Source organism: Natrinema sp. DC36, assembly GCF_020405225.1.
GTDB lineage: Archaea > Halobacteriota > Halobacteria > Halobacteriales > Natrialbaceae > Natrinema.
The window spans coordinates 57,672-115,342 of record NZ_CP084475.1; the positions used below are offsets into that span (position 1 = coordinate 57,672).

The following is a 57,671-nucleotide window of genomic DNA, read 5'->3' on the forward strand; positions in this document are numbered from 1 at the left end:
CGAAGAGGATTGGACGCCGATCAAACGACCGTTCATCCCCGATATCGAGTTGCCGAATGCAGACTATTCGCGTGACAGCTACATCGTGCTGATTCTGCCAGCTGACGGTAGTCCACTGATTTTCCAGCATGGAGAAACGTATGTGCTGTCCGAGAACCCCGACTTCGAGGAGCTATGGCCCGACGATTCCAACGGTGATTCAGGCCGAGTTGAGGTTTCGACGATTCGTCGTGGTGGAAATCCTCCGTCAGATGGTGAGGCATCTGATTCGCCATCGAAAGATGAGACGGTGGACATCGACCCGGACGGCGACGGTGTTGAAGCGTTCACGGCAATGTACGTCAGGCAGGCCGATGGAGCCAAAGTTCCACAGGATGATCTGTTTCAGGCGTACGCTACCTGGACTGACCAGCACGATATCGACGGGACAACCAAAGGCTGGTTCACCCGGAAGCTACGGAACGTCGTCGACCTCGAGACCGACCGGTCCAGAGTAGACGGTGACCGCGTACAGTTCTACGTCGGACTCTCCCTGACAGAAGAGGGGCAGACACTCCTCGATCAATGACATCTGACATAACTATAATGTACTGTAATAGCAATTCTAAGGGTATCCTTGCTCGAGGGCATCGAGTCTCCCATTCTCTCCGAAATAGCCCCTCACACAGCCAGAATCCAACATCTGAATTATCTGTCCACGCAGACTGGATTTCCAAGGAAATTCTATGGACGGTGCTGTCCACGCAGAACCGCATGACGGGAGTGCTGTCCACGCAAAATAACCCGCCAAAACCAACTAGTATACACTGGGTTCCATCCGCAGAACGATGCGGGGACAGGGAGATCGGGCTGCCTATCGATTGTCAGCAGTTGTCTCGAGATTATGATATAGTTTGTTCGGAGGACTCAATGAGTGAACCTCGGAGTGATCAACGATGAGTTCTGACACCTTAATCGACACAGCAGCGCTGCCAGCTAGCTTACGAGAACGTGAGCAGTGGGTATGCTGGAAAGAAGAAGATCGGGATGGCAAACCGACGAAGATACCGGTGACACCAGAGACGGGAGCATTCGCCTCGTCGACCGATCCAGAGACGTGGGACAGTTTCGAGACAGCACTCGAGTACGCCGAAACAGGGAACGCTACTGGCGTTGGGTTCGTCTTTACCGATGACGATCCTGTCGTTGGCGTGGACCTCGATGACTGCCGGGATACTGAAACCGGGGATGTCGACGACGCGGCGCTGGACATCATCGAGCGACTCGACTCCTATACGGAGATTTCTCCGTCAGGTACTGGATTTCATGTGCTCATCGAGGGAGAACTCCCAGATGGGCGGAACCGCCGTGGCAGTATCGAACTGTACGACACTGCTCGGTTTTTCACTGTTACCGGCGACCGCCTCGAGGACACGCCAACTCGCGTTGCACGTCGGCAGGATGCGCTGGTAGCGATCCATCGTGAGTACGTTCAAGACTCTGAACCGGATCCAGAACACGAATCTGGAGACTATAGTTCCAGTGAGAAGCAAGCAGCGACGGGCAGTGCAGCCGATACCAACGTCGACCTCAAGGACGAGGAACTGCTCGAGCGAGCACGGAACGCATCGAACAGCGAGAAGTTCGAGCGGTTGTGGCGTGGCTCGACTGCTGGTTACGAGAGTCAGTCAGAGGCGGACATGGCACTGTGCTGTCTGCTGGCATTCTGGACTGGTGGTGACCACCAAACGATGGACCGGCTCTTCCGCCAATCAGGACTGCTCCGAGACAAGTGGGATGAAGTCCACTACGCTGACGGCTCTACGTATGGCGAAAAGACTATCGAGCGAGCAATTGCGAGTACCTCCGAGTTCTACGATCCCGACACTCGAGATACGTCAACCGAATCTGTTCCCAGAACGAGCGAGTCGTCGACCAGTGCTAGCCGTGACGACTCGGAGCAGAATCGGAATCATGCGTATCTGGTTGAGAAGAACCGACTGTTGACTGACCGCGTCGACGAACTCGAGGCCACGCTCGAACAGAAAACTGAACGTATCGATCGCCTCGAGACAACGATCGAAGATCTCAGAACCGAACTTTCAGAGCGTAACCGAGAGATCGAGCAGGCTCGAGAAGAACAAGCCGGGACAACGTCCGACTGTGATACGGCTTCAGAGACATCCTCTCTATGGGGACGATTATTCGGCGATAGGTCCAAGTAACAGTCATTGGGAGGACCGTTTCTTCAATTCAGAATAAGGTATGAAGGGACACTCGACAGAACAATGGTTATGAGGGAGACGATGTTGTTGAGGAGAGAGGAGTACACTTCCACCCAAAGCCCTCGGCCGCTCGGCATCCCGCGCCTCGCTCCCTAGGATTTGGTTTCGTGGCGCTCCTTGCAGTTACACCGGGAATGCGCATCGGCGAACTCGACAGCGTACGAGTGAACTTCCTCAGCTAGCTCGTGCATCCCAACTGCCAGATCTCGACCGGGTCGATCAATATCGTAATAGATCCGGGCACGATGTTCCGATCGGAACGCATCAATCCGGGCAGGCACACCCGTATCAGAGAATACCCCGCGACTCTCGATGTCCTCGAACACTTGCTCATGCTTCCGGAAATCAGACGATTCAGCAGCAGTCTGATCCACCAAGTAGAACTGGAACGACCGTTCGATGGCGTTGAACGACAACTCGACAATACTGACGTAGTTATTTGTCCCGCTGCGTAATTGACGGCACGTTCCTAGCATCGCACATGCTTTCCCCAGTTGTACGTCAGCATCCGTTTGCTGCCACGACAACGAGTCTTGAACAGGGCCTGTTTCCTCGTCGGCTAACAACGACTCAACGTGCTCGACAGCGTCAACGACGTCTTCAAGTCCCATCCGCGAACACCTCCTGTTTCACCGCGTCGAGAACTGGGGTGTCGTGAAGCGTGATCCCTTCCACGAGCACGTCACGGATTCGGTCGTGCGTTACTGCTGAGTCGCGCGTCTCAACGACGATGTGCGGTTCGAATCGATCTCCATCGAACTGTTCCGACGTGATATCTTCCTCAATGTCGTGAGCCGCTCGTTGCGCCGCCATTCGACCATCATCGACAACGACGAATACGTCGATATCGCTTGCCCGGTCGGCGTCACCACGAGCGACACTCCCGAACAACACAATCGCTGCATGATCACCGATACGGTCTATAAGCCGATTCCGAACAGTTCGCACTGGGTCATGGAACTCGGATTGCGGAATTGTGGTAACAGGATCATCACTGTGAACGAATCTTTCCGGGTTGATCTGTACGGCATTTGACCTGCCGTCGCGATCAACGTGAATTATACCGAGGGCTTCGAGGGAGAGAACAGCGGCATTCACGTTCGACATTCCTCTTTCCGTCAACCGGTGGAGTTCTCGGTTCGAGAAGGCTGTATCTGGATTATCTGCGAGTACGTGGAGGATGTCAGTCGCTGCGCGGTGTCGGAACGCCTCGCGGTCACCGAGCGGAATCGGGAGGCAAACGTACGTTCCCTCACATCCATCCGATGCCCGAACGGTATCACGGTTCATGAACCGTAATGCGGTTCGGTCGCTATTAAATGTTCCGTCCACGTGCACTACTTCAGGTATGTTCTTCGAACCGGTGATCGGTCGATGATACATAGACACCCTGTAATTGTCGTTTGTTCGATATCCGTGTCGAGGACGTGAGGATTATTTTACGACATGTCTGTGTGAGTGTCTCGGACTACGTCGGGGTTGGACTGGAGGTGACGCTCGAGGAGATAAGATATCTCGAGAAGAGAGAGAGAGAGAGAGGGAGAGAGAAGTACCTACCACCGAAAGCCCTCGGCCGCTCGGCATCCCGCGCCTCGCTGCGCGCCTCACTCCCTCGCAACGCTCGGTCGTTGCGGTGCTTGCCGAGCGAGAGCCGCGGCTCTCACTGGCCTCCGCTCGCTACGCTCACGGAGACGTCGGCGGGGGACGACAGAGATGTCCTCGCCCTTTCGAAGCCCGCCAGGCTGAGCTGAAGGTGGGGATGCTGTAGCTGTCCCTCGACTGGTGTGAATGAAGACGGCACGCCCCGCTCGCCTTCCCTCCCTCTGCATCGCTCGCGACCGACCATTCCGGGCTGCTCGCTCCCGGTGGTCGCTGTGCTGCCGGGCTTTGGTTTCGACGCCAGCGGGTAACCGCGAGGGGTTGCGCGGCGTAGCTGCTCACCCCCCACGGTTACTCCGCTGGACGCTCGCGCCGGTCGTCTCGGCGCGCGGTGCTGGCTGGTGGGGGTGAGTGTCCCGCTCTACTCGCGCCTCAGGGGACCTGAAGGCGCGAGCGAGAGCGGTTGCAGGAGACGAGTATAGTTGGGACTGAGAGGTGTTGGAGTGAAGACGCGTTGGAAAGCGCCTTCGGAGCTAAGCAATGAGTTCTACGAACTTCCGAGATGATAAAACTTCGGCTGAATCGACTGTCAACCAAGATGCGGCTGCGGAGAAGACGGACGCAGGCGTGACGGTGGAAGCTCCGTTCGCGGAAGCCATCGTGGACGAAACGCCGGAGTTCTCGCCGAGTGTCGAGCAGGAGATCAACACGAAAGTCGAGACGAACCACCCGGAGACAGTGGTTGGGCGTGAGGAGAACGAGTTCGGACACCTGCCACTGGCACAGGAAGAGCGGATTCGGGCTCGAGAGGAGGAACTCAAGTTGATCAGCGCAAAGGCAGCGTTCGGAACACAAGAGGGGCGAGAAGCGCGGACGCGAGAGGTCGTGGTCGAGCAGCGCCGAGAGCGGCGGGTTGAACGGGTGGACCCCCGATCGGAGCTAGAGCAAGAGCAGTTGGCGGAGGTCAACAAACAATCGGTGCGAATCACGGAGACGGTTCGTGGGGGTCCAAGCCGGGCGGCAGTGAGCCGTGGACTGGCGGAGAAGGTGACGGACGGAAAGTCGATGATCGACGCAACCCTCGAGGAGATGGACGAAGTGAAGGCCGAATCGGGAACGAGCGTTGACATCGCAGACGTACCGGAGGTGGAGGCAGGCGAAGTGGACGTGGAAGGTGAGATCATCAAACTGTGGGACCCCTCACAGCCGTCGATCAGCCAGGTTGGGCTGATCGCGGATGAGACCGAGAAGATGAAGTTCACGATCTGGGAGAACTCATACCAGACGAACGTGAGTGAGGGCGAAACGGTGCGGATCAGGAACGCGGCGAAGAACTGGCACAACGAGCGATGCAGCCTGGCTGTGACCGGCTGGAGCCGCCTCGAGTTCCCCGAACGCGGGCGGTGGTGGACCCAGGAATAGCGTAGCCGCTCCTCTTTTTTGTGTGTCCGACCACACGCTCGCTTCGCTCGCGTCCTCCCCAGCCTCCTCGCTTCGCTCCCTGTGGTCGCATCGCTCGTCCCTCGCACGTTCTGCGCGCTGAAGCGCGCATTCATCGCGCGCCACCGCTGGCACGGCTCAGAGAGCATTACAAAGCCGTCCAGTCGGGCCGCACCCACAGCAGCAGTACGATACCATCTTTGAGATTTAAAACGGGTTGATTACCATGGTCGAAGACCTCTCACTTTCTTGCTTTCCTCCTGACATCCGATACCGCCTAGCAGGAATAATACGACGACAGCCATCCAAAAACGTTCATTAGCGCACCTTCACTAGTATACGTCTATGAAACGCGGAACCCTTGACGAACTCGACCGGCACATTCTCTACGCGTTACAGCAAGATGCACGACATACCTCGTCCGGGGATATTGCCGAGGAACGTGGTATTTCCGCCAGTACTGTTCGGAAACGTATTCAGCGGCTTGAAGAGGAAGGCATCATCTCGGGCTATCACGTCGAGATTGATTACGAAGAAGCTGGCCTCCCGTTGCATGCGAAGCTCATCTGCTCCGCCCCGATCCCACAACGCGAAGAACTCGCCAAACAGGCGCTTGATATTCATGGCGTCGAAGCGGTGCGCGAAATCATGAACGGGCACGATAACATCTACATCAACATCATCGGCGTCGATCACGACGACCTAAGCCGTATTGGACAGGAACTGTATGACTTGGGGCTTGATATTGAGGATGAACAGATCATCCGCCACGAGTACGTCTGTCCGTATCGAGGATTCCTTGCTCGGGATGATCTCGAAGAGTAGGCACAGTCACACGGCCTGACGTGGAATCAGACGCTTCCGGTTCTCACGCGGATCGTAAGCAGTGCTGTTTCTCCGCAACGACAGGCTCGACATCACGAGGGGAGATCGTTTCGATCCGGTATTAAACAATCTACTAATTCACGTTCTGGTATTCATCCCGCTATACTTTTCACGTTCCGGTCGTTACGGGCGACTACGGGATACTCAAAGACTGACCGGTACAGCTCGCTCAAGAACACGTTCAGACGGCACACGCGTGGGGCGTGATTACCGGAACGAGAACGTTATCATGGAAACAGTAATTATCGGTGGGCGACACGTCGGCCAGGAACTCTCAGAACGCCTCCTTGCCCAGGAGACAACCGCCGTGTTTCTCGAAGACGACTCATCAACCATCAAACGGGCACTCGATGTTGGAATCGAGGCGCACGAGATGGACATCTCGGACATCCAGGCGCTCTCGGACATCGGACTGGAGCAGGCACACACCGTTATCGTCGCAACCGACAGCGACAGCAAAAATCTGCTCATCACACAGTTACTGCGGGTGACGTTTGAGACAGACCGCCTCATCGTCCTCGTCAACCATCCGCAAAATCTGGACCTGTATGACGAACTGGAGATCGAAACCGTCTGTTCGACGCAGGCGCTGACCACTGCGATCGAGAACGTCCACTCCAACAATCAAGACCACTAACAGACAGATGTGCGTACAAAACAAGCAGTCAGTAGCACCGCGTACCTGCACCGTCGGCCGTCCGTTAACGAGCCAACTGACTACAATACCCCTCGGGGGGTACTGAGATGGTCGAAGCGGCCGCGCCGCAAATCGACATTCTCAATCTCCTACTTGTCCTCGTACTCGCGTGGATCGGCGGTGCCCTCGCCGAACGCATCGGCTATCCCGCGATGATGGGCGAACTACTTGCAGGCCTCGTGTTTGGCCCCCCGATTCTCGGGTTGTTGCATCCTTCGAATACACTCGACATCTTCGCCCAACTCGGCGTGTTCCTCCTGATGGTGTACGTCGGGATGGAAGTCGACCTTGACGACCTGTTCAACATGGGTCCGCAAGCACTCATTGTTGCCATCGGCGCGTTCGTCATTCCGTTTGCACTCGGATACGCGAGCGGTGTACTCACCATCGCCACTACCGAGGGTGCGCTGTTTCTCGGCCTCGCGATGGCGGCCACGTCGCTCGCCACAAAATCGCGCATTCTCGTCGACCTCGACATTCTGGATACGCGGATCGCCAGCATCCTCCTCGGCGGTGCGCTGATCTCTGACGTCGGCGTCTTGGTTGTGTTCGCGGGCGTTCTCGGCTTCATCCAGGCCGGCTCCGTCGACGCGGCCTCGATTGGATTCATCCTCTTTAAAGCGATCGCCTTCTTCGCCATCACCCTGTTCATCGGGTACCGGTTCCTTCCGCACGTCTGGGACCAGTTCGATACGCTTCGCGAACGCTACGGCTTCGTCGACAAGACGACTGCGTTCTCTATCGCGTTGCTCGTCGCGCTCGTCTTCGCGGAACTCGCCCACCTCGCTGGCCTCCACATGATTATCGGCGGGTTCATGGCGGGGCTGTTCCTCCGGCAGGCGGATCTGCACGAGGAGTTCTACGAGCACATGCACAACGTCATGTACGACCTGGCTATCGGTTTTTTCGCGCCGATTTTCTTTGTGACGGTCGCGTTCCAGATCACGCTTGACGTCTTCACGCAGAACCTCGGACTGCTCGTTCTGCTGGTCAGTATCGCATTCGTCGGGAAGATCGTCGGATCGTGGCTATTCGCACTGCCGACGAGTCTCACCTCGAAGGAGGGGGTCGTCATCGGCTTCGGGATGAATGGTCGCGGAACCGTCGAGATCATCATCGCATCGATCGGGCTCTCGAACGGTATCATCGACGAGGGGCTGTTCTCGATTCTCGTATTCATCGCGATTTTCACGACCTCGCTAGTTCCCGTGACGGTCAAGTGGGGCGTCGACTGGCTCGACCGGGCCGGTGAGTTGGTGTATACGCAAGATTCCGTCGAAGCCAAAGCTGACTAACTCGGCGGTGTCATTGTCGACTGCTTTCGATAGTGAACCGCCTCGGGGTCAAATCCCGAGGAACTCGCTTTGTATCTCTGTGGACAGTAGCTTCAAACGACGATGGTTGCGAGGGAGGAGTGGGACGCCATCGTAAGATATTCCGTCTGTACTTGTCACGAGTTTCATAAATCTTTCAGAATAAAGAAACAAAGCAACGATCTACCGATACCGTCGCGACTGTGATCTCGTGTTTTTCGTCCCCGGGATGGATGCGGGGCGGTCGAACTGCCCCGAGATAGCGAATGACTTCTGAGCGACAACACCCACGAGACCGTGGTATCGATCGAGCACCAACCCACCGACAGCCCACTGAACCACCCTGGTCCACCCTCGAGTTGTGCGTTCCGAACGACTGAAGTCGAGAGTCACTCATTTCATTCGTCGAGTTTGTTCTCGTCGAACTCACTCATGCAGACGTCGGTGCCGAGTACCGATCGTCGAACATATAAGAAATCAAACGAACCCAGTACATCGCCGCCGATACGACTGGCCAGCTATTCAGGAAGCTCCACTACGACGAACGGCTCGGCTGGCACGAACAGACGATGTCTCGGCAGGACGTGCGTGATGAACTGATCAACCGGCTCGATGCGTTAGATTCACCACTAACAGACATCATGGATGAGGAAACGCTCGAGCCAGAGGCACTGGCCCAGAACGCGCCGAAGCTCGAGACAGTCGTACAGCTACTCAACCAGCCAGCACTCGCTCGTGTGTACGTCTACGTCTGCTATTGGGGCCCGTTTCGCCACCGGAGATTATGGACGGTCTCGAGCTATCGAAACCGACGACCTACGAGTATGTCGACCAGCTCGTCGACCTCGGTCTCGTCGATCGAGATGACTCGACACGTCCGCAGCAATTGACGGCCGATCCGGTCATCATCGTCGAGCAGTACGTCCCCATCGTCATCACGCCGACGGTTCCTGCACGCACTTACACTCCAGGAAGTTGACGAGGACGTCGAGTACTTCATGAACCGCTATGGTGCTGGCAAACTCATCGCTGCATTGCGGGGTGCAGGGCTGCACTTTGCAGGAAAGACGACCCCACGGATGGTCGCGACCGATATCGACGTTCGCGAGACCGAAACAATGATGATCACCTATGCGCTCGAGCCAGCTCTGACTGTTGGCCGGACGCATGATCCGTTCTTCGAGTATTTGTTTCCAGATGTCCACGATCAGATGATCTTTCTTCCCTTGACGAGGTAGATGGTGCCCCAGCAGAGTCAGATTCCCCCGAATGAGGACGTTGGATGAGCCGAAGTAATCCACTCTCTTCTGAACAGGCCGTCCTCGTCGATGCAAACGCCTTCTTTACGATCGTTAATTTATCGAACCTAAATGTGTAAAATCTCGGAGTACAATCCGAAACGCTGGTGTCGTATGCAAACTTCCTCAGCGTGTTATTGGGGAGCTTGGCGGCTCAAAGATGGATCGAGTACAGACAGCTCTTGATGAAGGATGGGCCGAAGTCATCGATGCTCCATCGCCGACAGACGGGGATGCCGTCGCAGCAAGCGATATCGCCACGAGAACGATCGCGAACTAAACCGGCAAGCCCGAACACGAGGTTGAAAAAGCGGATGCCATTCCCGCAGAGCTAGCCATCCAGTACGTCAGAAACCGCTCAACACGCGGCGTGATCGTCCTCACTGATGACAAACCTGCCAGACAGGGTATTGAAAATGCTGTCACTGCTCAGAGTTATACCGATGCAATCTCTGTCTATGGGTTAGCGGACATCATTGGTGATAATCCTGGTGACTCGATGAGATTGATCTGAGTCGCTCCAGTCATCTTGTGCTTTCCGTATTGCCACTTGGTCCCGGAATCTTCATCAGTCAATATACTCACCTTCAGATATGCACGATCTAACTGGCTTCCAGCGTGATCTATTGTACACGATTGCCGGACAGGACGAACCCCACGGACTCGCGATTAAAGACGAACTCGAGAAGTACTACGAGACAGAGATCCATCACGGGCGACTCTATCCGAACCTCGACGAGGTCGTCGACAAAGGGCTTGTCGAGAAAGGAGAACTCGACCAGCGGACGAATTACTATACGATCACCGCTCGTGGCCGCCGTGAACTCGAAGCCCGCCGAGAATGGGAAGACCAATACGTCGATGAGTTGCTCTCGGAATCAGAATAACGAAATTGGTGGGAGGTTGCTCGATATCTCGCGCGTTACATATGCCACTTGGGAGCTGATTCGCTGATTCGGATCAACAAGATCTTATCGTGTTGCTCTCATTAGAGGATGAGGGTTGTACTCTCTCAGTAATTCGAGCAGGCACTCGGGTTTTACTTGATCGTTTTGAACGTTGACTTCGAAAATGAAATTTATGAGTAGAGTGTATTAACCAACGTTCACCGCACATCCGTTGATCTGTTGGTTAAATCACATGGTATCACAAAGAGACTGGCAGTTGCATCAGCATACGGAACTGTTTACGGTGGATAACAAACATCATCTCAATCGAATGCCGTGATATGGACGACCTCACAGGGTTTCAACGAGACCTCTTGTACGTAATCACTGGTGCCGATCATCCATCTGGCCAAGATATCAAAGAGGAAATTGATCAGTACTATAGTAAGGAGATCAATCATGGACGGCTGTATCCGAATCTCGATACGCTAGTTAACAAGAACCTCGTTGAAAAGGGGCAACTCGACAGGAGAACAAACTATTACGCGATTACGGAGGATGGCGAGCAAACACTCGAAGAACGACAGGAGTGGGAGTCACAGTACCTCGACTAGTGACTGGTGCTGTTGTGATTTCCTGCGGTTTCGAGTTAGGGAATCCCTGTCCATCTACCAAGATACACATCTCAATAGTACCGCTGAATTGAACTTACAGCCTTGTTTAGACGCGGAACCAGCATATTTATTTCGACAATAATTCAGCGAAACAGCCACTCAGAGACGTGCATACGTACCTTTTTCCGCCTCAGGATTCCTCACTCCGTTCGGAACCGTTCGGCGCAAAAATCTACGCTAAAAAGGCCGCCTTCGCTGACTTCGCCCGCTTCGGCGGTGAACTGCTCACTGCATTCGCAGATGCTCGTCGCGGTAACGTCTTCGCCTGTACTGCCGATGTTAGAGAGCAAGTTCGACATTTCTCACAGTTACTTTCAGAACGAGTTCTCGAAACTGTCCGAACCATGTTCGAGCCCGGAGCGTGTCACCGCACCGCTGCTTGAGCGCAAGAAGACGGCCTCAACCATTGACCGCCGGTAATAGACATCATCGTCATGGCGAGCTTTGTGCACTATGTCAAGCGGATAGAACTACCCGGTGTTTGATCACTAGCCGAACATCGGCCTCCCGAAATTCTTCACGCAGGTCGTCCCAGTCATGCCCATTATCAGCAGTAACGGTCTGTAGTCGGTTGAGATTCCGCGTGAGTACCTGTCGCCCGATGTGGGTGTCGTGCGGCTGTGTCATCGAACAGTGAATGTCCAATACAGTACTGGTTTCGCAGTCTACCAACGCTGTCGTCTTGACCGATCTGAAGGTGTAGTGTGTCCGATTTGCGTAGTGGCGGCTGCAGAATGCCGGTCGAAGCCAGTACATCGATAGCCTGCATGTTCCTGACATCGTGAAGGTTAGCAGAGAGTCGCAGGAGAGTACACCAGACTGTTATCTTGAGTTGCTGCTTCCGTGCGCAGACGGTCGTGAAGTCCGGTAGTTCGCTCAGTTCAAAATTCATTTGAGACCATCTGTGAAGCGCGAAAAACGAGAGGGGACACTACTTGGGTTGACTCAGAGGGCAGTTAGTTCACCGGAGTGAGTCGTTCTCTCCGGCGTCTAAACAAGGTCTGACTTACTAAAAGAAAATCGCTAAGACCACTGTCGAGGCACAATTCGCCGATTCAATGTTAACGGGTTTGCTTCCAGTCAACATCTCAGAACGTTTCTAATAAGCTCTGATCTCAAGCAAGCCGCTCTAACTTCGATGTGAGAGGAATCTATCTGATTGACTGGCGCTGTTTATCGCCCCAGAAGCGGTGAAGGGGCTGTTCCGTTGTTCCCTTCAGAGTTACATATGGCAACGAGCGATATCTACACGACAACGTTCGACGAAGACATCCAGACGGCTGCAACTGACTGTCCTGACTGTGGCAGCAGTGTTCGACAGGCTGGCCACGAAATGATCTGTGAGGATTGTGGTGTTATCCTCGAGGATCAGCAACTTGATCGAGGGCCCGATTGGGGACGGAGTGAAAGACGGGAATCAAAGAAACGGACCGGCGCACCACTAACACCGACGCGTCATGATCGAGGCCTGTCTACCGAAATCGGCTATAATCGGGATGGGAACGGAAACACGCTCTCGAGCAAAAAGCGCCGACAACTGAATCGACTGCGTCGTGAACAGTCTCGTTCCCAGTGGCAATCAAAAGCAGAACGGAACCTTGGGTATGGTCTCGGTGAAGTCCGGCGTATTGGCGCTAGTCTCGGTCTGGCGGAGAGTATCCGTAACCAAGCATGCATGCTTTTCCGACGTGCCCAATCCGAGCAACTTTGCCAAGGCCGATCACTCGAGGCGGTAGCCGTAGCCAGTGTCTACGCAACTACTCGCTGTAATGGGCTTGGCCGATCACGAGCAGAAATCGCTGCCTGTGCGCGCTGTGACCAGGGAAGACTCACAAATGCATATGACGCGATGAACGTCGAACTCCAGTTACCGACACAGCCGATATCGGCGGCTGATCGCCTTCCGAAGCTCACGACGGAACTCGAGGTGCCAGACCAAGTTCGTCGACGAGCACGCGAGCTCGCACAAAAAGCAAACGAGGCTGGAATCACGATCGGCTGTCGACCGAGTGGCGTTGCAGCTGGGTGTCTGTATCTCGCTGCCGAACAGGCTGGATTAGATCTTTCTCAAAGGCGGATCACTGATGTCGCAGGAACCTCGCCGAATACACTTCGCAGCCGTCGAGACGAACTACTCGGGATCGAAGACTGAGTTTCTAGAAGAGAACCAGTGAGGGAAGCGCAGCGAGACCTACTCAAACGCTGACTTGAGTTCGGTTTTTCTCCCCCTGAGGGATGAGGGGCGTTCTCCTAATTGAGCGTCCGTCGTCGAGAACAATGACTACGAGCGACTGTTCGCAGGTGTCCTTCGACGACTCGGACACCAGACGTGAGGAGATGCACAGCACGATGGAAACCTGGGTCGACGACCTCGTCGAGGAAGTTAACGATGCAGTCTCGAGTGAGCAGTTCCAGGAGTGGCTCGATGTGCAGAGTCACTTCCACGACTACTCCTACCGAAACACGCTGCTAATCACTCGTCAGTGTCCGCACGCAACTCATGTTGCCGGCTATCGAACGTGGCAAAACGAATTCGACCGGCATGTAAAAGAGGGCGAGAGTGCGATCTGGATCTGGACGCCGATTATCGCAAAGCAGTGCCCCAAATGTGAGAATTCACCGTCGTACCACGATCGAAGTGACTGTGAATACGACGAAACATCACCCGAAGAGTGGTCGAAAGGACTTGTTGGCTTTCGGCCAGCGCCAGTGTTCGACATTTCTCAGACGGAGGGAGAGCCACTCCCCGAACTCGAGACCGAAGCGACGGGGAATTCCGACGGGCTGCTGCCAGCGCTTCTCGAGGCGGCCACATCGCTCGAAGTGGAGGTTGAGGTCATTTCTCAACTGGATTGGCCTCACGGCGACGCCAAGGGCGTCTGTAAGTATCGCACTCCTGCGGAACAACCACTAATCGAGGCCCAGGATCGTGAGAACACCGCCGATCTCGCTGTGATAGTCGTCCATGAATACGGCCACGCACGCTTGCACGGTGACGTCAACGACGAGACTGAACGCTCGAAACGCGAACTCGAGGCTGAAGCAGTCGGTTACATCGTCGGGCGATACTTCGGACTGGATACAAGCGGTTCGGCGTTTTATCTGGCTGCCTGGCAAGGCGATGAGCCAGAAGCAATCTTCGGACGTCTCGAGCGGATCAGTTTGGCCGCTCAGGAGATTATCGACGCCATCAACGAGGTGAGAAACAATGAGTGGCAGTGAGATTCTGCTCGAGAGATCGTTAACGCGCTCGAAGAGAAAGGGCTCCTCGTGACGAGTACCAACTACAGCAGGTGATCGATGTTGAAGCACTCGAGCAACTCGTGGACTCGACGAGTCCACACACTGATCTCGATGTTCAATTCTCGGTTGGAGAGTTCCGTGTACTGGTTGCACCATCCGGTGTGGCTGTGCTGAGGATCTCGTAGAATAGTACTCTCTATCGAATTAGCGTTCATATCGATTCCCCAGTAATTCATGAAAAGAAAAATACCTATAAGATAGGACTCCAATAGGTATGCACATACTATTTTATCTAACAAATAATGTTATGCAACAAACACTATTGATCGATACAACCGACAGGCCACGAAAGCTAGTAATGAAAGAAAATGCCTGAATGTCAGAATTGTGGGTCCCATGTCACTGAACAATATGCCCGTGTGTTCACGCCAGATGGCGTTGATGAGCCTCGGGTCTGTCCACAGTGTCCCGATAAGCTTCGAGACGGAGCAGAGATCCGAGATGCAAAATCACAACGTCGGTGATCAATATCAACATTCATTTGAACGGTTTAGTAGAAATGAGTGAGATCCCCTCGACAAATACGTTTTCAGAAAAGTATATATTTAATATCTCGGCACTGGACTCCTCAAATATACTGCTGTTCTCGTATAATACTGGTGATTTGTACAATTATCGCATTCAATCCTCGTCATAACCGAACACATCTGTAAGTCCAGGGTCGAGACCGGATGCCGAATAGACGGTGAGCAGATCGCCGGCTTCAATCCGCGTACTCTCTCTCTCTATGCGTGATCGGCGGGTCTTCTCCTTCGCGGCCGATTGCGACAATAAGGACATCTTCGGGGAGATGAGCCTCGTCCGCTGCCTCGATGAGTGTCTTCCCGTCAATCGGCGCATTCCCGGTGACCTCGATCTCGAACACCTCTGTCTGTTCCCCGATCTGCATGTAATCGACGATCGCCGGGCGGACGACTGCGCGGTAGAGGTGCTCAACAATGAGTTCTTGTGATCTCCCGCTCTGTAGTGAGCGCGTGTTTCACACAAAAATACATCTGAAAAATAACAATCTAACAGAGCCGTCTTTTTTGAGATTGAGAGACCAGAGAGCTGTTCAGAAGACCGTTCTAGCGCTGTCATTACTACTCGCAGAGGTTGTCATGGTTGTCAATTTGTCCGTTGTGGATCACCCGATGGACAGGTATCGACTCGGTCTCAACCCGTCGGCTGTCGACGGACCAGATTCTCCCTCCTGGTGTAGCCGTCAATAGCTCACGTCTTCCGGTCGTGACGATTCGCGCAAATACCCGTCTTAGAAGAGGGTAATAACCCCGCCAAAGAAGCCGATCGTGACGACGAGTCGACCAAGACTACCAACGAACGTCGCGACTGCGAACTTCAGATAATCTTCTTCAAGGATCGAGAATGTGTAGATCGACAGCGTATCTGGAAAGAAGGGCACACACAGTGCGAGCGCTAAGCCACCGTATCCATACTGCCGAGCGAGCGTCATCGTCCGCCGTTCCGACCACTCGAGAATGTCGAACCGAGACCGACGTAACCTTCGAATGACGGGGCCTGCGTGTTTCACCTCCTGACCGAGGTGAAACGCTACGAGACTGCCAACGGACTTCCCCATCGCGCTTACGCCCATGATGAATCCAAGCTGGGTCCAGGGGGGTAGCCCGAGATCGAGCGGTGCCGCAAGCACAACCTCGCTCGGGCCGGGAAGCGCGAACGCAATCAAAAATGAGTAGACGAAAATGATCCCCAATCCAGGCCAGCCCGTCGCACTATCAATGGCAACGTGACCGTACTCCATTAGTACTGCTGTAACCTCACTCAATGAGATGTAGAGGGGGCGTGGGTTCGAAGAAAATCGGTTCACAACGGTGAGTGCCGGATACATCTGGTTACTCACCGGTCGAAAGTTCGTCGGACATCTCTTCTCGGAATTCGGTCCCGTCACGCGACTGGTTATCCGCCATTCCAGTTTGAATCCGAACCTGCGTTATGCGGGTCTCATCGACTGATTCGACCCGCAGTCGAACCACGTCACAGTCGAATGTTTCTCCCTGCTTGACTAACCTGCCCGCCCGATTAAACAGGAGTCCTGCTATCGTCTCGAACTCTCCACCATCTGGCAGATCAAGTTCAAGTGTTTCGTTGACCTCCGCAATGGCGACATCTCCGCGAACGAGCGCTGTCGAGTCATCAAGTTCCGTAATCGGTGCCTGTTCCGGCCCTTCGAGGATTTCTCCGACGATTTCCTCCGTGAGGTCCTCGACCGTTACGAGTCCTTCCGTCGTCCCGAATTCGTCGATGATCATTGCCATCTGCGTTCGCGATATCTGCATCTCCTCGAGGAGTTCGTCGACGGACTTGCTCTCTGGCACATGCTGGGGCGGGTCAAGGAGTTCAAGATCGCCAACGAAAGTGTCGCCGGGCGTGCCACGTTGTCGGGCATGGGCGAGTTCGTGTATATCTGCAGTTCCGACGATATTGTCGAGCGTTTCTGTGTAGACGGGGAGTCGCCGGTGGCCGCTTTCGAGACATCTGGTGATCGCATCGTGGAGTGTATCTGTCTTCTCGATTCCAACGATGTCCAACCGTGGGGTCATGACTTCCTTGGCGATCGTACTTCGAAACCGGAAGATGCGCTGGAACATCTCTCGCTCGTCTTCGTCGATGACACCCTCGCGTTCACCGGACCGGATCATCTCCTGAATCTCGTCGCGGGTTACGTACGAGTCCTCGATCGCTGCACGTCCGCCCGTCACGCGATTGACAAGCCGTGTGAGATGGTCGAACACGATGACTAGTGGGAATAAGACGTGTTCGGCGAGTTTGAGCGGGCGTGCAATCCGGAGCGCCCACGTCTCGGTGTTCTCGACAGCGTACGATTTCGGCGCACTTTCGCCGAATAGCAGGACGATAGCAGTGATCCCGAAGGTAGAGATGAGCACCGCTGGACCAGGGTCGAAGTAGAAGCCGACGATGGCGGTCGATATCGAGGACATCGCGATGTTGACGAGGTTATTGCCTACGAGAATCGTCACGAGTAGCCGGTGGGGGTTCGACTTGAGGGCTGCAACCGTGTCCGCACCGGGCGTTCCCTGCTCAACGAGGGCGTCGATACGATGCTTGGCGAGTGAGAACAACGCAATTTCAGACGACGAGAAGAACGCAGACAGACCGAGGAGAACAAGGAGAACCGCAGCGCCGATAAGTGTGATCGAAGTTTCCGAGTAGAGTCCGTCGACGCTGATTCCGAGAATGGAGCGCAAAGAAGTGGTCTCAAGCGGAGTGGCGGACAGAATCATTTACTACTATATGTCCTTGTTTAAGAAGCTGCTATAGGCTTTTTGATGGATCTCGTTGGTTCCGTGTGAAGCATCCAAGTGGGCGAATGATCATTCGGTGTTAGTACGGAAGGTAGCTCGACAGGACTCGTCGTGGAAACACCTTAGAAAGTACTCTCCGTATAACCCCGTACTGAGAGTATGTACAAGAACATCCTGTACCCGGTCGACGACAGTGAGGACTCGAGCGAGATTCTACACCACGTCGGTGAACTTGCGAACTGGGAAAACGCAACGATTCATCTCCTGTTTGTCGCAGATACGACGCGCGACAGCGTCACTGTCGTGGAAAACAGGGTGGTCGACGCACTCGTTGAGGAAGGTGAAGACATCGTCGAGGAGGCAAGCAAGACACTGTGCACGCTCGGTGTTGAGTACGAGACTGATGTCGTGCAGGGGAATCCAACGCCCACAATTGTCGAGTACGCCGACCAGTACGGGCATGATTTGATCGTGATGTCAACCCATGGGCGAAAGGGGGTATCACGGTATCTCCAAGGCAGCGTCAGCGAGAAAGTTGTCCGTCTCTCCACGGTCCCCGTCCTCACCGCGAGAATGCAGCCCGACGAGCAGCTGACGTTCCCCTACGAGAATGTGCTCATCCCAACGGATGGCAGTGCTAGCGCAACCCGGGCAGCGCAACATGGATTGGCACTCGCGGAGTCGCTTGAAGCAACCGTGCACGTCCTCTCCGTCGTTGATAACGCGTCGCTCGGCCTCGATATTCGGTCTGTCTCCGGGAAGGATCACGAACAGGCAGCAACGGAAGTCGTCAAGGAAATCATCACAGATGCGGAGACACATGGTGTCACCGAAACAGTACAACATGTCGAACATGGGGATCCTACGGAGGGAATTCGCGACTGTATCGACGCCAACGACATCCACGTTGTCGTGATGGGGACGACAGGAAGACGCGGCACGGATCGAGTCCTCCTCGGCAGCGTCGCCGAAAAGACGGTCCGCTCTACACCAGTGCCCGTGCTCACGATCGGTGGAACAGAGTAGGACGTCGACGCGACCCCCGCACCAGCGGAGACGATTATCAGTGAGAGGTGCTTGAGGAACGGCGCCAGCCCAATATCGGGAATGGAACTGTTTCTTCGCCGAGCGATTTACGACGCATATGCATTGAGAAGGGGAGCCTCAACCTCCCAAAATCGCGGTTGCTCCGGTTTGTTGAGCAAACATTTCACTTGGCTCGGCGAACTGTCGCTCGTTACTCCTCGAAGTTCTCGAAACGACGGTCCACACTCCATCAGCACACCGTCTTGCTCTGCCTTAAGGTACGGAAGACAACCAGAAAACACGACTCGCAGATCGCGCCGTCACTCACCAAGCGGAACACCAGCGAAGTAGCGATTCTTCTCGGTGACAAAGGCTATAACGATCAGAAGGTTTGTGCGCTAGCCCGTGATGAAGATGTTCGTCCGCTTATCAAGCATCAAGAGTTTTCGTCACTTCACAAGGCGTGGAATGCTCGACTGGATGCTGATCTCTACGGCCAGCGTAGTCAGAACGAGACAGTAAACTCTCGCCTCAAGCGGAAGCACGGTGCATTCGTCCGCTCATAGTGCTGGTGGAAGCAATTCCATGAACTCGCTATTGGCTGTCTCACTCACAACATCGACAAGACGGTCTAAATGTTAGAAATAAAATTTTCATCCATCGATTCACTCCATTGGATGGCATATGAGGGAGGCTCTATACTACCCAAACCTCATTACACGGTGGCCTCTGCTCTGTTCTCTCGCCATCTAGTAAACGAGAATCCAATGATGACTGCGAGGACAAGCACAATCAGAGCAGGAACGGTCTCACCTGAAAGAAATGAAAGAGTGTCTCTGGTCAAAAGCAAGCCTACTCCTGCCAAATGAAAGGTGCTGATTGTATCCATACGTCATAATTTCTGGTCGACAATAATAAAACCCCGAAACACAGGTTCTACTCAAAAGTCATCCCCATTCGTGTACTGTCTGCTCATCCCGTAGGCACTATTCAGATGAGGAGGTGTGAAGTAAGCACACCTACCTAACAGCTTTTTCAGCGGGAAAGGTGTCGAGACAATAGGGTTTCAACAGAGCCGCCTATTACTAAATGTCGAATAAATTCAGGCACCGCAGTACACTGAGCGGCGAGATTCGATCAGTAGTTTCTGATTAACAGATGAATAAGGAAGGGGAAATAATTTGTACCACGACTGATGACAGATCGGAATCGACGATCATTCGTAACGGCTGTTGCAGCAGCTGGAACACTTGGCCTTTCTGGCTGTCTCTCACAGTTGCGACAATGGCGGGGAAACGATAACACGTCGAACCAATCACCATCGAACGAAGACTCTACTGGATCTGGTGGCACTAACGGACTATCGAAGCTTCCCGGGGAATCAATCGAGAACTTTGAGACTCTCGACGAATGGAACGCAATGATCGACGCTGGTACTCTCAAGGCTGGGACGGCTGATCCGTATGGCGGCTCGCAGTCGGCAAAACTCACAGCGAGCGAGGACACGGAATATGCAGCGATCTACAAAATATTTGATGGCCAGGATCTGAGTGGGAAAAATCTATCTCTCGCAGTGAAATTTACCGGACGTCAGCAACTCCGACTCATGCTCGAACTGTTCGCACCGAACTCACGTAACGTACACGTGTTACATCGGACGCTTGTCGGGCCGGCCGATCGGTGGGTACGTGTTGACTTCGGTGCCCATCGGATTGAAACACAGCCCGACTTGGAAAACGTCCGGCAGATTCGGGTGACTGCTCGCCGCCGTGGTAATACGTCCGGTTCGATCGACTGCCAAGTCGACGACCTCCGGACTGTCGACCGTCCGAAGACGGGAAAAGTTATGCTCTTGTTCGACGGGACCCTCGACGAACACTATGCGCACGCGTTCAAGCAGATGGAATCCTACGGCTATGCAGGTGTCGAGGCAGTTATGCCTGAAGCCATCGGTCGAGACGACAGACTTACGATGGATCGGCTTACGGAGATGAATGACGCAGGTTGGGATATGGCAGCCAGACCACGAACTGGCGCGCACTTCCTCCACGAATATTCTCCCGAAGAGCAACAGGAAATGATCCAGTGGACAAAGTCATTTCTCGAAAGTCGTGGCTTCGAAGACGGTGCACAACACTTCGTCACACCAAAGAACGTACTCAGTCCGACTGCTCGCGATCTCGTCACGGAACACCATGAACAGGCGTTCCGATTCGGTGGGTGCCCAAATGGGTTACCGCTTACGGATCCACACAACATTGGATTCCTCTCCGGCAGTGCTGGGGATGAAACGAGAACGTATATCGATTATGCTGCACAGTACGGCCAGCTCGTAGTATTGAAGTTTGATTATATCGGCGGTGAAGATGGGATGAGCGAACAGGCATTCGAACGCGTTCTTAAATATATCGACGGACAGGATGTCAAGGTCGTGACTGCGACCGAACTGTTAGAATCGTAATAACAATCGCCCACAGTTTAAAACACGGTATCTCAATTACGGAGGGGTGAGACGATATTTACCTCGATCACTGATGAAACAGGATGAGTGTTTTCAGTCACTATCACAAGGTGGTTCCGTAAACTACCCTACTTCGCTCGTTGAGGGGAGGGCTTTGATGTGGACTCCCGGCAATCAGTCCCTAGTAATAGGCTGGTGACTCTTGCCGTTCAACGCCCCACCATTCACACGCACGTCTACTGGTGTCGAAGGAAATCGGAGATTTTCTGACCATTGGAAAACTTCGTTTTCCAAGACGTCTCCGCCCCCCGACGTGGGCGAGGAACGGAGTCTGTGGTGCCGCTTCCGGGCGTATCGTAGCCCGATATTTTTCGCTGTGTTGTAGTCTGCGTTAACCTCATACCCGCACTTCTGGCACTGAAAGAGTTCGCCCTCGCGGTTGTCGCGGTGCGTGAACCCACAGTCCGTCCGAGAACAGCGTTGGGATGTGTGGTTCGGCACGACCTGCTTTGCCGTGACGCCACGTTCCGGGGCCTTGTACTCGACGTACTCGAATAGACGCCGAAACGCCCAGATGTGGTGCTACTTCGCCTATGGAAGCCGTTTGCGGATGTCTGTTAGGTCTTCAAACACGATTACGTCGCAGTCGTGTTCGACGGCTTCCGTGACAATTTCGTTAGCGACGGTGTGGCGCTCCTTGAGGTCGGAGAAACCACCTGTATTATGCTGAATCACGCGTGGCATCCGCGACGAACAGGACGTGAATCGTTGCGTCGGCCCAGTGAGCGATGTCTGTAGCGTGGTACAGGATGGCTGCCGCGCCGTTGCTCCCGTCAAACGGGAAGAGAACGTCCTCATACATAGTCCCATAACAGCCGTGTTTAGGCGCGAAAATTCGAGAGCAAGAAGGTCTACAGGCCGAGAATAGACACACAGAGGTTAGAAATAGAATCGCCATCGGGAAACTGGTCTCTCTAATTTCAGTTCTGCAGCCGTTTTATCGAGGTTGGAGGGACACCATCGCCTCGACCATGGATCAAAACTTTCGACGAGGTTCCGTATGGAGAATCAGCATCGAGTCGCAGCATCGCTCTCACTAGCGTCTAAACAAGACCTCCCATAACAGAGTTCGATAGCACATCGCTATTGGCTTTGCATCCTTGCAGTAAGTGGAAGTGCCTTTCTGTCCTTAACTCCGTAGTAAAGCATTCACGCTTACCGGCCGGACGACTTCAAACGTCTCCGTCAGGCGACACTGAGTGTCACTATTGACTGAAATACGAGAAAGAGAAGGGCTCATTAGCCAGTAGTGTGAGTTTCAGAACATGGCATCGTGGAAACGGGATTTTGCAAGCGGGATCGTCGTCCTCGGTCCTATTCTCATTACGCTCTACGTTATCTATTGGCTCTATGGACTGGCCGCTGGTCTGACACCGGGGCTAATTCTTAACGCCGACACACTTGAGCCGCTCATTTCGGGCTCAAGCGCGTCTGCTGAGCAAATACGCGAGCAAATAGCCCAATTTTTCCGCGTAATCACCGCGCTGACTGTGTTTGCCATCCTGACGTTTTCGATCGGGTATCTTATGCGGACGACCATCGGTGGGCTGGTCGAACGACTCGTCGACAACCTAGCGAATCAAGTGCCTGTGATCCGACTCGTCTACAACGCCTCGAAGATGGCCGCTGAGACGGCCTTCGGCGAGCAGGAATCGCTCCAGAAGCCGGTCAAGATCGAGACCTGGGAAGGATTACGGATGACGTCCTTCAAGACCGGAAAGGTGACTGACGACGGCCGCGAAGTCTTATTCTTGCCTACCTCGCCGAACATCACGACGGGCTACGTTGTCGAAGTCGAACCCAGCGAGATCACCGACCTTGATGAGAACGTCGAAGACGCGCTGACGCGCGTGCTCAGCGGTGGGTTCGGTGACGCAAACCATCGCGATATGGATGTCGACATCTCCATCGACGAAGCGAAGACGAGCAGGACCGACGACTAACAACGAAAGTACGCTTCTCTCGGGTCAGAGCGCGATGTGCGTGCCATATTGATCATCGTCCCGCTCGCTTAACGGTCTCATGGCCGTCCCTATATGATGTTCACGGATTCTACATGCCTGTTGGTCTGAAATTCGACACCTTCGACGTCTGAAAGCTCCCGTACACTCCAGTAAGAGAGAGAACCACGATAAGGGCCCCGGCAATACCGTTGATCCCGATGACCAGTTCTCGAGTAACGCCGAGGACATGCGGTGCTACCGCGATCCAAATTCCAAGTAGGGTAGTGAGCCCCGCGACGATGATGCTTGGGAACCGTCGTTCGCTGACTAGATAAGACTGCAACGATGCAAGGAACGCAACCACTGCGCCGACAAGAACATTCTGGATTCCCATAAAGTTGGTAATCGTGAAAATAACCGTTGATACCATGATGAACGTACCGAACACTGCTGCCAGCCTGGCTGTCCGTTCAACGAGTACTAATGAATCGTCCGCAGACAGCGTCCGACTCATATGAGGATGTATGTGCACTTCGTATTTCATAGTGGCGGACAGATCTCTCTCGAGGAGGTCCCATTGTTTCGAATCTATTGATAACGGATTCGAGACGTGTTCCTGGACCGGTGCCGAAGACGCGACACCGACGGTAGCACTGCTCCCCGTCAGGAGCACGGAACAACACGAACCACACGCATCCGTCGGTACGGACTCAATCATCACCCGTCCGATGGCTGCAGAAGTCGACCGGCGCAGCGAGTTCGATTCAATCGCCCTGCCAACGCTACCGGTTGACATTGCGACGTATCACGGTCACTTTCCAGAGACGTTATCGGTTTCTGCGGAGACGCTTCGACAGTACGTCCGCGACGTTCTCGACTCATTGTCGGATTCGAGCGTCGAGGTGGTCGTGTTCGTCAATGGCCACGGCTGGAACGGCAGAATGCTCGGGAATCTGGCCCGTAATGTTGCCGACGACTCTATAGTCGACTTCGAAGCGTTTCTCTGGGAGTGGATGCGCGCTCTGCGGACGACCACGTCGGCCACGCGAGAGAACTTGAGACATCCGTGCACCTTCACATCTGTCCCAATGATATCGGCGAACCGGTCGAGGGCGACGCCACGGTGTGTGACAACACGGTCGCGAACGTGATCTGACTGACAGCAAAGGATATCAGACTGAAGCATCTCCGTATGGCACAAAAGTAGTTAGACGGAGCGCGCCCAGAGATATTCGCTTGAATCGCGAGACATTGGCCGTGAACGGCGAGTATGAGACTACCAGCAATGGCCAAAACGGGAGTTCACGTGAACACCCCACCCTCAATGAAGCAGACGGCGAAACCGTGAGCAAGTAGGTAGTCTACTATCAAAAATTGACCTGAAAAAGCCGAGTCCGTCACTTGTCCTCGGACAGTAGGGGCCGGGTTGAATTCGTGACAACCAACAGACTACTTGCACCCATCGCGAGCGCTGCAAAGAGCGGGTTCAAAAGACCGATAACGGCCAGTGGGATCGCGACCACGTTGTAGCAAAACGCCCACGCGATATTGCCTTTCACGCGTCGGCTCGTCGCTCGAGCGAGTTCGAAGACCGTACCGACGGACGCGAGGTTGTCATCGACGAGGGCGACGTCCGCGGCGTCAGCAGCCATCGCAGTACCACCACCCAGAGCGATTCCGAGATCGGCAGCGGCTAACGCCGGTGCGTCGTTGGTACCATCACCGACCATCACTGTTTGTCCCACTTCGTTAAATCGCTTGACAGTCTCCGCTTTTCCTTCCGGGGGAACACCCGCAAACACATCATCGACAGCAGCGTGCTCTCGAAACTGCTGTACCGCTTGAGCATCGTCTCCAGTGAGCACGACAACATCCTTTCCGTCGTCCGAAATCGATGCTACCGTCTCGTCCCAATTCGCTCGCAACTCGTCACCGACGACGATAACGCCCTCAGCGGTCCCGTTGCAACCGACAGCGACCGGAATTCGTCCTGTTTCACGACTGCTGGCAATTCGGTCGGTGATATCCGTAGGGACTTCCCAGCCGCGATCGCGGAACAGATCCGGATGACCGACAATGATCTCGTCACCATCGATGATACCCGTGACTCCGTTACGGTAACTGTCGAATGAGTCGACGCGATCGTCCGTTGAACTGGCGTCCGACATGGACTCGACCGATTCACCGTCAGGCACCGGTCGTTCAGCAGCAATGGCTTCACCGATCGGATGCGACGATCGCTCTTCGAGAAGCGCCGCTTTCTCGAGCAACTCTGTTTCAAGGTCGGTATCAGTGAGAGTCATTTCACCCGCCGTCAGCGTGCCTGTCTTGTCGAAGATGACAGTATCTGCATCACGAATTCGCTCGAAGATACTATCATCGAAGACGACGATCGAGCGCTCTAACGCGTCGCGGATACCTGCAGCGACTGCAAGTGGCGTCGCCAGCCCGAGTGCACAGGGACAGGAGACTATTAGCACCGTGAGCCCAACTAGGAGAGCGGAAACGCCATTACCAAGGAGGAGATGCACGCCCGCGACGATAACTGCGAGAGCGAGAACGACTGGCACGAAGATCGTCGCCAGTTTGTCCGCGAGTTTCTGAATACCGTGGGAGTCGCTCTGGAGGTCCCAGACGAGTTCAGAAATCCGATCGAGACTACTCGTCGCGTCTTCTCCGACGCGGACAGTCACCGCGCCATCTGTCACCATCGAACCGCCGACGACGGCATCACTCGTAGTCTTCCGAACGGGAAGGGACTCACCGGTGACGACCGCTTCGTCGACGGCTGCGTCACCGTCGACGATCTGACCGTCGACGGGAACCCGTTCCCCGGACCGAACTAACACATGATCATCGACCTCGAGGTCCTCAACTGCGATGTCTTCGTACTCTCCATCCTTGCGAACGCGACGGGCCTCGTTGACCTGGATAGATGTCAGGTCGGAGAGGCGCTCAGTCGCCTCTTGCTTGATCGATGATTCGTAATAGTTGCCAACCGTGACGATGACGATTATTGCAACGGTCACGTCGTAGTAGATGTGCTCGCCACCGAATACGACCGAGAGCGTACTGTAGAGGTACGCACTCACGGCCGCGATTGCGACGAGCAGATCCATGTTCGGAGACCGTGTCCGAACGCTGACGTACGCGCCCTGTAAGATCGGTTTTCCAGTCACGGCTAGGATGATCGTCGTGAGCGCCGCGATGACGACGTAGAAGGGCGTGGCGACAGAACTCGCGAGCGCACTTTCAAAAAACTCTGTGACCCGCTCGCCGTAGAACAGGCCACCGAAGTACGTAGGATAGATAATGACAAGATACTGCAGCATCACGGACATCCCCATGAGGACGCCAACCGCGACTCGCCCCATCTCCCAATTGTTGGCTCTTCGGCGGCTAAACGTATCGTCACGGGTGTAGGCACTATAGCCGAGCCCGCTGATCTCATCCCGGAGATCGTCCTCCGAGACACGATCTGGATCGTGATCGATTCGAACCGTATCGGTCACGTAACTTGAGCTAGCATTACTGACACCGTCGATCGTCGTCGCGGCCGATTCGATAAACGCCTCGCAGGTCGCACAGTGCATCCCGTCGACTTCGAGAAACGTCGCCTCGTGATCCTGCGGAACCTCGCGATCGATCTGTGAATTATTTCGAGCGCGGCGGACGTCTTCGGTGTCGATATCGTCGACATCACCGAGTGCGTTGTAGACGTCACGACAGCCGGTACAGCAGAACTGGTTTCCGTCCTCTACAATGTCGTTCCCTCCAATGGGGAGGTCACAGAGTGTACAGCCGGCTTCTGACACAGTACAGTCAGACATTTGTTAGTTACTGATGACAGTCGCTGTGATTTTCTGTGTGTCGATACCATCGTAGAACGGTAGTTTCGGGTGTGGGATATGGATTCCCAGTCCCATCAATCCGTGCGCCAGCAGGACGTACCCGAGCGCGACGAACGCGACCCCAAGCAGTCGATGTATGCGCCGGCGATGACTGACATCGATGGAATCGATCACGGTTCCGTACACGAAAACAGTGGGAATCGTGCCAACGCCGAGGGCTGCAAGTGCAACTGCGCCCCCGGCAGCTGAGCCGGTCGCAAAGGCGTACAGGAATGCTGGATAGAGTATCGGACACGGGAGTAAGCCGTGAACTGCGCCGAGTCCGACGATACCAGGGCCATTCGCAAATCGATCGACATGCACAGTGAGCCATACTGTGATAAGCTCAAGCCCAGGGAGGTGAACACCTCCCGTCGTTCGGCCGAGGATATAGTATGCCCCGGTTATCATGATGAAGGCACCAACGACGAGACCGATCCCGCCACGGGCAGACTTGATAACGGATGTAAGCGCTGCTGTCGTCACGAATACTGTTCCACCGAGTGCGCCAAACACCGCACCGAGAAGCGTGTAACTCGCCGCTCGCCCGATGTTGAACAGCGCGTGCTGTCGGACCTCGTAAGTCGTGAGACGACCAGCACGAGCGTTGTCTGCCGTCCCGTCGTCCATCCGGCCCGCATATATCGTTACGAGCGGTCCACACATCCCGATACAGTGTGCTCCAGCGAGAACTCCGATCGCGAGAAACAACAGCACGTCGATGCCAAGGAATGGAACCTGATTCATAGCTGTCGGTTCGAACTGCGATATCGGTCAAGCTAGCCGTTCGAGGTAGTAATATATTTTGTCACGCCACCCTCAGTTTACAGCGCATCAGCAACCGATTGTTCATCCCTGCCATAGATAGTATCTTCGTCGAGATAGCAAGAGTAATACGCATCTGTAGTTACGGCACTGTCTAGGTAAGGGAAACCGCAAGACAAGACAACGATGAAGTGACAGTATTGGTTGTGGAAATTCATCTGCAGTCTGATACAAAAGAGTCCTAGTTTACGAGCAGCGAAAATTCGGCTGCTTCAGCAAACATCTCATAAGAAGTGATGATCTCAAATCTCATCGGGGCTGCTTTGACGGACGCTGAAACGCGTTCAACGCTAGAACTTCTTAACTAAACAGTGCCGTTTGTCACTAATATCTGATTTGATATAAACTCGTCTGGACTTCAAATTATGTAGACTAATAAGATGTCTTTCAACAGCTGTGTCAGTCTTTTTGTCAGTTGACATCGTATTATGGCTATGCTTCGCAAACTGTTGATCGTGTTCGGCCTGTTCGAGATCGCGAAGCCGAAACCGGTCATCGACATGTGCGAATGGATCGGCCTCGAAAATTCCGATGAGGCACAATTGCGTCCATGGGCGCTCTGGGGAGCGCGTCTCGAGGGAATGGCATTCGTCTGGCTGCTCGTCCACGGCCGGGGTGAGGGCAGCTCAACGATTGTCAGTGGATTACTCGGCTTTGCTGGGATCCTGCTTGCGCTCGTGCCGCGTCCGATCATCCAGCTCAGCCAAGAATTCGTCTACGAGAACACTGAGGATCTCGAGATGAAGCCGTGGATCAAACCAGCGGCGCGGTTGTTGGGCGGGCTATATCTAACCGTCGTCGTTCTCTCGTGGCGGGCAGACGCATCTGAAGCTGAGCCAAAAGCCGATCAGGAAACTTATAGTAGAAGTTAGATATTGTAGAGAACGAGTCGCTCTGGTGAACTAACTGACCTCTGAGTCTGTCTAAATAGTATGCCCCCTCCTTTTACGCGCTTCACAGATCACCTTATAACTCTGGCTCAATGTGCTATCTCTGGAGATCCTACACCAGCGGCCAAGAAGGGATACGGCGGCTACGCTGCTGGGTAATTGTAGCGATCCACGGTCTCCGCGAATATCTCGATCTGCCAGACCGGCGACTCCTCGATATGCTTCACGATACCTGAGACGTGCAGGCTATCGATACAACTGGCCTTGACCGCCATTTGGCTAGCTGTCACTACACAAATCGGAACAGCTTGATATAGCGCACGGCGCTCGCCATGACGATGACATCAATCACTGGTGGTCAGTGGTTGAAGCTCTCTTCTTTGCGCTCAAACAACGGACCGGTGATACGTACCAGGCTCGAACATGTTTCGGGCAATTCCGAGAACCCGTTCTAAAAATACCGGTGAGAAATATCGAACTTTCTCTCTAACTCTAAATACAGATGGTCTATGTGGAGATGGAAATCGACTTCCACGAACTGTTCGAACTCGGTCCGTAGGCGCTGATGATCGCGCTCGGCGGGTTCCTGTTGCCGTTCGGCCTCGGCTACGTCGCTGGTGACTTCCCGGAATGACACTCGAACAGTCGCTGTTCATCGGCATCGCGCTAGCGGCGACATCGCTGGCGACCAAGTCACGGATTCTCGTTGACCTCGATATCCTCGACACGCGGATCGCTGGCGTGCTCTTGGGCGGAGCGCTCCTGTCCGACGTCGGCATTCTCGTCGTATTCGCAGGCGTCACCGGATTCATCGTGAGCGGCGAGGTCACCCTTTGGAGCATCGGCACCGTGATGCTCCGCGCGCTCGCGTCCTTCGCGGTTGCGCTCGTCATCGGCGACCGCGTGCTCCCAGTCGTCTGGGAACGCCTCGAAGGATTGATGCGCCGGTACGGATTCATCGACAAAACCTCCGCGTTCAGTGTCGCACTCATCGTGGTATTAATATTCGCGTATCTGGCAGCTCTAGCGGACCTCCACATGATTATCGGCGGCTTCGTCGCTGGGATATTCCTTCGGCAGGCGCAGCTCGACAAGGAGATATATGAGCATATGCACATGGTCATGTATGACCTCGCGATGGGCGTGTTCGCGCCGATTTTCTTTATCACTGTTGGCTTCGAACTCACGCTGGGCGTGTTCACTCAGGAACTCGGTCTCTTGTTGCTCGTCCTGGTCCTCGCGTTCTTCGGGAAGATCGTCGGTAGTTGGGCGTTCGCGCTCCCGATGAAACTGACGAGCAAAGAGGGACTGGTCATCGGTCTCGGAATGAACGGCCGTGGGACGGTCGAAATCATCATTGTCTCTATCGGGCTTTCGATGGGAATCATCTCCCAACAGCTCTTCTCGATTCTCGTGATCATGACAATCTTCACGACGGCACTCGTCCCCGTGACGGTGAAACTCGGTGTCGACTGGCTCGAGAGGGCCGGCGAACTCGTGTATATGGCTGACGATCAAAGCGTTGAGCCCGAAGTGTAGACCAGTATCCGAGTACATAATTTCTGTGGGACTAGAACATCTCGTTTGAAGCATCGGAGAGTATCTGTGGACTTCGCCACTAGACTAAATAGAGTAATATGTCTATAACCAGAATCCTGTTTCAGGGATGCTATCGTTATGAGATGGCAAATCAAGGAAATCGAATGGGAAGCTGTCGCGGGTATCCTAGCGGCGGTTCTCGCACTGGTACTCCATTTCTTGCACATCGTGGACGAAGCTGTGCTTCTTCAGATCACGCTCGTTCTCATGGCGTTCTTGTTTATCAGTCATCTCAGGCGTGAATCGGAAACGGAGAATCTCTCTGAGTCCCTCGCTCACACCGAACGCACTGTCGAAGACATCCGCGCCGGTATGGATGCCTCCGACCTCGAACTCATCGGCCCAGGAGAGCTCAGATCTCGGAGTACGCAGTTCGGTCAGGGTGCCCGTAGAGAAATGATCTGGTTCAACGTCTGTCTACTCATGTTCGTCCCCCAGGATTTATTCGATGCGTTGCTACGTCCACCGATCGAGAATCCAAATGTGTCCTCGATTCAGTTCGTCCTCGACGAGAGTGAGCGGGAGCGCTGGAATACTCAGGTCAAACCCAAAGTAAAGGAGTGTCGGGGTGCTGAGACGGTACAGGAACCCATTTGGCGGGAACTCGATGAGAACGTCTCGTTCATTCTACGCGGGACGAAAAACGAGCAAACTGACGCGCTCTTGAGTTTCTGGGGAGAACCCTTTATGGCACGAACAACGAGGAACGTTCCCCGCTATATCATCCATGTAACGGAAGATTCCGAATTGATCCCGCAATTGCGGGACATCGAACGCGAACACCGACTTCAGCAGACGTGAAAAGAGGAATCTCATCAATACACGATTCATACGGGAGTATCCGTCTACCGACTGATCTTCAGTTTTCAAAAGGGTCAGGTGTGCGTAATCGAGTATAGAACGTGTACGCGCCGCGGAGATGATTAACCCAAGACGTCAATAGAGCCAGTCGTTCGGAACCCACACAATTGAGGAATGGCGAAGCATTTTTTCGTCTCTGCCAGCAAATCTATATCCACTTGGCCTGCACTGTCTGGGGCCAATTACTCGTCGTCAACCAGTTTCGTCCGGACATAGTACGGTCCTTCCCAGTCTTGGACCCAATCGGGGGCTGCAAGATGAGACCGCAGCTGATTTGCTTCATACGATTCGTCAGGAAAAACGGTTCCCTCCTCGTCAGTCCCATCCTCCCACGGCACTACGAACGTCACTGGGTCTCGATTTTCGGCAGGATTCAGTTGTTTATCCGCCCCGTCATCTAGATGGTACGGTCCATCGACCCATTCCTGTGGATTGAACATGACCGCTATCTCTGGCTTTTTGTTTGTCATGTCTGTTGATATTCTGTCAATCTACTGTATTCGAGGGAGGCTTAAAAAGAGCAGGGCAACTCCCAGGTTTTAGATGCAGAGCAGCTTGATTCTTCTAATTCTAACAGATAGTGACTATTACCGTAAGATCGGATTCTAATGATCATCGCGTAGCCTGCTTAGCAGTTGTTTCAGCGACGAGTCTATCGAACTAACAGGATTTCATCAGAGTCAGATTCGTCACTACGACAACGTGGGTGCAAACTACTACGACGATCCGGCAACAACAACCAAGAAGAACACAGTCAATATTCACCAGGTGAACAGAACGAGTCATCGGAACGGACGATCCGAAGCACAACAGACCGATATTCAACAATGCACGTCGAATTTGACCGCGATACCTGTACAGGAATCTTCAACTGCGTCCATGAGTGGGAGAAGTTCGTCGAAGATCGTGATGCGGGTAAAGCGACGCTCGTTGGAAGCGACGAGTTCGAGACCGATCACTACAGACGAGACGTTCCCGAGGGAGAGGAGTTCGATGCGAAAATGGCCGCTCGTGTTTGCCCGGTAGACGCAATCACGATCTACGACGAGGAAGGGGAACAATTGGTTCCATAGTTTGTTCTTGACTGTCATTACAGGTGGCGAGAGTGAAAGATTTGACCACTACGCTGTGTAGTAGCCCCGCAACCCGATGTCCTCAATCACAAGAATTTGAGGTTTCGCTTGACCGACTCACGCTTCAGTTCCTGAATTTCTTCGGTGATCGGAATATCTTTCGGACAGACGGCAGTACACGAAAATTGCGTGTGACACTGCCAGACGCCGTGTTCCTTGTCCAGGAGTCGTAACCGTCGATCTTTGACGCCCTCCCCTTCTCGTTCGTCGAAGTAGAACCGATATCCCTTGACGATAGCCGCAGGCCCGATGTACTCCTCGTCAGTCTGGGAGGGATTACACGACGAGGTACAACAGCCACACTGAATGCAGCGGGAAGCCATCTTGATCTTCTCGCGGTTCTCCCGACTCTGTTGCTGCTCTTCCAGGTCGCCTTCAGGGAGATCGTTGGGTTGGAAGTAGGGTTCGACAGCCTCCATCCGTTCGTAGAAGTGGTCCATATCGACGACGAGATCCTTGATCACCGGTTGATGGGGAAGCGGTTCTACACGGACTGGTGCGTCGAGATCCGAAATCTGGGTCTGACAACCCAGCCGCTATCGTCCGTTAATAAAGAATCCATCGCTGCCACAGACGGCCATTCGGCAGGAGTGCCGAAACGTGAGCGACGAGTCGAACTCGTCTCGTGCATAGATGAGTGCGTCCAGAACGGTCATCCCCCGCTCGTACGGAATTAAGAAGTCGTCGAACCGCGGCTCCTGTTTTCCTTCCACTTCTGGATCGTAGCGGAATACCTTCAGTCGAACAGTGTCGTCGTCCGTCGCTCGAGTCCTGTCCTCGAGCTGTGCCTCCTGGTCCGGATCCGGGGTAGACTGGTTCGCCAGCGATTCCGCCCCGGCACGCTCCGGTTCTGTGTGTGTTGATTCTGGTGTACTCATACGTTCGGTGATTCGTGACGTCGTATACTCGGTCTCGTTCCTTTTACGTGTTTGTTAGGCGAGTAGTATTACAGTTCAATTCGGGACAATGCCAGTTCTTCCGCAGTGCCAGCCTCCGCGAACGGCGTTTCGCCGATCTCGATCTCCGAGACCCACTTGATGCTCTCCCAGCAGTCCCGGTCGGCGTCGTGCGGAACGAGTCGAGCTGGTCCGCCGTGTTCGACGGGCAACGGTTCGCCGTCAAGTTCGAGCGCAAGGATAGAATTCGAAAGTCGTTCTAGTGGGAGCGAACAGGCGTATTCACTGTCCATCGCTCAGACGATCCCGTATTCGCTCCCCACGGTCGGTTCGGCCCGCTCAAGTAGCGTCCCGACGCGGACACTTCGCCAAGAGAGCCCCTCAGCAACCCACCCCTCGACGCACGCGAAGTCCTCGGTCGCCGTTTCCAGTGGGTACGACGCGAGATCGTCCGGCGTAAGTCGGAGCGATCGATCAACCGTACCGCCGATACTGAGCATCCAGTCGGCGGGATCGACGTCCTCGGGTACGGTGTGTGTCTCGAAATCACCCATCACGGTCCACTACGGGCGCGGGACATAAACGATTAGCACCGAACATATTCTGGTCGGAAGAGTACGCGTGCCACATGGACGAACACGAGAAATACGACATGATGCGTCCCTACCGAGTACTGTCGGCCGACGGTTCGGATGCCGACGATGAGACTGCGGCCGTCAACGAGTAACCGTTCACTGGCTCGTGATTATCGCTACGAACGGACGGCAGTACCACGAGACGAGAAATGACCCCGTCACTCGGCACAGCCAGTTACGAAGCAATTTCCGGAATCCAGCCGAATTCGGTGGCATGCATCCTTGTGTAGGTCATCGACCTGCCGTTCCAACCACTCGGTCGCTTCGATAGGGAGACTGAACCCGATCCGGTAGGCGGTCCGACCGTCGATCTCGTACCCGAGGACGCGATCAAAAAACGACACGACGACGCACTGCCGCCACGCGAGCGATTCGGCGAACATTCTGCCTCGAGTCGTCGTCTTGACGCCGTCGTACTTCTCGTGACTGACGAGGTCGGCCGCCGACAGCTTCGTTACCATCTCGGTGACGCTTCCCGGACTGATTGCGAGTTCGGCGGCGAGCTCGCCGGTCCGGACGCGAGTGTCGTCCCGACTCGAGAGCCAGTAGGCGGTAAGCAGGTGCCACCCTTCGGTCTCGTTTAGCGACTCGGGGGGAGACGTTTTCCCGTCGATATCCGCCGAGGAACGTGTAGTAACCATCGTTTGGTATGAAATACGACGGGGAACCGTGAGTTTTGTTCCCCGAACATCTTCGCGAGAGCACGATAGAGACCGGGGCGGTCGAGAACGTGACGTCGGATCGAGATTTCGTTCTCTTCACCGGCTTCGATCCATCATTTCTCCGGTCGATTTCCGGGTATCGATACTTGCGTGGAACGACACTCATTTCCTTTCGGCTCGTAGAGTGAACGACAGATGACTATTCGGGAATGACGGGAGAACAAAGCCAGGTCGGAAATCCGCGGTCCGGTCCGTCACAGGCGACGAGCGAGATCGCGGCCTCGCTTCGCGACCTCGATCCGGCGTACTTCGGTCTCGTTATGTCGACAGGAATCGTCTCAATTGCGTTTCTCGAACTGGGCATCGATGCGGTGTCGTGGCCGCTCGCGGCGTTCACCGTCGTCTGTTACGTGTTGCTCGTCGGGTTGTTCGCGTTGAAAGTGGCGGTGTTTCCGCGGCACGTCGCGGCCAACCTCCGAAACCGGGAGCGTCACTGGGGGACGCTCACGTTCATCGTCGGCACCAACACCGTCGGCGTGCAGTTCGTCCTGTTTTTCGAAGCGATCGAGATCGCGACCGCCCTCTGGGTGACGACCGTCGTCGCGACGCCGCTCTTGCTGTATTATCTGTTCGCGACGGCGTTTATCGGCGCTCGGAAGACGGCTGTCAGTGAACGTATTGACGGTGCGTTCCTTCTGGTGATCGTCTGTATGCAGTCACTCGCGGTCCTGGGTGGATTGCTCTCGACCGAACTGTCCGCGTACACAGCCGACATCGTCCTGCTGAGTATGAGTTACTTCGGCGCAGGGTACGTCCTCTATTTCATCGTGGTCACGGTCGTAACCTACCGCCTCCTCGAAGGGAACGTCCGTCCGTCGGATTGGACGGGACCGTACTGGATCACGATGGGGGCGGCGGCGATCACGACGCTGGCTGGATCGACGCTCGGACCGCGTCTGGACTCGATCACGGCCTGGGAACCGTACGCGCCGGTGATTCTCGGCGTCACGTTCCTCGCGTGGGCGATTGCGTCGTGGTGGATTCCGCTGTTGCTCATCGTCGACGTCTGGAAGTTCCTCACCGGTGATATCGAGGGAAAACCGCCGCTGTGGGTCGTTCTCGTTCCGTGGTCGCGTATTGCGTTCGGTCGACGCCTGAACACGTACGAGCCGGCGACCTGGGGGCGAGTCTTCCCGATGGGGATGTATACCGCCTGTACGCTGAATCTCGGGGGGATTCGGACGTTCAATACGCTTCAGATCGTCCCCAAGTACTGGGGCTGGTTCGCCCTGTCCGTGTGTGGGCTCACGCTCCTCGGTGCGATCAGAGCGTCCGGACGCACGCTCTTACAGACTGTTCGCGGAGTGCACGGGGACCCTGACTCGAGCTAGTGGAGTCACCATCCGCCGATGGGTCGTGATCGAAACCCCCTCTCGACTCAGATGTCGGCGCTACTGGGGTAGTAGTGGAGGACGTCGTCGCGCCAGCCGCCTTTGCCCTTGCCGATGTCGTCGAAGTCCTCGACGAACTCGATGCGGCTGACCCACTTGGCCATCTTGTACCCGAGTTGGCTCTCGATGCGGAGCCGGTAGGGCGCGCCGTGGGCCACGGGGAGATCGTCATCGTTCATCTCGTAGGCGAGGATCGAACGCGGCTCCTGGGCCTTGTCCATCCGGACGGCCTCGTAATAGAACTCCGGAATGTCATCTTCCACACCCTTCTCCTCGAAGGGGCCGTCCTCGGAGTACTCCCACTTCTCGTCGAGCGTCCAGAAGACGAGCCACTCCGCGTCTTCTTTCGGTTCACAGCGGTCCATGATCGCCGACAGCGGGACGCCACCCCATTTGGCGTAGTACGTCCAGCCCTGAATACAATCATGACGAGTGATATGTTCTTGGTTGTTCATCTCCCGTATCTCGTCGTTGGTCAGTTCGAGTTCGTTCTCGACGAGGCCGTCGACCGTGATCGTCCAGTCCTCGAAGTCGTTCTCGAAGTGGGCCCGGTACTCGTCGTTTCGCGGTGGCTTGCCATTGACCCGCGCGAAGTCCGACTCCTCGGGCCGGTCGTCGCCGTCGTAAAACGAAACGTGATGGAACAGTCCCTTCAACAGCGGGTCAACGCCGATTTCGAGGAGGTTCTGGGTGAAGTATGGTCGTTTCAGGGATATCCACGTAGCGAGAGCAGCAAACCCGAAGACGATTGTGACGCCCAACACGGTGAGTGCGATCGTCAAATCAGTAGACGCATTTGCGCTCCCGAGAACGATCTTCCCCATCTCGGACCAGAATCCGTGGGCCGCGACGAGGGCGACGTGGACGAACAGAAAGACGTTGAATGCGATGAAGCCAATGAAGTGAATGCTCCGGTTGAGTTGTCGGTTCCACCCGAACCACTCCGGCCAGTGCGCGCGGAACGCCGGCGCCTGGAGGAGACCGGTGACGATCATTACTGGCGACAGGATGAAGATGACGCTGAAGTAGGTGAGTTGCTGGAGGGCGTTGTATCCCGCAGCGTGGGGGACCTGGAGTTGTGCGTACGATATAAGCGCATTCCATGCCTGTGGGAAGATTTCGAATGACGTTGGAATGAAGCGCGTCCATTCGCCCGAGATAAAGAGTCCCCCGACGTAGAGAACACCGCAGATCGTCCACCCGATCGCACCCCAGAAGTGCCAATGGCGGCCCATCCCGATGGCATCGCGGCCCGGGAGCGAGATGAGTGCCGACGGCGGGTCAATCTCGTCTTCAGCCGCCCAGAGGTCCTCGCCGTCGATGATCTCCTTGTCGAAGTCAGTATCCCGCTCCTCATCGCCGACCCGAAGCCACGCGTCACTCGGTTCGGCGTCGTCGCTCCAGTAGAGTTTAGGGTGGCTCATGAGAATCTCATAACCGCTTCGGAACAGCAGAATGATGAAGAAGAAGTTGAACCAATGCGTGATTCGGAGCCACCACGGATACTCGAGGCCACTTGCCATTGTTCGGTAATCGTCTGTGAATCACATAAGAGTGAGCCTCGTCGGTCGGGTCGTGTTTAGTTTGTAGCATTATGCCAGACGGCGAAAGCTTGGAGCCATGATTCGGCTGTTGACGGTTGTGTATGACTGAAACAGTTTAAGAACGAGGAAGTACGCCGTTTTATCTCGCGAAAGATACGTTCAGCAGCGTTCCGATTTCCATGTTTCTCGTATCGAAATCGGAGCCCAGATCGACGGAGTGCAGTCTGGAGATGTTTTGCTCCATCGACGAGAAATACGGCATCATCAGGATCATGTTTCTCAGTGAGTTCGTGCAGGAACCGTTCCGTCAACGCGGTCGTAGTCATCGAATACAGCCGTATATGGAGAATTTCGTTAGTCTCCGGATCAACAGCAGTGTACAGCCAATAACGATGTTCGTCGAGTTGAATCACTGTCTCGTCGAGCACAATGTGATTCGGCTTCTCGTCATCCGCCGGCAGTAGATCGCACTTGTGAACCCAATCGTGGACTGCCTTGCGACTACGTTCGACACCGAGTTTCTCTAACTCTCGAACGGTATTTGAAAGCGAGAGACCAGCAAGATGGAGTCGAATACCGAGCTCCATCAGCTGACGCGGTGTCCGTTCTCGCTCCACAAAACTCAAATCGATCCAGTCGCTACACCCGCTGAGGCGGTTGATTTTTGGCATAGAGAACCACAAAATCGTACCGCCTCACTTTTCACGCTTAACGAAACAGCGCTGCTCGACTTGTGACGAAGCGGATTCTCATAGAAGGGTGATAAGGATGATAAGATGCAATCAATTGTTGAGGCCGTTTACGGCTCATCTTCAGGATAGCTTACTATTTTATCGGATATTGCGAGAGCGAGCACTGATCTGGACGGAGGAGTCAACGCCGTCTGTCTCTACGCCAGCGACCTGCATAGCCAACTTACTCCCGAATACTACGTCGATACGCCAATCCCGAATCACATTCCGACTTCGGCTTCGGTGACGACGCTTGGATTCTTCGGCGCGGCGACGGGATCCCGCTGTTGGCATCAAAATTCGAGGAGAGTCGCTCGGCTGCCACCGAGACGTTCACGCTGATGAGCGGCGATACATTCCAATGGAGCGCAGAGATGACGTACACTACGGGCAAGGCCATGCTCGAGAGCGGATGCGACATCCTGTTCACCGATGCAATGTGTTAATACTTCGAGACCGAATTAGTAGTTACTCACGATTTCTGCTACGGTCAAAAATACCAACCTGAGAGACCCCAAACGAACTGTATAGAGGGCCGAAACACCAAACCATTAGTCGATCCAGTGACTCGACCTACCTAATGACCGATTCAAATTCCATAGGGGAATCTAATGAATCAGACTCCCACGATTCGTCAGGCAGGTCCGTTCCACCTGGGCCATCCGACCGGGAACCGGAGCCGTCTGACGAGGAAGGGGTGGTCCGGGACGCCGTTGAGCGCTCCAGAAGCGGTGCGCCGGCCGTAGGGGCGGTTGTCCGGGACCGCTTTTCGTCCGACGAGGTCTTTCAGCGGATCGTCGCCGTCGCCGATGAAGAGATCACCTCGAGCGGACGCGAACTTTTCTTCAGCGCGCTCGCAGGCGGCTTTGCCATCTCGATTACGGTCCTCCTGTATGCCTCGCTGTACGGCGAGACTGACGGTCACCCGATCCTGAGCGGACTCTTGTATCCTCTTGGATTCATCTATATCATCATTGGGGGCTACCAGCTCTACACCGAGAACACGCTGCCACCGGTTACGTTAACTCTAGAACGACTCGCAAGTATCCCCGCACTCCTCCGTCACTGGATGATCGTGCTCGCGGGTAACTTCGCAGGTGGGGCCGTCGGCGCGGCCGTGCTCGCGTGGGGTGGGGTTTTCTCTCCGGAGGGTGCAGAGGCAGCGCGATACCTCGGGACCCACGGTGTCGAGACGCCGTGGCTTGCTCTCTTCTTCAAGGCCGCGTTCGCTGGACTAATCGTCGCAGGCGTCGTTTGGATGGTCTACGCCTCCCAGGACACGATCTCACGCCTCGTCGTCGTTTACATGGCCTTTCTTGCGATCCCGATCGGGAATCTCTTTCACGTCGTTACTTCCTTCACTGAGATGTCCTACGTGGTCTTCATCGGCGAGCTCTCACTTTTCGTCGGACTGACCGAGTTTGTCCTGCCGGTTCTTCTGGGGAATACAATCGGCGGAATCCTGTTGGTGACCATCGTCAACTACTACCAGACCAGTGAACACCGTCTCGCGTCGGCCCGCTTCAAAGGGGTCAAGCGCCGTCTCTCGCCCAAAGAGTGGCTGTTTGGAGGGTTCGTCGGTCGGTCGTACGTCCCTCTGATCGACACTGGCGAGACGTCGATTCCGAACGGCCGCTACCGAGTTCTGGTTCCGATCTCGAACCCCCGTACTGAGTCGGGGCTGGTCGAACTCGCCGCCGCCGTTGCCGCCCAGCACGGCCCCGCAGTCGTCCACATCGTCCACGTCGTCCAGGTGCCTGACGTCAAGTACGGCACCGGCCAGCGCGACCGGATTGTCGCCGAGTCCGAACGCCTCCTCTCAGAGGTCACCGCGCCGGTCGAAGACCGCGGGGTCGACCTTGAGACCTCGACGGTCGTCTCTCACCGGTCGGTTGCGGAGGTGTTCGAGGCTGCCAACCGCGAGGACGCCGACCTCGTCGTGATGGGGTGGGGCCGCGGCGACCAGCTGTGGGGCAGTCCCCGTGCCGAGGGCGTCGTCGAAGAACTCACCAGTCGGCTCCCGTGTGACTTCCTGATCCTGGAGGGCAACGAACTCGATACCTCGCGGATCCTGCTGCCGACCGCTGGCGGCCCTGACTCGGAACTGAGCGCCGAGGTCGCCCGGACGCTTCGATCGGCTGGCGGTTCGGAAGTCACTCTATTGCACGTTACAGACGAGGGCCAGCGAGAGGCTGGCGAGACCTTCCTCGCAGAGTGGGCCGACGACCACGACCTCTCCGGCGCCGAGATCGTCGTCGACAACTCCGGGGACGTCGAGCGCGCGATCGCCCGCGAAGCCGAAGACCACACGCTCGTCCTCCTGGGGGCGACTGAGCGGGGCTTTCTCACACGGCTCGTCTCGGAGTCGGTCCACCCGACAGTTGTCAGCGACGTCGACTGCTCAGTGTTGCTCGCCGAGCGGCCTGGAAACCGAGACTTGTTCGAGCGACTGTTCGGCCTGAAGTAGCTATCCCCCTTATGCCGAGCGGGATCTGTTAAAATCCTTAGTGAGTTGCAAACTCAGTCGGTAGTTTGAATAGATGCAGACCCCCCAAAGTCTCGGTTACACCGGTTTGTTGAGGGCTTTTCGAGAAGTCCTTTGTCGACGAGGTTGTCGAGATTGGGTAGAGTCGCCCATGATTGATCTCTTGTTCATAGTAGTCGTCGAGTTCGGCCTTTACTGCGAGCCCGTGCGGTTCCTCGATCCCGGCGATAATGTACAAGATGTCCCGCTGGAATCCGGTTAGATCGTGCATCTATCTGTTTCCCTACTTTTGACGGGTTGAATAAGTTCTCTCTGGTGGCCAGAGTGCGTATCGGAGATGATTCAAACACAGAGTCACAATGTGTCTTTTGAGTCTAATCTAAGCAGATTGCGATGGGATCGTACTTAGGATTCTCTCGCACTTATAATTCAGCATAGAGAAGCAATCGAAGCGATATAATTCCCCATGAAAACGCCAGCATAATTTCCGAAATGATTATCCGATATGGACACCCCTTTGAATAAATCTCATAAGATAAATACAACAAAATGGAAGATGCTACAAAGGAAATGGTTCCAATCAAGGATTTGACTATTGTGTCTTCAATGAAAACAGGAATCACAATAGCAGGGGCAACTAAAATACATCGTATCATTGTCGATTGAATCATTTCCCGATATTCTGAATAAGTGTGGTAATTTATCAAACAGAAAAAGAGGCTCGTGGCTACACAAAATATTGCGAACGCCAGATACGTGGTTAGAGTCATAACAAAAATTGTTATTTGGTGCCAATTTTATTATGCTCACTGGGCTAAGGGAAGAATCAAACCAAAGATCGAAAGATAGAGTACAATGGTGAGTATACCAACAAGGCTCACAAAGCCAAATATTTGATTATTTGTGATAATTGCCCCAACTAATCCATTGATAGATAAAAGAGATCCAAAACCAACAGCATATTTAGGGAGAGCATTCTGTTTGCTCATCGTCTTCTACAAACACCCCCAAAACACACATATTCCGCATTCTCATCCCGGTTTTGAGAACTATTGGATAGACCATAGTCCCTTCGATAACTGCTTCTCCTGTACTTACCACAGTGGGTGCCAGACCTATCATGTTCTAAGAATTTTAATAGAGCCTCTCGATTGTATCACTCGAGTTCTCTGTAGCCCTCTGTGCTTCCGACGCGATCGACCGTGGTGTTGCTCACCCCCTCAGAGGGGTGGAGGGAGCGTGTACAAGCAATACGCGCTATCCAAGACTGATCATCATGCCACTCCTAGACGTATACGAACACATGTTCGACGAAGACGTCTCCCTCTCTCGACAGCTGCCTGTCGGAGACGGGGACAGCGAGGAACAGATACTGCCCTACGACGAACTCAGCGCAGACAGCAACACCGAGGAGGGCTGATCCTCACCATGACGATTGAGATCCAGAACACGATGGCGTGGGTGACGGCGAGCGTGGGGTCGAAGATAGTTGGGGTGCACGGCAAGTGACTATGACCTTGAGCGATATATTTTGCCCAGAGAAAGAAATATGTGTGTTAATCCCGTTGGTAGGAGTATGTCAGACGATGTCCGTCACGACGGCCCGCCTCCGTTCGATAGACCGTTCGAAGGCGAGGACACGAAGCAGCGCGTGTACGGTGCGGTATTACACGCTCGAGAGCCGATGACGGCCGCCGAGATCGCCGAGCGGGCAGACTGCTCGGGGGAGTCGGCACGGACACACCTGTCCTTCTACGCCGACCTCGGCATTGTCATTCGGCATGAGGGCCGGCCGGTTAGGTACGAGCGCAACGACGACTACTTCGAGTGGCGGCGGGTCAACAAGCTAGCGCGGGAGAACACTGTCGACGAGTTGCAGGCCCGCGTGTCGGAGTTGACCGACCGGATCGAGGAGTACCGCAGCGAATATGGGGTCGACTCGCCCGCCGAGGTCGATGTCCTCGAGTTCGACGCGGCGCAGATTGACGACGTGTACGTGGAACTCGGTAATTGGGCCACCATCATTGAGGAGCGTCGCCTACACGAACGCGCCAGGAGAAAAGCCGCCGGCTCAACGGCCCCGTCACATAGCTGAGATGGTGCCGACGGATGACGGTGCGAGTCCCGCACCGATATACCGGTCGATGTTGGAGCGAATGCGTTCCCGATTCGTTGGGCGTCGCATGTTCGAGTCGGCAGAGATCGTCAAGGAGGGGGAGCTGCACCTCCACGTCGAGCTGTCAGGCGACTACTATCCGAACGAGGCGTCTGCTTGCTTTGAGATTCGCTGGTATCGTAACGACGACTTCAACTTTCACTACCAGGAAGAGCGACGGGACAGGGCGTGGAAGTGTCGATGGGATCGGCATCCAAACGCACACAACTCACGGGATCACTTCCATCCACCACCGGCCGCTAGCCGCACCGACGCGGAGAACACTCAGTGGCCGGACGACCACCGCGACGTGAGCCGCCTCGTCCTTGATCACATCGAGGAGCACATCGAGATGCTGTGGGAGCAGCAGTAGGCGGAGGCATTGCCGAACGTGTTGAGGAGATCCGTTCGAGAAGTGCGACTATTACTTTTGTCCGGAGGAAACGCTGAGATTCGACTGACCCGATTTCCGGAGTGAACGGACACTTCGAAAGAGCGCTATTCGACCCTCAAAGAGGGATATAGGGACTGTTGAGATGGAGACGATCGATCGCCGGCCAAGACGAGCCACATGGCCTTGCAATCAAGGACGAACTCGACAAGTATTACGAGACAGAGATCCACCACGGCCGGTTGTATCCCAACCTTGACGAAGTCGTCGACAAGGGTCTCGTCGAGAAAGTCCAACTCGAGGCCCGGTGAAAGTGGGAAGATCAATACGTCGATGGATTCGATTCAAGTGCGATTTAAACCGTTGAAACAGCGGCAGAAGCGCGAAAATTTAGCCGTTTCAGCGGTTGGCTTGGGTATTGGGGTTGCTAGGTGCCCCTACGGTAGGTGCCCCTAAGGGGGCAGGGCAATTGCGCGGCGCGCCAGCGAAATCTGACTGGCCGATATTGGACGTTACAGAGACGCTGCCCCGATAGTAGGCTGGGGCGGTACCTCGATAACCGTGATTATCGAATGTTCCTACGAGGGTTTATGAGTGAAGCCGCGACCAAACGTGAGCGTTATGCGGCAACCACAAGACGACCTGTTGATCGCCTATACACTGTCACTGCTCGCTTGGGTACATAGAGGTACGGAGAAAGAAGAATGGGCCTTGAACCTTTCAGCTGAAATCGTGAATCAACATGGACTGACAACAGGTGACGCAATTCGTCAGCTCGAGTAGCAAGCAAGAAGGTATGCAATACCCATATGACGACTCCTTAAACTCTTCATCTTAACATCTCCAATAAGTCCTTTTGCTGCCTATGGACATCTTGCGCAATATCTAGATAATCTAGTACAATTTTGGGATTGAAATTCTGGTTTTAAATGTCATCTGCGCTTTCTATTGCTATCGCTTCCTCTTCTATCGCCTTCCAATCTTGCTGTACTGTTCGAAGCTCAGAATAATATCTTATGATCCCCTTTGAAGATTTAGCAGGTAATAATCCGATCTGTCATCCTCGACCGACTCGAACGGATCAGTTCGACCGCTGCGGAGATTGTCGATGTCGTCGACGAGGTGATTACAGATGAGTGATCGACACCTCCTCTTCGAAATCGTCGACGCGCTCGAAACGGAGGGACTCGGTCGTGACCAGTACCAACTGCAACGGATGATCGATGTCGAAACACTTGAGCAACTCGTGGACTCGGCGAATGATGACCTCAAGGTTAGTTTCTCGGTCGGTGAGTTTCGTGTCCTCGTCACGCAATCCGATGTATGGATCCTCACGAATCCATATATTGTATCTTTTTATACCATTATTTTTTTTTGATAGGTACTACACTACCAATCGTCAGTACAGATGGACTACTTATCGGCCGTTTTAACAGCCACGCGCAACCAAAGTATGGTAAGAAATGAACCGACCTAATCTATTGGTGGCGGTACTAATCCTACTCCTATTAGCAGTCTTTCTAATAGGAACTATCCTAGCCGGTTCGACCGCCGGATTATGGTGAGTGGTTACCGAACTACAATATTGGTTTTAGCTGCTAAGTCTGGATCCAATCATCAACTGGGTGGAACACCCTACTTTGACCAGAGGGAGATAGACGATAAGTAGGCATCTGTAGTCAACAGGTGAGTCTCGAACTGGACCTCGAGTTAGCCTTCCGGCATCGTTACACGGAGTTCGCTGTCAACCTCGTAAAGGTAGCCTCACTCAAGCAACCGAGTAAGTGCATAGCTCGCATCCTCGGGTTCGAGGGCTAGTTCATCGCTATTATGAAGAACATCGAGTGCTCCCTCTCGAGGGATCGACTGGACGTCTTCATTCTCAGTCGATGTGACTGTGAGTAGAATAGGACATCACACACGTCCACTATCCACTCTGGAAGCGGTGGCCGTAGATCAGAGAGATCTTTCATCTCGACTTCGTACTTCCAATCTTTGCTATCGTCCTGCTTAAGAATATCCCTCAGCGGGGGACAGGACCGTTTCCGTAAGATATTAAACGGTCTCGGAATGTGACTTCGAACAAACTGGAACTGAGATCCCTATACAGAAAATCGCTCTACCACCGAGTACCTGAAGCTGTTTTTTCGCGCCTGACGGGTGAGGCGCGCCCACGCGTGCCTCGAGAGTACCCATGAGTACAGATCGACCGAGCTAGCGCAAGCAATACCAGGACCACCACCATGACTGTAATGATACCAGTGACCGAGAGCGACACTATACCGGCGACGTTGCTCAACTGAACGGGCACGAACTCATCGTTATCGACGAATGGCTGCCAGGCACGGAGCCACCACCGTACGTGATTGACCACACCGCTTGTGAGTACCGCACGCGGTACTGGCGCTGCCGGAACTGTGGCTAGGAGCGAAATCGTCGTAGCCAGTTCAGCGACCACTGTGAAACACCAGATCAATCGACCCCGCTCGAGGCCAGTGGTTACTCGATCGAGGATCCGCGAACCCGGCGTGCATTGAGCGAGGAGATGGACGTCCGGTTCGCCAGAGTGGGCTTTATCTACGAAGTTGTTAGCAAGAGCGGGAACACCTACGAGGTTGACGTTGAGACGGAGACGTGTACCTGCCCAGATTGGGAACAACGCCAGCCCACTGGTGGGTGCAAGCATCTCAGACGTGTTGATCTCGAGATTCGGACCGGGATCACTCCTACTCCAGATGGGACGTTCAATCGATATCAGTAGTTGGTAATACGATTTCGTTATTCAGAGGTGGTCAGGAAACTCGCGTTCAGTACAGGTAGTTCATATATTGACTATCAAAGAAACAATCAAGGTAGACTACCAGGTGAGATACAATACACTCGTCGTTGAACAGGAGCTATGGCCCCGTCACATGTTCTTGTTCCACTGGATGGCTCGCCCTTGGCTGAGGATGCTCTCGAACACACCCTTGAGGTATTCGACTGTAAGATTACCGTCTTGAATGTCGTGACACCACTTGATACGCACATGAGCGAAGGAGGTGTTTTAGAAGTGGAGGATTCCCGGCTCGACGAAGCCTATACCCGAGCTGATCGTCTGATCGAGCGCGCTTGTAGTCAGAGTGCAACTGTGGATCGATCAATCGAAACAGCAGTCGAAACTGGTAAACCGACAGACTCGATTCTCACATATATTGATACAAGCGACGTTGATCATGTGGTAATGGGGGGTCACGGGGGGCCAAAACCCGGCCCACTACACCGGCTGCTTGGTACCGTTGCAACTACCGTTGTCAGTAAAGCCCCAGTGTCGGTAACTGTAGTTCGATAAGGCCGCTTCATTCCGTACCGAGTTCGTGAAGTGGAGGATCACCTAACTTGAACTTGTCCGTGACTCGACAGTCGTAGTACTGAAGACTATATGGTATCGTCCGTGAGGAGGCTGATATTCGCGCCCTCACAGGAGAGGCAGTATACCCAGCCGTGTAGCTTTCGTGATATATGACTGGAAATTTGGTTGAGAAAATAATTATCCTATCTAACTATGTACCTCGTAGGTTTGGCTCTGCTCATACCTATAGTGAGCAGGTCGCTGCTTTTCGTGTTATCCCATCTTGGAGAGATTACGCCGATCAGTGCAGGTGAGACAGTTATCATAGAGTAGTCTGAGAGTTTTGGTAGATGGACTACCCAAAATGATTGCCAAAGAAATAACAAGGTGGGAATTTCTAGTTTTTAAGAGAGTGTTCAGTGCTCGTTGTCCCAAATGCGATAATGGGTTGGGAGAACAAATTAGCAAATACACCTCTAGTGGAGAGACAATAGCAGACTTTGAGTGTACAGATTGTAGCTACGAATGGTCACTTACGCTGTAATCCAATCGGCTTCGTAATTCTCCTTCTACTAAGAGAATGTTCAGTACCGCCTCTGCATGAATAACTACTGAAGAAAATGTCCTGTTCACCGACGACACGGAAACGCCGATAAACGTGTTGACCGGCGAAACACCGGCGCATTCGCAAGCGACCGTCGAGGAAGCGAAGGAGTTCGCTGCGAGTATCGACACGGAAGACACGTCCGTTGCGGGGAAGGCGCAATGGGGGAACTCCCGACCACGGCCCCTGTCGACTCCGATGGCAGCTAGGACCTGCTCGAGCGTGGCTGGGAGGTGACGAAGGAGGAGTTCGAGCGCAATCTTGACCGGGTGAAGGACGCCATCAACGAGCTCTCCGACGAGGAGATCTTCGGGACGAGGACCTCGCCCGGCATGCCTTCCACCAGGTCGGTGCGTACGACGGCCCGACGATCTTCCTGTACACCGAGCACGCAGCCGGCATTCGCCACCGTGGACAGTTGGATCGACTCCTCGAAGAGAGTGAGGAGTTCTGGACCGTGCCCGCTGACATCCACTTCTGAACAATGCCCCCGCATCATCAATTGGTGACGCGAGAGCCCCTCGCCGACACTCGCGTATCGGAACACCGAAACCAGTTCGCGAGCCGTCTTGCATCGAGCGCCGGACTCGTACCGGTACAAGTGGCGTGAGGCAATCCTCGTCGGCGGTTACCCGGTCTGGTCGCGGGATACGAGACGAAGGGCGCGAACTCGTTCCGTGACGGACTCCGGGAGCAACCTATCCCGGAACTCAGCTGTCCGGAGTGTCCAAACTACGACATCCGCGTCGGCGAGAAGTCAGCAGATGAGGCAAAAGTACAGCGCTGGTACGACTTCCCGACTGTGGGTATGAAGCCCCCTCACGCATCGTCTACGGCGCCGAACGGTGAGTGGGCGAGCCCGCGCTGGGAACTGTTTTTCGTCTGGGTAAGAGGGGGTAGCCGGGTATGGTCGGGTTGGGCAAACTATGAGCCTCGAAGAACGCAACTGACACAGTGAGGCACTGTTCGAGTCACTCTGGTGTCCCGTCTGTGGGCAGGAAGTGTTCACCCACATTCTGTTTGAGGGGATGCTCTGCAAAAGCTGCAACACACAAGTCGAACTTCAAGAGTTCTGAGAGACGCGCGGCTACGAGGAGGCCGTTCTCGCCTGCTTCGATACCGCCACGACCTGGAATCACCACGTCGACGAGAAGCTTCGTCGCGATCTTCCAGATGGATCGGCTCGGGTGAAGATCCTCGGCGCACCGGGTGCCTACGAGGTCGATTGGTGGAGTCCGGTGCCGGGTGAGGACTGGGAACCTATCGAGCGCGGAGAATTCGACGACGTCGGGGAGCCAGATGACGACTCTTACCTAGCTTCGGACGGATTATTCTCTTTATTAGATTGAGACAACCACTTACCAAGCAGGCAGTGTAGGGCATAGTGTATGACTAAAGAAATCTGTTTAAGCCGGAAAGTTCCCAGAGCAGAGACGAAATAGACGGAGGCGGCTCCGGCCGTCGGCGGTTGAGAACTGATATAGCCGGTAAAACAAGAAATTCGGCCAGTGTTACTCATTCCTGACATCTTGCTCTGGGCCTGTACTCGTCGTGGGTACCATAGGTGAGCGCCGTTAATCGAGGCACCGCTGTCGGTCGCCAAATCGACGAGGGGCGTCCCGATTTCTCCCATTTCATGACGATCAAGTGCATGTAACAGCTTTTCAGAAGCGACCACCGAAATCCTACCGTACGCGCCGAAAGACGAGGAGGTATCTTAGCGTCAGCGCCCGCCGAACAGCCGCTCCCGCAGTGACCGCGACGACGGTCGCTCCGAGAGCAGCACGGGCGTGTCGAGATTCTCGATTGTGTCGAACGCGAGCGATCCACGGACGATCCGCGAGAGGAGTCCGCGCTCCGTCGCGCCGACGATCACGAGGCTGTACTCCTCGCCGACCCGGCCGATCGTTTCTTCTACGTCACCTGCCTCGATGCGCAGCTCCGAGTCACCGAGGTCGTGTCCATCAGCCCAGCCGGAGAGGAACTCTCGTCCGGACTCTTCTTCGCTGGGATCGACGACATACAGTAGCGAGAGATCGACGCCGACGGTGTCACGGAGCGCACGGGCGACCTCAGCAGAGAGGTCCGAGGAGGGACCGCCGGCTGTCGGCACGAGCACGTCCGAGAGGTCCAGTTTCTGACCGTCCAAGATGAGGAAGTCACACGGGAGATCATGAGTCAGCTCGTCCAGCGAACCCTCGACGCGCCCGCCAGCGAACCGTGTTCCACCATAGCCCATCACGACGGTGTCGACGTCGTTTGCCCGTGCCGCGTCGAACACCTCCTCGATCCCACGGTGCGAGAGGATCGTCTTCGTCTCGATCGGGACGTCGAACGCCTCTGCGTCCGCGGCTGCCTCGGCTAGCAACTCCTCAGAGGACTGGTCAAGGTCGGTACGGTTCTCGGCAGCTGTCTCCAGTGATGTCTGGTCCGGGACAGTGATGATGTGGGTCGCCAGTATGTGACCGCCCTTGTGTTGGGCGAGCGCGCCGGCGAGTGTGATGAGCGCACTCTCGGTCCGTGGGTTCGCCACAGCAACCATGATCGTCGGCCCCTCGTTTCCGGTTCCGCTTGGTGCGACTGCGTCTGCGGCGCCGACGACCTGATCAGGGAAATCTGCTTCTCGGCTCCGGATAAACTCCGAGAGTACGCCCTGTTTATCAGTCTTGTCCCGGGCGTAGATGAAGTACCACGCCACGGCCGCAACAACGAAACCGGCCGACAGTGCAATCTCGATCCCGTCCATGAACGCGACGAGCCCGAGCGACAGGATCGCGCCGAGTATCGGTGTGATCGGGTACAGCGGGACGTTGAAGTCCGGGTCGTACTCCGGAGTGTCGGCCTCGCGGAAGACGATGAGCGCCACGTTCATTAGCGCGTATACGATGAGGTGGAGGACGCTGGCCGCCTTCGCGAGCACCTCGATCTCTTGGCCCAACAGCGCGATGAAGACGATGATGAGCGCCCCGGTCACGAGGATCGACCGGTACGGCGTCGCGTAGTTCGGGTGGATCTCGTTGAGCCAGTTGGTGACGATCTTGTCCCGTCCCATCGCGAAGTTGATCCGGGCCGACGCGAGGATCGACGCGTTCGCCGACGATGCGGTCGCGAGGAGCGCGCCCACGGTCATCACGGCGGCGGCGATTCCCGCAACTCCAGTCACCGGTCCGATCGATTCAGGGAAGGCGACCCGCGCGGCCTGCACGACCGGCGCGTCTTGGCTGAGCTCTGGCCACGGGACGACGCCGAGCATCGTGGTCACAAGGATCGCGTAGATCACCGTGACGATGGCGACGCTCCCGATAATGGCGATCGGGAGATTCCGGCCGGGGTCCTTCAGCTCCTCAGCGACGGTCGCGATCTTCGCATATCCGAGGAAGGAAACGAATACGAGCGCGGTCCCCGGGAGGATCGCGCCGTAGCCCGCCGGAGCAAGCCCGCCTTTGCTCTCGGCGAGCGTCGCGTAGTCGAACGAGAGGAAACCGGCGACGGAGAATGCGGCAAGGATCGATAGCAGAAGGAAGACGATCACTGTCTGGACCCCGCCAGTCTCCTTCGCGCCGATGTAGTTGACTGCGACGAAGATAGCCCCAGCGACAAGCGCCCCCAACTGGATCGGATTGAGAAACGCGATCGACGGGAGACCGACGAATACGGTGAGATACTGGCCGAATCCAATACAGTAGAACGCGGAAGCGAACGCAAGCCCCATCCAGTCGCCCATCCCCGCGATCGACCCGAACATCGGGCCAAGCGACTTGTTGATGTAGTAGTAACCGCCTCCAGCCTTCGGCATCGCCGTACCGAGCTCGGAGACGGAAAGCGCGTTCACCATTGCAATCAGCCCGCCGACAACGAACGAGACGACGACGACAGGCCCTGCTGCGTTCGCGGCGACTCCGGGTAGCACGAAGATGCCGGCGCCGATCATCGTGCCGATGCCGATGGTCATCGCCGAAATTAGCCCGAGGTCCTTCGCAAGCTCGTCGTCGCTCATCCGTCGCTGTCGGCTCGCGGCAGCGCGATTACAGGACGGTTCGCCTGTGTGACGAGTTTGAGCGAGAGGTCGCCGGAGAGGAACTGCATGAGCCGGTTACCGCCGCGGGAGCGGTACGCGATGGCGGTCGCGTCGACCTCCTCAGCGGCGTCGAAGATAGCCCCGACGACGTCCCGAGCGTACGTGGTGTGGTCGTCGGCGTCCGGGAGAACCGAGCGGACGGCAACATAGGATTCCTCGGCGAGTTCCTCGGACTGCTCGACGGGTGTTTTGTCCGGGGCGCCGCCGGCCTTCTCGACGACGTGGAGCGCGGTGACCCGTTTGGGTTGGTAGGGTTCGAGTTCTCTTGCGGTGGCTCGTGCGTCCTCCTCGTGGGCGACCGGGAGGAGCACGTGTGCCAGGAGGTCTTGGTCGTCGTCTGTGGTTCGATTCATACCCGCCACTATCTGCTCGCCTGCATTAAAACCCCACTCTCCGAAGCTATACTTATAAGTAGATTTGTGTAGGCGGAATATAGTCGAAGTATTTCGTCGGCTAAGCCAATTCCTCTCGGGACAGATGGCGACAGTTCACGAGTGTCGGAACTGTGGGACAACGCTGAACAAGCCGATAGCAGAGTGCCCTGCTTGTGGCTCTACCGAAACCGCGTTCTACGAACTGTAGCGCTGCGGAACTCAGCTGCATCCCGTTGAACGATAGAAAGGTCAATTGTGGTTGCGAACGAACAACCAACAACAATGGATTATCGTCTTGACGAAATCGATCGGTTGGCGCTGTACTATCTCGGGTCGGACGCGCGGAACACAACGGCGACCGAAATCGCCGAGCAAGTGAACGTGTCGGCGGGAACCGTACGGAATCGCCTCAATCAGCTCGAACAGCACGGCATCCTTTGTGGCTATCCCGCACACATCGACTATGAGCGCGCGGACGGCCTCCTCACCGGCCTCTTCGTCTGTAGCGCCAGCGTCTCCGAACGCGACCGCCTTACAAGGAAAATTCTCGATATCTCTGGCGTTGTCAACGTCCGCAACGTCATGTCCGGCGACGACGGCCTCCATGTGAAAGCCATCGGCGAGGACACCACGTCGCTACAGCGCATCGCCAGCGAGATCGAGGACCTCGGCATCGCCATCGAGGACGAGAGCCTCATTAAGGAAGAGTACCACCAACCCTACCAGCCCTACGGTCCGACGGATGCCACGCACTCCCAGCCGGCGACGAACGTGTTGAGCCTCGTCGGTGACGCACAGGTTGTAGACTTGACCGTCACCGAGGACGCGCCAGTCGCCGGTAAAACGCTGGCGGAGGCGAAAGAGCAGGGGTTGCTCGGCGAGGACGTGCTAGTAGTCGCCATCGAACGCGGAGAGGAAGTCGTGTCAGTAAACGGCCGTACCGAGATTCGACCCGGAGACCTCGTCTCCTTATTCTCCCCGGTCGGTATCCGAAACGACACCTTCGACGGGTTCGGCGGCACTGCAGCGAAGCGAGTGTAGGTCGTATTTGTGGTGCGCCCAGTATGTTGTTGACCACGCCTTCCAGAGTGAGTGCGTCACCAGCAAAATCACGCTGGACGGCGAAACCTACAAAGACGTACGAGAGGCCATGGACGGCTTCAACGGTGGACTGATGCAAGCCGCCCGGAGCATGGCCACCGAAGCCTGCAAGAGCGTTGTTGTAGAAGCGAGATGTTCCCTCGAGAGCCACCCGTCGACGGACGAACTCGTCACTTCGTCCATCCACGTAATGCTGACTCATGTGATGGAGAGGGTGAATCAGACGGTCATCGGAAGATAAAATCGCTGGCAATCTCGAAACTTCGCTAAGAGTTCGACGGGGAGTTCGCTCGGGACGCCCCGGAGATCCACCTCAACATCTCGCATACGCGCACGGATGCAGAGTTCCTCCAACAACTGTTGTAGATAGATACTACTGTGTGTTCTACGATCAAAAAGACTACGAGCCAGGAATTGAGTTAGTCAGCAGCGCCTCGCTCAGAAGAAGGCTCAGCATCGATATTCTGTGACCGGTCAACGGTAACCCGCGCACTCCCGCTCGTTTCGTCGAAAACGAGGTGTGTATGTGGATACGCTATTTCGACATCAGCCTCGTCAAGTTCATCCCAGATACTTTCGTGTACCTTCGACCGCATCTCGATCGGGAGATATGGCTTTTCTACCCAGAAATAGAGGTCAATGCGGATTCCGTGATCACCGAATTCACTAATGAACGCCTTGGGTTCAGCAGGATATTTTGTGCCACCGAGTCGGATTGCTGGACCGCCCTCAATTACGCCATCAATGTGTCTAACAGTACGTTCTAACAGTTGGCGTGCTTCCGCAAGATCGCCTTCGTATGTCACCGTAAATTCAATCGAGACACGTGTCCGTTCGTCGTTCGCAGAGTAATTGATCACATCACGGTCATATATTGTTGAATTGGGAATGACGAGGAACGTATTTTCTAGTGTTAAAATTTTCGTGTATCGAAGAGTGATTTCCTCTACATACCCGCGTTTATCTTCATCAACGATCTCAATCATGTCATCGATCTCGTAGGGACGATTGACGAGGATCAAGAACCCGGCAACGAAATCGGTAGCAATCGGTGCTAGGACAACAGCCAGGACAGCAGAAAGAACGGTGACTGAGAATAAGAGCCCTGTGACTTCAACTCTGAGGATTCCCAGCACAAAAAAGAGGGCAACAACCATCGTTCCAGCACGAAACATCCGAAGCAAAATCTCCGCGACGCTTCGCCGCCGAACGCGGCGAACTACGTTCGGACGAATCACCCGTGTGAGGAGTCTAGAACCGTACCAAGCAAGTATTAAGACAACGAATGCAATAAGCCAGTTTCCACCCAGAAGCTGACTCAATTCGTCGGTCCACCGTATCTGAGCGCTTCGATCAAATAATGCGATCATAGGGCACTATTCAACAGAAACGGAGTAAAGTGATGTGCCCGAAATCACAACCCTACAGGCAGCCAATGGTCGGCACTGCTAAGAGCTAAAAGTCGTGACGACACAATCAATCTCGCCAGCCTTGTTGAAGAGGGGTGTTGCATTGACCGAGAACCAGCGTGAATCGCCATTAGGAGTTCAACTGAAGAATTTTATCGTATACCGATTCGCCTATTTTGAGCGTTCGAGCGAAGGGATGAGTGTCGATTAGGAACTCGTGACTATCTTCGTCATTAATCAAAAATGGAACGGTACCCAAAGGCAAAATGTGAACCCGTCCCAGAAAGAACCTAAACTAGACAAAATAGGTTCATGATCACGAGGCCGTCGTGTTTGATGACCGAAAACTACCATATACGCCCGCTATTGACAGTATTACGATCAGGACACCAGTCACTATATTGACCTAAATTACTAGATCTATAGATATTCCGAAGACGAATGGTGATGCCACCATCCAGAATCCAAGAAGAATGAGTACCACTGCAATGATGGCGCTAGGTGAGTGCTGTTCTCCAGATCGAAATGCGTGGAACGAGGCTATGAACGCGATCACGGCGCCAGCGATGACGTTATGCAATCCCATGTTTCCAGTGATCGTAAAGACAACTGACGAAAATAGTACAAAGATGCCGATTGCTGCTGTGAGCCCTGCTGTTCGCTCAACTAATACCGAAGCGTCATCGACGGACCTATTTCCACTCATAACTCGTAACTAAAAGTTGCAAAATATTTGAGAATGTCGGTTTCGCATTTAAATTGTCCTGTCGAAATATGCTCGTTAGTTCAAAGACTTGAATATAATTGCATCTTTCTCATCCATTCCAACTATTAGTTCGAAATAGTCCTGTTGATCAAATTATTGCCAATTTCAACAAGACAAGCAATAAGTTCGAGTCGGTGGGTCTACTGAACGGCTGGGAATCAGTTCCGTGAGTGTATCAGAGATGCAAAGAATATAGCTAACATCTTACACCTCGAGGACGGAGTCAACAGCACCGACATCTGGTGATTTTGGGAGGGCGGACGTTCAGATGATAGATTATCAGTGGGACGAAAGAATCTGAACAATATTACTCTGAGATCGTTGAGACGACCCCATTCTCTGTGACTGTAGCAATCTCTGTAGAGGCCATGTCCTCTCCAAATATCGAGAAGAGTATGAGACGTTCAGCTAATCTCACTAAATGAGGGTGCCGATTTGCAGACCTAGGGTAGTAATCACCCTAAGATAAGTTGGGGGACTCTATTCAAACAATCATAGTTTTTATATTCAGATCACTATTCTAGCTGTATGAGCTTTCAATCATTCGTGGGTGGAACAGTGAGAATTGTCCTTGGTTGGATTATATTCTTCCTCATCAGTCTTGCATCGATATGGTTGTTTACGGCTGGCTATATGAGTGCTGGTGTGATCGTCTTTATTATCGCGTTATTCTGCGGTGTGTATGCTGAACACCACCGGGGGAAGCAGGGCCAACGAGTCCGTGACGGTGGAAACACGTATCGTTGACTCTCAAGTCTTGGTGAGCGCCGCGACGTATTTTCATCATCATACTCAAGGGACGCCGTCCCCGTAGCCCACTTGTATTTTGTTCACCTCAGATAACAACTGTTCTTTGAACAAGGATTGTCGTCGACTCAGTTATCGTAGTAACAGGGTATGCCGATAGAGAGGTGCTATCGTCATCTAATGTAAATTCCGTCAACTGGCACTGTCTAGTTTAGCACCTCGGCTGGAGTCTGTCCGTTGAGTGATTGGTGCGGTCGTTGTGTGTTATAGTAGTGTACAAACTGTTCAAACCATTCTCTGACGCTCGCCCGACTGACCACCCACGAGTTATGGAAGCGGTCAACTCGCATCCTGAAGGTATGAAACCATTTTTCGATCAAGTTTCGATCGACGTAGTCAAGCTGACCGCTCAACCCTAATCGAGAGAAGGCAGTCAGATAGCCGTAGCCATCGACGAGAAACACCGTCTCGGAGAGATCGTGTTTCTCGGTTAATCGATACAGAAATGCAGCGGCTGGATCGGTGCCTCGTCGTCCGAACACTGCTACATCAAGAATTAGTCGTGAGTCTAAGTCTATTGCATCGTATACCCAAGGCCAGTCGCCGTTGATCTTGACAGCAGTTTCATCAATGGCGACCCGCGACAGCTGCGCCGTCCTCAGAACGCTTCGCGTTCTGATGGGCTGCACGAGAGCTTCGCTCTCGTGGACGTCGGCGGGTCTGGCACGCTGTCAGCCAGCCGATGTACCAGTGCCAGATTGCTTGATGAGAGCGTTCCACACCGATTAAGCGAAGAATCGCTTGTGTCTCTCGGAGCGAACAACCGGTCGCGTGGAGCCGAACGGCGAACACCCTGACGGGCGTCGCCGTCCGCTCACGCTCCCAAGATTCTTCTAAATCCGTCGCGTAAGACTCGCTGAGCAGGTCTGCGAGCTGCATGTCCAAACCAACTCCACGACCTGCTCGCTTCTCAAACTGCGCTAACTAGACAGTGCCGATTTATCGAACCTGTTTTTCTGATTGACTCAGTGGTATGACGTATACTTTAAATGGAGATCGTACATAATGGCAAAAAGAAATTGCAAGATAGCTATCAGTGACTCGCTAAAACGGTGGCAACGACGTACGTACTCCCAGCCATCAGTGCAAAGTGCGGCGCAAACGCTTTTACTGCTAATTTTTTCGAGTCAGTCATTGTCCGTGCGATTTGCCACGCGATCACCGCACTCCAAAGAACCGCGAGCCATAGCCATCCGGTGACGAAAAAGTTGTTCCAGGCCGATACAATCGCGGGACTCGCCCCCGTCGGCAGGGAAAGCGGTATCCCCAGTCCGCGCGCGAACACGTTCAGCATCTGTCCGCCCGACTCCAGTAGTCCGCCGATAGCGTGACTACCGAGCGTGAACATGATCCCTAGGGGTGCGTACGCGAGGCCGAACTTCGTGAACGATGTCGTCCAGTCGATACCGCTCCAACTGCTCGCTAAGCGATTGACGGCAGTGAACGCCAGAATCGTCACAAGAATACTTACGGCGTAGGCCGCGGTCGGGGCGAGGACGCCGGGAAGGTTCCCGATGACCGTCGTTTCTTCGACGGGACCGCCGAGCACGTGATCGATCGGGAAAACGGCCCAGATGATAAGTGCGACGAGTGCCTCGTCAACGAGCGGGATGCGCTCGGTGAGGACCTTTGCGCCCGGCCAGCGGAACCGTAGCTCGACATCTTCGTCGGGTTGTTCTGTCGTACACTTCATGCAGGCGGTGCACCGGCGATCGGTACTGAGGAAGTCACTCTTGTATTCGAGTGTCGCACACTGGACGCCGGTCTCGGTGTTCTGTGCGATTTCCAGCGGCGAGAATTTCGAGGTGACGCTCATGACGCCCGTAGCGGGGCAGACGTACCGACAGAACGCCTGCCGTTGGTAGACGAGGCTGACGGCGACGGCGACGCCAAGAATGGTAAGCCAATACACGGGGATG

The 57,671-nt window shown here is 54.7% G+C and carries 47 protein-coding genes and 17 pseudogenes (2 of these 64 cut by a window edge); 39 read left to right on the forward strand and 25 right to left on the reverse strand.

The features are described from left to right. Positions 1–568 carry the 3' portion of a type IV secretory system conjugative DNA transfer family protein gene (locus tag LDH74_RS24550; RefSeq protein WP_226043280.1) on the forward strand. Its footprint begins 2,528 nt before the window's first position, so 568 of the gene's 3,096 nt are visible here — the last part of the coding sequence; its start codon lies beyond the left edge, outside the window; its stop codon occupies positions 566–568. A gap of 367 nt (positions 569–935) precedes the next feature. Further along, a complete protein-coding gene (locus LDH74_RS24555; RefSeq protein ID WP_226043281.1) occupies positions 936–2,204 on the forward strand; it encodes a hypothetical protein in 1,269 nt (422 codons plus the stop codon). A 152-nt stretch (positions 2,205–2,356) separates the two neighbouring features. On the opposite strand, the gene LDH74_RS24560 is transcribed toward LDH74_RS24555, so the two are convergent. Both LDH74_RS24560 and LDH74_RS24565 read right to left on the reverse strand, forming a co-directional pair. Then, positions 2,357–2,875, reverse strand: a complete 519-nt coding sequence (locus LDH74_RS24560) for a hypothetical protein (RefSeq protein ID WP_226042699.1) — start codon at positions 2,873–2,875, stop codon at positions 2,357–2,359. Further along, positions 2,865–3,554, reverse strand: coding sequence for a nucleotidyltransferase domain-containing protein (locus LDH74_RS24565; RefSeq protein ID WP_226043282.1), 690 nt, complete (start codon positions 3,552–3,554; stop codon positions 2,865–2,867). The genes LDH74_RS24560 and LDH74_RS24565 overlap by 11 nt, the downstream gene beginning before the upstream one ends. Before the next feature lie 164 nt (positions 3,555–3,718). On the opposite strand from LDH74_RS24565, the gene LDH74_RS24570 reads away from it, so the two are divergent. From LDH74_RS24570 to LDH74_RS24610, 9 genes and pseudogenes are all read left to right on the forward strand, one after another. After that, entirely contained in the window at positions 3,719–4,015 is a 297-nt protein-coding gene (locus LDH74_RS24570) for a hypothetical protein (protein ID WP_226043283.1), read from the forward strand. Between the two features lie 388 nt (positions 4,016–4,403). After that, a complete protein-coding gene (locus LDH74_RS24575) occupies positions 4,404–5,285 on the forward strand; it encodes a DNA-binding protein (RefSeq protein WP_226043284.1) in 882 nt (293 codons plus the stop codon). Positions 5,286–5,648: 363 nt separating this feature from the next. After that, positions 5,649–6,128 (forward strand): Lrp/AsnC family transcriptional regulator, encoded by a 480-nt coding sequence (locus LDH74_RS24580; RefSeq protein ID WP_226043285.1) that lies wholly within the window; start codon positions 5,649–5,651, stop codon positions 6,126–6,128. Between the two features lie 289 nt (positions 6,129–6,417). Further along, on the forward strand, positions 6,418–6,825 hold the full coding sequence (locus LDH74_RS24585; protein WP_226043286.1) for an NAD(P)-binding protein: 408 nt from the start codon (positions 6,418–6,420) through the stop codon (positions 6,823–6,825). 107 nt (positions 6,826–6,932) lie between these two features. Then, complete coding sequence (locus LDH74_RS24590) at positions 6,933–8,180, forward strand: cation:proton antiporter (RefSeq protein ID WP_226043287.1); 1,248 nt, start codon at positions 6,933–6,935, stop codon at positions 8,178–8,180. A gap of 587 nt (positions 8,181–8,767) precedes the next feature. Continuing rightward, positions 8,768–9,471 (forward strand): annotated as a pseudogene (locus LDH74_RS24595) (helix-turn-helix domain-containing protein). 9 nt (positions 9,472–9,480) lie between these two features. Continuing rightward, a pseudogene (locus LDH74_RS24600) lies at positions 9,481–10,010 on the forward strand (hypothetical protein). A gap of 79 nt (positions 10,011–10,089) precedes the next feature. Then, positions 10,090–10,383 carry a PadR family transcriptional regulator gene (locus LDH74_RS24605; RefSeq protein WP_226043288.1) on the forward strand — a complete coding sequence of 98 codons (294 nt, stop codon included), beginning with the start codon at positions 10,090–10,092 and terminating at the stop codon, positions 10,381–10,383. A 341-nt stretch (positions 10,384–10,724) separates the two neighbouring features. Further along, on the forward strand, positions 10,725–10,997 hold the full coding sequence (locus LDH74_RS24610) for a PadR family transcriptional regulator (protein ID WP_226043289.1): 273 nt from the start codon (positions 10,725–10,727) through the stop codon (positions 10,995–10,997). 339 nt (positions 10,998–11,336) lie between these two features. Here the strand turns inward: LDH74_RS24610 and LDH74_RS24615 are convergent. Next, positions 11,337–11,955: pseudogene (locus LDH74_RS24615) on the reverse strand (IS5 family transposase); the annotation flags it as partial. Positions 11,956–12,285: 330 nt separating this feature from the next. On the opposite strand from LDH74_RS24615, the gene LDH74_RS24620 reads away from it, so the two are divergent. The 3 genes and pseudogenes from LDH74_RS24620 (at position 12,286) to LDH74_RS24630 (ending at position 14,485) form a co-directional block, all read left to right on the forward strand. Further along, positions 12,286–13,209 (forward strand): transcription initiation factor IIB family protein, encoded by a 924-nt coding sequence (locus LDH74_RS24620; RefSeq protein WP_226043290.1) that lies wholly within the window; start codon positions 12,286–12,288, stop codon positions 13,207–13,209. A gap of 125 nt (positions 13,210–13,334) precedes the next feature. Beyond that, positions 13,335–14,279 (forward strand): ArdC-like ssDNA-binding domain-containing protein, encoded by a 945-nt coding sequence (locus tag LDH74_RS24625; RefSeq protein WP_226043291.1) that lies wholly within the window; start codon positions 13,335–13,337, stop codon positions 14,277–14,279. Between the two features lie 15 nt (positions 14,280–14,294). After that, positions 14,295–14,485: pseudogene (locus LDH74_RS24630) on the forward strand (HalOD1 output domain-containing protein). A 496-nt stretch (positions 14,486–14,981) separates the two neighbouring features. Here the strand turns inward: LDH74_RS24630 and LDH74_RS24635 are convergent. From LDH74_RS24635 to LDH74_RS24645, 3 genes and pseudogenes are all read right to left on the reverse strand, one after another. Then, positions 14,982–15,309, reverse strand: a pseudogene (locus tag LDH74_RS24635) (TrkA C-terminal domain-containing protein); the annotation flags it as partial. Positions 15,310–15,612: 303 nt separating this feature from the next. Next, on the reverse strand, positions 15,613–16,122 hold the full coding sequence (locus tag LDH74_RS24640; RefSeq protein WP_226043298.1) for a VTT domain-containing protein: 510 nt from the start codon (positions 16,120–16,122) through the stop codon (positions 15,613–15,615). Between the two features lie 91 nt (positions 16,123–16,213). Beyond that, positions 16,214–17,587, reverse strand: coding sequence for a hemolysin family protein (locus tag LDH74_RS24645; RefSeq protein ID WP_226043292.1), 1,374 nt, complete (start codon positions 17,585–17,587; stop codon positions 16,214–16,216). 216 nt (positions 17,588–17,803) lie between these two features. Here LDH74_RS24645 and LDH74_RS24650 point away from each other — a divergent pair, with 216 nt between their 5' ends. The 3 genes and pseudogenes from LDH74_RS24650 to LDH74_RS24660 all read left to right on the forward strand — a co-directional run bounded on the left by LDH74_RS24650 (position 17,804) and on the right by LDH74_RS24660 (position 21,131). Beyond that, complete coding sequence (locus tag LDH74_RS24650; RefSeq protein WP_226043293.1) at positions 17,804–18,670, forward strand: universal stress protein; 867 nt, start codon at positions 17,804–17,806, stop codon at positions 18,668–18,670. A gap of 122 nt (positions 18,671–18,792) precedes the next feature. Then, a pseudogene (locus LDH74_RS24655) lies at positions 18,793–19,305 on the forward strand (transposase). A gap of 560 nt (positions 19,306–19,865) precedes the next feature. Beyond that, complete coding sequence (locus LDH74_RS24660; protein WP_226043294.1) at positions 19,866–21,131, forward strand: hypothetical protein; 1,266 nt, start codon at positions 19,866–19,868, stop codon at positions 21,129–21,131. A gap of 174 nt (positions 21,132–21,305) precedes the next feature. On the opposite strand, the pseudogene LDH74_RS24665 reads toward LDH74_RS24660, so the two are convergent. Together LDH74_RS24665 and LDH74_RS24670 are read right to left on the reverse strand one after the other, a co-directional pair. Beyond that, positions 21,306–21,821, reverse strand: a pseudogene (locus LDH74_RS24665) (transposase); the annotation flags it as partial. Positions 21,822–21,858: 37 nt separating this feature from the next. Further along, positions 21,859–21,993: pseudogene (locus LDH74_RS24670) on the reverse strand (universal stress protein); the annotation flags it as partial. 463 nt (positions 21,994–22,456) lie between these two features. Here LDH74_RS24670 and LDH74_RS24675 point away from each other — a divergent pair. Continuing rightward, positions 22,457–23,134: a DUF502 domain-containing protein gene (locus LDH74_RS24675; protein ID WP_226043295.1), complete on the forward strand. Its 678-nt coding sequence runs from the start codon at positions 22,457–22,459 to the stop codon at positions 23,132–23,134. A gap of 109 nt (positions 23,135–23,243) precedes the next feature. On the opposite strand, the gene LDH74_RS24680 is transcribed toward LDH74_RS24675, so the two are convergent. Beyond that, complete coding sequence (locus LDH74_RS24680; protein ID WP_226043296.1) at positions 23,244–23,648, reverse strand: hypothetical protein; 405 nt, start codon at positions 23,646–23,648, stop codon at positions 23,244–23,246. Between the two features lie 10 nt (positions 23,649–23,658). On the opposite strand from LDH74_RS24680, the gene LDH74_RS24685 reads away from it, so the two are divergent. Further along, entirely contained in the window at positions 23,659–24,285 is a 627-nt protein-coding gene (locus LDH74_RS24685) for a creatininase family protein (RefSeq protein ID WP_226043170.1), read from the forward strand. 246 nt (positions 24,286–24,531) lie between these two features. Here the strand turns inward: LDH74_RS24685 and LDH74_RS24690 are convergent, their stop codons facing one another. Beyond that, positions 24,532–26,964 carry a cation-translocating P-type ATPase gene (locus LDH74_RS24690; RefSeq protein ID WP_226043171.1) on the reverse strand — a complete coding sequence of 811 codons (2,433 nt, stop codon included), beginning with the start codon at positions 26,962–26,964 and terminating at the stop codon, positions 24,532–24,534. A 3-nt stretch (positions 26,965–26,967) separates the two neighbouring features. Beyond that, a complete protein-coding gene (locus LDH74_RS24695; RefSeq protein WP_226043172.1) occupies positions 26,968–27,771 on the reverse strand; it encodes a sulfite exporter TauE/SafE family protein in 804 nt (267 codons plus the stop codon). 512 nt (positions 27,772–28,283) lie between these two features. Here LDH74_RS24695 and LDH74_RS24700 point away from each other — a divergent pair. The 4 genes and pseudogenes from LDH74_RS24700 to LDH74_RS24715 all read left to right on the forward strand — a co-directional run bounded on the left by LDH74_RS24700 (position 28,284) and on the right by LDH74_RS24715 (position 31,139). After that, the gene (locus tag LDH74_RS24700) at positions 28,284–28,721 is read left to right on the forward strand and encodes a hypothetical protein (RefSeq protein ID WP_226043173.1); all 438 of its coding nucleotides are present in this window, start codon (positions 28,284–28,286) and stop codon (positions 28,719–28,721) included. Positions 28,722–28,781: 60 nt separating this feature from the next. Next, positions 28,782–29,229 (forward strand): annotated as a pseudogene (locus tag LDH74_RS24705) (hypothetical protein). Between the two features lie 140 nt (positions 29,230–29,369). After that, on the forward strand, positions 29,370–30,278 hold the full coding sequence (locus LDH74_RS24710) for a cation:proton antiporter (protein WP_226043174.1): 909 nt from the start codon (positions 29,370–29,372) through the stop codon (positions 30,276–30,278). A 138-nt stretch (positions 30,279–30,416) separates the two neighbouring features. Continuing rightward, positions 30,417–31,139: a hypothetical protein gene (locus LDH74_RS24715; protein ID WP_226043175.1), complete on the forward strand. Its 723-nt coding sequence runs from the start codon at positions 30,417–30,419 to the stop codon at positions 31,137–31,139. 242 nt (positions 31,140–31,381) lie between these two features. On the opposite strand, the gene LDH74_RS24720 is transcribed toward LDH74_RS24715, so the two are convergent. After that, positions 31,382–31,669, reverse strand: coding sequence for a hypothetical protein (locus LDH74_RS24720; RefSeq protein WP_226043176.1), 288 nt, complete (start codon positions 31,667–31,669; stop codon positions 31,382–31,384). Positions 31,670–32,026: 357 nt separating this feature from the next. On the opposite strand from LDH74_RS24720, the gene LDH74_RS24725 reads away from it, so the two are divergent. Beyond that, positions 32,027–32,272 carry a ferredoxin gene (locus LDH74_RS24725; protein WP_226043177.1) on the forward strand — a complete coding sequence of 82 codons (246 nt, stop codon included), beginning with the start codon at positions 32,027–32,029 and terminating at the stop codon, positions 32,270–32,272. 86 nt (positions 32,273–32,358) lie between these two features. Here the strand turns inward: LDH74_RS24725 and LDH74_RS24730 are convergent. The 3 genes and pseudogenes from LDH74_RS24730 to LDH74_RS24740 form a co-directional block, all read right to left on the reverse strand. Then, positions 32,359–33,210: pseudogene (locus LDH74_RS24730) on the reverse strand (succinate dehydrogenase/fumarate reductase iron-sulfur subunit). 68 nt (positions 33,211–33,278) lie between these two features. After that, positions 33,279–33,782, reverse strand: a pseudogene (locus LDH74_RS24735) (molybdopterin-dependent oxidoreductase). A 239-nt stretch (positions 33,783–34,021) separates the two neighbouring features. Continuing rightward, on the reverse strand, positions 34,022–34,504 hold the full coding sequence (locus LDH74_RS24740) for a metal-dependent transcriptional regulator (protein WP_226043178.1): 483 nt from the start codon (positions 34,502–34,504) through the stop codon (positions 34,022–34,024). 230 nt (positions 34,505–34,734) lie between these two features. Here LDH74_RS24740 and LDH74_RS24745 point away from each other — a divergent pair, with 230 nt between their 5' ends. Then, positions 34,735–35,916: a tellurite resistance/C4-dicarboxylate transporter family protein gene (locus tag LDH74_RS24745; RefSeq protein ID WP_226043179.1), complete on the forward strand. Its 1,182-nt coding sequence runs from the start codon at positions 34,735–34,737 to the stop codon at positions 35,914–35,916. Between the two features lie 47 nt (positions 35,917–35,963). On the opposite strand, the gene LDH74_RS24750 is transcribed toward LDH74_RS24745, so the two are convergent. Together LDH74_RS24750 and LDH74_RS24755 are read right to left on the reverse strand one after the other, a co-directional pair. After that, positions 35,964–37,499: a molybdopterin-dependent oxidoreductase gene (locus LDH74_RS24750; protein ID WP_226043180.1), complete on the reverse strand. Its 1,536-nt coding sequence runs from the start codon at positions 37,497–37,499 to the stop codon at positions 35,964–35,966. Between the two features lie 56 nt (positions 37,500–37,555). Then, entirely contained in the window at positions 37,556–38,191 is a 636-nt protein-coding gene (locus LDH74_RS24755; RefSeq protein ID WP_226043181.1) for an IS6 family transposase, read from the reverse strand. A gap of 347 nt (positions 38,192–38,538) precedes the next feature. Here LDH74_RS24755 and LDH74_RS24760 point away from each other — a divergent pair, with 347 nt between their 5' ends. After that, the gene (locus LDH74_RS24760; RefSeq protein WP_226043182.1) at positions 38,539–38,697 is read left to right on the forward strand and encodes a hypothetical protein; all 159 of its coding nucleotides are present in this window, start codon (positions 38,539–38,541) and stop codon (positions 38,695–38,697) included. Positions 38,698–38,831: 134 nt separating this feature from the next. Next, positions 38,832–40,718: a formate/nitrite transporter family protein gene (locus LDH74_RS24765; protein WP_226043183.1), complete on the forward strand. Its 1,887-nt coding sequence runs from the start codon at positions 38,832–38,834 to the stop codon at positions 40,716–40,718. Between the two features lie 116 nt (positions 40,719–40,834). Here the strand turns inward: LDH74_RS24765 and LDH74_RS24770 are convergent. Together LDH74_RS24770 and LDH74_RS24775 are read right to left on the reverse strand one after the other, a co-directional pair. Beyond that, positions 40,835–41,007, reverse strand: a pseudogene (locus LDH74_RS24770) (helix-turn-helix transcriptional regulator); the annotation flags it as partial. Between the two features lie 535 nt (positions 41,008–41,542). Beyond that, a complete protein-coding gene (locus LDH74_RS24775) occupies positions 41,543–41,725 on the reverse strand; it encodes a hypothetical protein (protein ID WP_226043184.1) in 183 nt (60 codons plus the stop codon). A gap of 287 nt (positions 41,726–42,012) precedes the next feature. On the opposite strand from LDH74_RS24775, the gene LDH74_RS24780 reads away from it, so the two are divergent. The 10 genes and pseudogenes from LDH74_RS24780 to LDH74_RS24830 all read left to right on the forward strand — a co-directional run bounded on the left by LDH74_RS24780 (position 42,013) and on the right by LDH74_RS24830 (position 48,566). Continuing rightward, the gene (locus LDH74_RS24780) at positions 42,013–42,156 is read left to right on the forward strand and encodes a hypothetical protein (RefSeq protein WP_226043185.1); all 144 of its coding nucleotides are present in this window, start codon (positions 42,013–42,015) and stop codon (positions 42,154–42,156) included. A 156-nt stretch (positions 42,157–42,312) separates the two neighbouring features. Beyond that, positions 42,313–42,831, forward strand: coding sequence for a transcriptional regulator (locus LDH74_RS24785; RefSeq protein ID WP_226043186.1), 519 nt, complete (start codon positions 42,313–42,315; stop codon positions 42,829–42,831). 88 nt (positions 42,832–42,919) lie between these two features. After that, on the forward strand, positions 42,920–43,264 hold the full coding sequence (locus tag LDH74_RS24790; protein WP_226043187.1) for a hypothetical protein: 345 nt from the start codon (positions 42,920–42,922) through the stop codon (positions 43,262–43,264). Positions 43,265–43,419: 155 nt separating this feature from the next. Next, the gene (locus tag LDH74_RS24795) at positions 43,420–43,593 is read left to right on the forward strand and encodes a helix-turn-helix transcriptional regulator (protein ID WP_226043299.1); all 174 of its coding nucleotides are present in this window, start codon (positions 43,420–43,422) and stop codon (positions 43,591–43,593) included. A gap of 821 nt (positions 43,594–44,414) precedes the next feature. Further along, positions 44,415–44,660: a hypothetical protein gene (locus LDH74_RS24800; protein WP_226043188.1), complete on the forward strand. Its 246-nt coding sequence runs from the start codon at positions 44,415–44,417 to the stop codon at positions 44,658–44,660. A gap of 816 nt (positions 44,661–45,476) precedes the next feature. After that, positions 45,477–46,043, forward strand: a pseudogene (locus LDH74_RS24810) (hypothetical protein). A 138-nt stretch (positions 46,044–46,181) separates the two neighbouring features. Next, entirely contained in the window at positions 46,182–46,613 is a 432-nt protein-coding gene (locus LDH74_RS24815; RefSeq protein ID WP_226043189.1) for a universal stress protein, read from the forward strand. Between the two features lie 652 nt (positions 46,614–47,265). After that, positions 47,266–47,698, forward strand: a pseudogene (locus LDH74_RS24820) (hypothetical protein). Next, a pseudogene (locus tag LDH74_RS24825) lies at positions 47,682–48,066 on the forward strand (hypothetical protein). Before LDH74_RS24820 ends, LDH74_RS24825 begins: the two co-directional pseudogenes overlap by 17 nt. 113 nt (positions 48,067–48,179) lie before the next feature. After that, a pseudogene (locus LDH74_RS24830) lies at positions 48,180–48,566 on the forward strand (hypothetical protein). Positions 48,567–48,940: 374 nt separating this feature from the next. Here LDH74_RS24830 and LDH74_RS24835 read toward each other — a convergent pair. Then, positions 48,941–51,214, reverse strand: coding sequence for an amino acid permease (locus LDH74_RS24835; protein WP_226043190.1), 2,274 nt, complete (start codon positions 51,212–51,214; stop codon positions 48,941–48,943). Next, entirely contained in the window at positions 51,211–51,648 is a 438-nt protein-coding gene (locus LDH74_RS24840; RefSeq protein WP_226043191.1) for a universal stress protein, read from the reverse strand. Before LDH74_RS24840 ends, LDH74_RS24835 begins: the two co-directional genes overlap by 4 nt. Before the next feature lie 303 nt (positions 51,649–51,951). On the opposite strand from LDH74_RS24840, the gene LDH74_RS24845 reads away from it, so the two are divergent. Together LDH74_RS24845 and LDH74_RS24850 are read left to right on the forward strand one after the other, a co-directional pair. Next, a complete protein-coding gene (locus LDH74_RS24845) occupies positions 51,952–52,710 on the forward strand; it encodes an Lrp/AsnC family transcriptional regulator (protein ID WP_226043192.1) in 759 nt (252 codons plus the stop codon). Positions 52,711–52,819: 109 nt separating this feature from the next. Then, a complete protein-coding gene (locus tag LDH74_RS24850) occupies positions 52,820–53,011 on the forward strand; it encodes a hypothetical protein (protein WP_226043193.1) in 192 nt (63 codons plus the stop codon). Positions 53,012–53,189: 178 nt separating this feature from the next. Here the strand turns inward: LDH74_RS24850 and LDH74_RS24855 are convergent, their stop codons facing one another. From LDH74_RS24855 to LDH74_RS24870, 4 genes and pseudogenes are all read right to left on the reverse strand, one after another. Next, positions 53,190–53,927, reverse strand: a complete 738-nt coding sequence (locus LDH74_RS24855) for a mechanosensitive ion channel family protein (protein WP_345778582.1) — start codon at positions 53,925–53,927, stop codon at positions 53,190–53,192. A gap of 658 nt (positions 53,928–54,585) precedes the next feature. Beyond that, positions 54,586–54,885 carry a hypothetical protein gene (locus tag LDH74_RS24860; RefSeq protein WP_226043194.1) on the reverse strand — a complete coding sequence of 100 codons (300 nt, stop codon included), beginning with the start codon at positions 54,883–54,885 and terminating at the stop codon, positions 54,586–54,588. 1,013 nt (positions 54,886–55,898) lie between these two features. Next, positions 55,899–56,631: pseudogene (locus tag LDH74_RS24865) on the reverse strand (IS6 family transposase). Positions 56,632–56,785: 154 nt separating this feature from the next. Beyond that, positions 56,786–57,671, reverse strand: partial view of a 4Fe-4S binding protein gene (locus LDH74_RS24870; protein WP_226043195.1) — the 3' portion only. 473 nt of this gene lie beyond the right edge of the window; 886 of the gene's 1,359 nt are visible here — the last part of the coding sequence; its start codon lies off the right edge, out of view; the stop codon is at positions 56,786–56,788.

Excerpts from the sequence above, each read along its gene's own strand:
- LDH74_RS24555 (WP_226043281.1), top strand. The coding sequence starts at position 936 with ATGAGTTCTGACACCTTAATCGACACAGCAGCGCTGCCAGCTAGCTTA.
- LDH74_RS24560 (WP_226042699.1), bottom strand. The coding sequence starts at position 2,875 with ATGGGACTTGAAGACGTCGTTGACGCTGTCGAGCACGTTGAGTCGTTG.
- LDH74_RS24565 (WP_226043282.1), bottom strand. The coding sequence starts at position 3,554 with ATGAACCGTGATACCGTTCGGGCATCGGATGGATGTGAGGGAACGTAC.
- LDH74_RS24575 (WP_226043284.1), top strand. The coding sequence starts at position 4,404 with ATGAGTTCTACGAACTTCCGAGATGATAAAACTTCGGCTGAATCGACT.
- LDH74_RS24580 (WP_226043285.1), top strand. The coding sequence starts at position 5,649 with ATGAAACGCGGAACCCTTGACGAACTCGACCGGCACATTCTCTACGCG.
- LDH74_RS24585 (WP_226043286.1), top strand. The coding sequence starts at position 6,418 with ATGGAAACAGTAATTATCGGTGGGCGACACGTCGGCCAGGAACTCTCA.
- LDH74_RS24590 (WP_226043287.1), top strand. The coding sequence starts at position 6,933 with ATGGTCGAAGCGGCCGCGCCGCAAATCGACATTCTCAATCTCCTACTT.
- LDH74_RS24605 (WP_226043288.1), top strand. The coding sequence starts at position 10,090 with ATGCACGATCTAACTGGCTTCCAGCGTGATCTATTGTACACGATTGCC.
- LDH74_RS24610 (WP_226043289.1), top strand. The coding sequence starts at position 10,725 with ATGGACGACCTCACAGGGTTTCAACGAGACCTCTTGTACGTAATCACT.
- LDH74_RS24620 (WP_226043290.1), top strand. The coding sequence starts at position 12,286 with ATGGCAACGAGCGATATCTACACGACAACGTTCGACGAAGACATCCAG.
- LDH74_RS24625 (WP_226043291.1), top strand. The coding sequence starts at position 13,335 with ATGACTACGAGCGACTGTTCGCAGGTGTCCTTCGACGACTCGGACACC.
- LDH74_RS24640 (WP_226043298.1), bottom strand. The coding sequence starts at position 16,122 with ATGGAGTACGGTCACGTTGCCATTGATAGTGCGACGGGCTGGCCTGGA.
- LDH74_RS24650 (WP_226043293.1), top strand. The coding sequence starts at position 17,804 with ATGTACAAGAACATCCTGTACCCGGTCGACGACAGTGAGGACTCGAGC.
- LDH74_RS24660 (WP_226043294.1), top strand. The coding sequence starts at position 19,866 with ATGACAGATCGGAATCGACGATCATTCGTAACGGCTGTTGCAGCAGCT.
- LDH74_RS24675 (WP_226043295.1), top strand. The coding sequence starts at position 22,457 with ATGGCATCGTGGAAACGGGATTTTGCAAGCGGGATCGTCGTCCTCGGT.
- LDH74_RS24680 (WP_226043296.1), bottom strand. The coding sequence starts at position 23,648 with ATGAGTCGGACGCTGTCTGCGGACGATTCATTAGTACTCGTTGAACGG.
- LDH74_RS24685 (WP_226043170.1), top strand. The coding sequence starts at position 23,659 with ATGTGCACTTCGTATTTCATAGTGGCGGACAGATCTCTCTCGAGGAGG.
- LDH74_RS24690 (WP_226043171.1), bottom strand. The coding sequence starts at position 26,964 with ATGTCTGACTGTACTGTGTCAGAAGCCGGCTGTACACTCTGTGACCTC.
- LDH74_RS24695 (WP_226043172.1), bottom strand. The coding sequence starts at position 27,771 with ATGAATCAGGTTCCATTCCTTGGCATCGACGTGCTGTTGTTTCTCGCG.
- LDH74_RS24700 (WP_226043173.1), top strand. The coding sequence starts at position 28,284 with ATGCTTCGCAAACTGTTGATCGTGTTCGGCCTGTTCGAGATCGCGAAG.
- LDH74_RS24710 (WP_226043174.1), top strand. The coding sequence starts at position 29,370 with ATGACACTCGAACAGTCGCTGTTCATCGGCATCGCGCTAGCGGCGACA.
- LDH74_RS24715 (WP_226043175.1), top strand. The coding sequence starts at position 30,417 with ATGAGATGGCAAATCAAGGAAATCGAATGGGAAGCTGTCGCGGGTATC.
- LDH74_RS24720 (WP_226043176.1), bottom strand. The coding sequence starts at position 31,669 with ATGACAAACAAAAAGCCAGAGATAGCGGTCATGTTCAATCCACAGGAA.
- LDH74_RS24725 (WP_226043177.1), top strand. The coding sequence starts at position 32,027 with ATGCACGTCGAATTTGACCGCGATACCTGTACAGGAATCTTCAACTGC.
- LDH74_RS24740 (WP_226043178.1), bottom strand. The coding sequence starts at position 34,504 with ATGGTTACTACACGTTCCTCGGCGGATATCGACGGGAAAACGTCTCCC.
- LDH74_RS24745 (WP_226043179.1), top strand. The coding sequence starts at position 34,735 with ATGACGGGAGAACAAAGCCAGGTCGGAAATCCGCGGTCCGGTCCGTCA.
- LDH74_RS24750 (WP_226043180.1), bottom strand. The coding sequence starts at position 37,499 with ATGGCAAGTGGCCTCGAGTATCCGTGGTGGCTCCGAATCACGCATTGG.
- LDH74_RS24755 (WP_226043181.1), bottom strand. The coding sequence starts at position 38,191 with ATGCCAAAAATCAACCGCCTCAGCGGGTGTAGCGACTGGATCGATTTG.
- LDH74_RS24765 (WP_226043183.1), top strand. The coding sequence starts at position 38,832 with ATGACCGATTCAAATTCCATAGGGGAATCTAATGAATCAGACTCCCAC.
- LDH74_RS24775 (WP_226043184.1), bottom strand. The coding sequence starts at position 41,725 with ATGAGCAAACAGAATGCTCTCCCTAAATATGCTGTTGGTTTTGGATCT.
- LDH74_RS24780 (WP_226043185.1), top strand. The coding sequence starts at position 42,013 with ATGCCACTCCTAGACGTATACGAACACATGTTCGACGAAGACGTCTCC.
- LDH74_RS24785 (WP_226043186.1), top strand. The coding sequence starts at position 42,313 with ATGTCAGACGATGTCCGTCACGACGGCCCGCCTCCGTTCGATAGACCG.
- LDH74_RS24790 (WP_226043187.1), top strand. The coding sequence starts at position 42,920 with ATGTTCGAGTCGGCAGAGATCGTCAAGGAGGGGGAGCTGCACCTCCAC.
- LDH74_RS24800 (WP_226043188.1), top strand. The coding sequence starts at position 44,415 with ATGAGTGATCGACACCTCCTCTTCGAAATCGTCGACGCGCTCGAAACG.
- LDH74_RS24815 (WP_226043189.1), top strand. The coding sequence starts at position 46,182 with ATGGCCCCGTCACATGTTCTTGTTCCACTGGATGGCTCGCCCTTGGCT.
- LDH74_RS24835 (WP_226043190.1), bottom strand. The coding sequence starts at position 51,214 with ATGAGCGACGACGAGCTTGCGAAGGACCTCGGGCTAATTTCGGCGATG.
- LDH74_RS24840 (WP_226043191.1), bottom strand. The coding sequence starts at position 51,648 with ATGAATCGAACCACAGACGACGACCAAGACCTCCTGGCACACGTGCTC.
- LDH74_RS24845 (WP_226043192.1), top strand. The coding sequence starts at position 51,952 with ATGGATTATCGTCTTGACGAAATCGATCGGTTGGCGCTGTACTATCTC.
- LDH74_RS24850 (WP_226043193.1), top strand. The coding sequence starts at position 52,820 with ATGGACGGCTTCAACGGTGGACTGATGCAAGCCGCCCGGAGCATGGCC.
- LDH74_RS24855 (WP_345778582.1), bottom strand. The coding sequence starts at position 53,927 with ATGGTTGTTGCCCTCTTTTTTGTGCTGGGAATCCTCAGAGTTGAAGTC.
- LDH74_RS24860 (WP_226043194.1), bottom strand. The coding sequence starts at position 54,885 with ATGAGTGGAAATAGGTCCGTCGATGACGCTTCGGTATTAGTTGAGCGA.